The following is a 55932-nucleotide window of genomic DNA, read 5'->3' on the forward strand; positions in this document are numbered from 1 at the left end:
TACTGCAGGGGGGACCCTGTGGGAGAGTAGGACGCCGCCGAACTCCTTTTGATAGTTAAGCCCCGTGCCCTTGTGGCACGGGGCTTTTCTGCGTTTACGGGCTCCTCAGCCCGCAGTGACCAGGTGAGTGTCGTACGCCAGGATGACCGCCTGCACGCGGTCCCTGGCTCCGGTCTTCGCGAGAATGCGCGAGACGTGGGTTTTCACGGTCGATTCGGCCAGGTGGAGCCGTTCGGCGATTTCCGAATTGGTCCAGCCCTGGCCGATGACGGTGAGGATCTCCGTTTCCCGGTCGGTGAGTTTCGCAATCCGCGCGTCCGGGGTCGCGGCTCCGCCGGGGGTGGCGGGCAAGTGCTTTACGTAGGCGTCCAGGAGACGGCGAGTCAGGCTCGGGGCGACCACGGCGTCGCCGCCGGCCACCGCGCGGATGCCGGAAAGGAGCTCCTCCGGGAGCGTGTCCTTGATCAGGAAGCCGCTGGCGCCGGCGCGCAGACCGTCGTACGCATAGCGGTCCAGGTCGAACGTCGTGACGATGAGGACGCGCGTACGGGAGCCGGTCCTGATGAGGCGACGAGTGGCCTCGATGCCGTCGAGCAGGGGCATCCGGATGTCCATCAGGGCGACGTCCGGCTGGTGTCGGGCGACGAGTTGGAGGGCTTCGTGGCCGTTGGCGGCCTCGCCGACGACGGTCATGTCGTCCTGGCTCTCCAGCAGCATGCGGAATCCGAAGCGTTGCATCGGCTGGTCGTCCGCGATGAGCACGGTCGTCACGAGGGGGAGTCCTCCAGGGGGAGTCGGAGCCGTACCTGCCAGCCCGTGGTGGCCGGCCGGCCCGCTTCGAGTGTGCCGTCGTACAGGGAAGCGCGCTCGCGCATGCCGGTGATTCCCTGGCCGGTGCCGTCGGGCGGGCCGACGGTGGGGTGTGGGTTGCCGTTGTCGGTGATGAGGGCCTCCAGTTCCGTCGGACGGTACGTCAGCGTGACCTCCGCCGTCAGGGACGGTTCGGTGTCGGTGTGCTTCAGCGTGTTCGTCAACGCCTCCTGCACCACCCGGTACACCGTCAGTTGCCGTCCGGGCGTGGGCGGCACGGCCGGTGGTGTGCCGTGGCGGTGCAGGCTCACGGGGAGTCCGGCGGCGCGTACACCTGCGAGCAGGGCCTCGATGTCGTCGAGTGTGGGCTGCGGGGTGCGGTCCGCCCGGTCCGGGTGTTCGCGCAGGACGCCCAGCAGGCGGCGGAGTTCGGCGAGGGCCTGGCGGCTGGTGGTGCCGATGGCATCCAGGGCCTGGGCGGCCCGTTCGGGACTCTTGGCCGCGGCGTAGGCGCCGCCGTCCGCGAGGCCCGTGATCACGGAGAGGTTGTGCCCGATGATGTCGTGCATCTCCCGCGCGATCCGGGTCCGTTCGGCTGCCGCGGCCAGTTGGGCCTGCTGGTCGCGTTCGAGTTCGAGCCTGTTGGCGCGGTCGACGAGGGCCTCCGTGTACTCCTTGCGCGTACGCACCACGATGCCGACCAGGGACGCGAACGCGAACGCGTACAGGTGGGGGACGAAGAGCCTGTTCCAGTCGTCCGGGAAGTGGGTCGAGCCGATGACGAGTGGGGCGAGCACGATCGCCCCCGACCATGCCAGGGTGCGCATCGGCTTTCGGAGCGCGATGTTGAAGACGACGATCTCCTGGAGGAAGGCGGCCTGGATGACTGCTCCCGTCCACACGTTGACCAGGGAGAACGGCGCCATGAACACCAGCACGGCCAGCGGATGGCCGCGGCGCCACAGCAGTGGGGCGGAGAAGGCGACGCTCATCCAGAGCACCAGCGTCGCCGACACGTCCCGGTCGACGGCGACCGTGCGCCAGCCGCCGGACGAGACGTCGAGGACGGCGAACAGCACCCAGAACGTGGTGAGGAGTCCGTCCCAGACGAGGGGGCGGCGGCGGTCGAACGCGCGGACGCGCCGGAGCAGGCGCTGGATGTGACCGGTGAGCGGGAAGGGACCCGTCGGCCGGTGCGTGTCGTCGTCCTTCACTCGTCCGTCACTCGTCCATCCTCGCGGCCCGGTTCCGTCCGTGTCATGCGTCGCGGCTTCGCAGGAGCAGGGCCGCCGCGATCAGTGTGGCCGCAGCCCACAGGACGAGGGCGAGCAGGGCCCCGCCGGTGGAGGCGGCGTCAGGGAGCGGTGTCGCGGAGCCCAGTACGCCGGCGGACTGGGTGGGGAAGTAGCGGACGGCGGTTTCGACGGCGTCGTACGGGAGCATGGTGAGGACCTCCGGCAGGACCATGACGCCGCCGATGAAGGCGCCGATCGCGCCCGGGACCGAGCGGAGCAGGGCGCCGAGGCCGAGGGCGATGAGGCTGAGGAGGGTGGCGCCGGCGGCGTTGCCCGCCACCGCCCTGAGTACGCCGGGGTCGGTGAGGGCGGCGGCCTGGTCCGTGTCGTGGAGGAAGAGCTGCGCGACGACGAACGTGAGCAGTGAGGTGGTCAGCATGACGCCGAGGACGGTGGCGGTGAAGACGGCCGCCTTGGCCCACAGGACAGGGAGCCGGCGGGGGACTGCGGTGAGCGAGGCACGGATCATGCCGGAGGAGTACTCGCCCGCGGTGACGAGGATGCCCAGGACCACCGTGCAGAGCGTGCCGAGTGTGGTGCCGTAGAGGACCAGGATGACGGTGTCGACGTCGGAGTCGCCGCCGTCGGAGGTGTAGGTGGCGCCCATGACGATGCCGACGGCGAGGACGAGGGCGGCGGCGGACCCGACGGTGATCCAGCTGGAGCGCAGGGTGTGGAGCTTGTGCCATTCGGAGCGCAGTACCCGGGCCGGTGTGACGCGGTAGGGGTGTGGGGCGGGTGTCGGGATGTGGGCCGGGGTGGGTGTCGCGGTGGTCATGCGAGGGCTCCGGTCGGTTCGGGGGCGGTGATCCGGTACTCGACCGACTCCTGGGTGAGGTCCATGAAGGCCTGCTCCAGGGATGCGGTGCGGGGTGTTAGTTCGTACAGGGGGATGGCGTGGGCGGCGGCGGTGCGGCCGATGTGGGCGGCATCCGTGCCGCGGATCTCCAGTTGGCCCGGTTCCGTGCCGGCCGCGTCGGTGATGTCGATGCCGGGGCCGCGCAGGAGGTCGCGCAGGGCGGGGGCCTGCGGGGTGACGACCTTGACCGCGCCGCCGCCCGCCGTGGCCACGAAGTCGGCGACCGTGATGTCGGCGAGGAGTCGGCCGCGGCCGATGATGACGAGGTGGTCGGCGGTGAGGGCCATCTCGCTCATCAGGTGCGAGGAGACGAGTACCGTGCGGCCCTGCGTGGCGAGGGACTTGAGCAGGTTGCGGATCCACAGCACGCCCTCCGGGTCGAGTCCGTTGACCGGCTCGTCCAGGATCAGGGTGGCCGGGTCTCCGAGCAGGGCGGCGGCGATGCCGAGCCGCTGGCCCATGCCGAGCGAGAAGCCCTTGACCCGCTTCCCGGCGACGGCGGTCAGGCCGGCCAGGTCGAGGACGTGCTCGACGCGGCTGCGCGGGATGCCGTGGGTGTGGGCGAGTGCCATGAGGTGGTGGAAGGCGGTCCGGCCGGGATGGACGGAGCGGGCCTCCAGCAGGGCGCCGACTTCGGTGAGGGGTGCGCTGTGGGTGGCGTACGCGCGTCCGCCGACCGTGGAGCGACCGCGGGTGGGTGCGTCCAGGCCGAGGAGCATGCGCATGGTCGTGGACTTCCCGGCGCCGTTCGGGCCGAGGAAACCGGTGACGGTGCCGGGCCGGACCGTGAAGTCGAGGTCCTGGACGACGGTGGTGTCGCCGTACCGTTTGGTGAGTTCGTATGCCCTGATCATGCGGTCGACGCTACGGAGCGGGTGGGCGCGGGGCGTCGGACCGGGGGCGGGACGTGGCGGCGGGCGTAGTACCGGGGTACGACGTGGTGGACATCCAGGGGTCGTGGTGGGCCTCGGCCGGCGTCGAGGGGCGGGGGCCTCGGCCGGCCCGGCGGGAATCACATTGCGCGGCCGTGGGAGTGCAGGTCAGGATCGGTGCATGGACTACGTGATACGGGCCGTGCGTGCCGATGAGTGGCGGTCGGCGAAGGAACTCAGGCTGGCCGCTTTGCAGGATCCGGCCGCCCCGGTGGCTTTCCTGGAGACATACGAGGAGGGCCTGGAGCGGTCCGACGACTTCTGGCGGGAGCGGACGGTCGGTGCGTCGGAGGAGGGTGAGGGCCGGGTCCGGCAGTTCATCGCCGAGGCACCGGACGGAAGCTGGGCGGGCACGGTGACGGTCCTGATCGAGCGGCCGGACGGGGACACCGTGTTCGGTGAGGCGGCCGCGGTCCACCAGGCCCATGTCGTCGGGGTGTTCGTGCGGCCGGAGGTTCGGGGCGAGGGGCTGGCCGAGGAGCTGTTCCGGGCCGGGACGGACTGGGCGTGGTCGCTGGGTGAGCCCGTGATCGAGCGCGTACGGCTGTATGTGCACGAGGACAATCCGAGGGCCGCGGCCCTCTACCGGCGGATCGGGTTCGTGCCGACCGGGGAGAGCGTGCCGATGCCGGGTGACCCGACGGCCAGGGAGCTGGAGTACGCGGTGGCGCGCCCCTAGGGGCTGCCGTCGGGGGGAGTCAGAGGGTGGTCGGGGTCTGGAGCTGCTGGGTCCAGCGGGCGCGGGCCTGTTCGCGGGAGCGGAGCAGGGCGACGGTGGGCAGGCCCTGTTCCTCGCCGGTCGCCAGCAGTTCCGGCAGCCGGGGCAGCGGCGCGACGGCCGCGATGTCGTCGAGGACGAGCGTCATGGGTGGGTCGAGCCGGCCGTCGGACGACCGTGCGGCCATGCGGCGGCCGTGTTCGACCACGTCTGAGGCGAGCGCGGTGAGCAGGGGCATCGCCCCGGGGCCCGAGCGCGGGTTCTCGATGGGTTCGCCGATCACGTAGAGGCTGCCCCCCTCGTCCGCGAAGGATTCCAGCGCGAGCGCATCGGCGCGGTTCGGCGTGCAGGTTTCCCGGATGTGGACCGAGGACAGGGCGCCGAAGGCCCGTACCGTCAGTTCCTGTGCCATCTCCCGGCGTTCGGGATGGGCGGTGAGCGCGGATTCCAGCAGCCCGGCGAGTCCGGAGGCCGCCTTGGGGTGCGTACGGAGCAGGCGCACCGGTTCGTGCGCGCTGCCGCCGAGGGCCCAGCGGTGGACCTGGCGGAAGGGGCGGCCGTCGATGGCGGCGGCGTGGAGCCAGCACTGCAGGAGGGTCTCCGCGGTGTCGGCCGTCGCCGCGTCGATCCGGGACTGAGGCCGTACGGGGGCGAGGAGTGCGGCGGAGCGCGCGGCCGCCCGGTCGGGGAGTTCGCAGCCGGTGGTGGGGGCCCAGTGGAGCCGGGCCGGGGTGTCGCAGAGGTGGCCGGGGTCGTAGATGAGGACGGGGCCGAGCTTGGCTCGGGCGTCCTTCGTCTCGGCCCACACGCTGGGGTCGGAGGTGACGACGAGCACGGGCCCGTCCGCTTCGCGGATGGCCTGGACGGCGGTGGGCCTGCGGGTGGCGGCGGGGCCGTAGACGACGAGGGGTGTGCGCGGCGAGGGGACGACGGGTGGGAGGGGGGTGAGTGCCTGGGTGGCGTCGGCCGGGGCATCCGTTTCGGTGACCGGTGCGGTCACTGGATCGGCGGTGGGTTCCTGATGGAGGGCCGGGGCCGGGCGGGCGGCCCGTTCCTCGTGCGCGTACTCCTGGAGCGGTTCGCGTTGTGGCCGGCTCTGCTGCTCCAGCCGGTCGGCCCGCTGCCGTGCCCGTACCCCTCGCCAGCGGGCGACCACGCCCATCACGAACACGGTCAGTACCACCAGCACCATCAGTTCGCCGATGAACAGGCCCCAGAACAGCCCGTATCCGGAGAGCTCCCCGGCCGGGGTGACCGGCCAGGCGACGGGCAGGTCGTGCGGGGCCTCCACCAGCCGGCGCATGGCCAACGGGGTCTCGGCGAGGGTGACCCCCTCCGGCCAGGTGCCGTGGGCGAGGAGACCGGCCAGACCGGTGGCCGTCCAGGCCAGCAGCGTCAGGCCGAGGAGGAAGAGCAGCAGCCCGATCAGCAGCCCGTCGGGGATGCCTCCGCCGCCGTTCCCGTTCCCGTTGCCGTTGCGTACGTTGCCGCGCCCCGCACCCGCCATGTCATGCCACCGTTGACTCGGACGACTCGTTCAGCCGTTGCTGGTTCTCGATGCGTGCCGCGCGTTGCTCCGCCTCCAGCTCGGCGGCGCGTACGTCCTCCGGGAGCAGGTCGTCGGCGGAGGACTCGGTCATGGCGCGGTCGGTGAAGACGAGGGGGCGTTCGGCCTCGGTGATCAGGTGCTTGACGACCTGGACGTTGCCGTTGACGTCCCAGACGGCGATGCCCGGGGTGAGCGTCGGGATGATCTCGACTGCCCACCGGGGCAGCCCGAGCACCAGACCCGTCGCTCTGGCTTCGTCGGCCTTCTGGGCATAGATCGTGCGGGTCGAGGCCATCTTGAGGATGGCCGCCGCTTCCCGTGCCGCGGCTCCGTCGACCACGTCGCTGAGGTGGTGGACGACGGCGACGAACGAGAGCCCGAGGCGGCGGCCGAACTTCAGCAGGCGCTGGAAGAGCTGGGCGACGAACGGGGAGTTGATGATGTGCCAGGCCTCTTCCACCAGGAAGATGCGTTTCTTCCGGTCGGGCCTGATCCAGGTGTGTTCCAGCCAGACGCCGACGATCGCCATCAGGATCGGCATGGCGATCGAGTTGCGGTCGATGTGCGAGAGGTCGAAGACGATCAGCGGGGCGTCGAGGTCGATGCCCGCGGACGTCGGTCCGTCGAACATGCCGCGCAGGTCGCCGTCGACGAGCCGGTCCAGGACGAGGGCGACGTCCAGGCCCCAGGCCCGTACGTCGTCTATGTCGACGTTCATCGCTTCGGCGGATTCCGGCTCCGGGTGGCGGAGCTGGTCGACGATGTCCATCAGCACGGGCTGGCGGTCGGTCGCCGTCTCGTTCACATAGGCGTGCGCGACCTTGAGCGCGAAGCCGGAGCGCTCGTCGAGGCCGTGGCCCATGGCGACTTCGATGATGGTGCGCAGCAGGGCGAGCTGGCCGGTGGTGGTGATCGCGGGGTCGAGCGGGTTGAGGCGGATGCCGCCGTTGAGCGCGGCGGTGGGGTCGAGACGGATGGGGGTCAGGCCCAGTTCCTGGGCGATGAGGTTCCATTCGCCGACGCCGTCCTCGCCCTGGGCGTCCAGGACGACGACCTGGCGGTCGCGGAAGCGGAGCTGGCGCAGTACGTACGTCTTCTCCAGTGCGGACTTGCCGTTGCCGGACTCGCCGAGCACCAGCCAGTGCGGGGCGGGGAGCTGTTGCCCGTACAGCTGGAAGGGGTCGTAGATGTAGCCCTTGCCGGAGTACACCTCGCGGCCGATGATCACGCCGGAGTCGCCGAGGCCCGGGGCGGCGGTGGGCAGGTAGACCGCCTGGGCCTGTCCGGTCGAGGTGCGGACGGGCAGCCGGGTCGTCTCCACCTTCCCGAAGAGGAAGGCGGTAAAGGCGTCCGACAACGCGGACAGCGGATCTCGCATGGCGTGACTGACCTCCCTCTCGGTGTCGCGGTCTCGGTGTCTCTGGGCTCGGTGTTTCGGTGTTCCGGGGGTCCGGGGTTCTGGCGTCTCGGTGTCGAGGCCTGGTGGGCCGGCGGGCTAGTGGCGGATGCCGGTGGCGAAGGGCAGGGTGTTCACGAACGCGCGGTGATGCTCGCGGTCGCACCACTCCAGCTTCAGATACGACTTGCCCGCCGAGGCCCGGATCGTCCGCTTGTCGCGGGCGAGGGACTCGGGCGAGCGTGACGACACGGTGATGTACCCCACGAGGTTCACCCCGGCCGCGCCGCTCGCGAGATCTTCACCCCGCTGGTCGAGCCGGCCGTAGGCGGCGGTGTCGCGGGGGTCGACGGTGCGGTTCATCTTTGCCTGGCGGCTGGCCTCGGCCTCGTCGTTGGTCTTCTCGGTGAGCATGCGCTCGATGGCGATCTCGGTGGGTTCGAGGTCCATGGTGACCGCGACCGTACGGATCACGTCGGGCGTGTGCACGAGGAGCGGGGCGAGGAAGTTGACGCCGACGGGCGTCATCGGCCACTCCTTCACCCAGGCCGTGGAGTGGCACCAGGGCGCGCGGGTCGACGACTCACGCGTCTTGGCCTGGAGGAACGTCGGCTCGACCGCGTCCAGTTCGGCGGGCCAGGCGTTGCGCTTCGTCATGGCCTGGATGTGGTCGATGGGGTGGTCGGGGTCGTACATCGAGTGGACGAGGGAGGCCAGCCGGCTCTGGCCGAGCGGCTGGCGGACCCGGATGTCGGCCTCGGCGAGGCGGGCGCAGATGTCGGTGAGCTCGCGCGCCATGACGACGGCGAGACCGGCGTCCCGGTCGATCTTGCGGCCGGCGTGCGGGCGGGTGGCGCGGGCCATGGCGTGGGCCTCGGCGGCGAGCTCGCGGTTGAAGTGCATGCAGGCGACGAGGTAGGCGCGGTGCTGCTCGCTGGAGGTGGAGACCATGGACTGGAGCTGCTCGTACGACTCCTGCAGCCAGCCCGGGGAGCTTTTGTCGCCGCGCTGGGCGACGTCCTTGGCGTGGGCGTCGGGGTCGGCGGGCAGGGTGCGGGCCAGCATCTGGATGCGGGTCACGAAGCCGTCGCCGTTGGCGGCGTGCTTGAGCAGGGTGCCGAACCGGTCGACCAGTGCTTCCTGGTCCTCGCTGTCGCGCAGCCCGACGCCGGGCCCCTCGATCTCGATGGCCGCGGTGACGGTGCGGCGGTCGGCGTGCAGCAGTACGGCGATCTCGTCCGGCCCGAAGGGTGCGGCCAGCCAGTTGATCCTGCCGATGCCGGGGGGCGGCCCGATCTCGACCTCACGCCCGTCGGCGCTGACGCCCGCCTCCATGGCGGAGGAGCGGTAGGACGTGCCGCGGCGCAGGGAGCGCTTGAAGCTGCGGTTGATCTCGAACCATTTGTAGAAGGTCCGGTGCTTGTACGGGACGTAGACGATCGCCAGGGCGAGCAGCGGGAAGCCGGTGAGCAGCACGATCCGCAGGGAGAGGACCGGGACGAGCAGCCCGCTCATCATGCCGAGGAACGCGCCGCCGATGATCAGGGCGATCTCGCCCGTCTCGCGGTTCTTGCCGACGATCGCGTTCGGCCGGGCACGGCCGATGAGATACGTACGGCGGGGCGTGATCGGATGGGACTGCGTGCTCAACGCCCGCCACCTCCTGTGCTCTTGTTACCTGAACTGCCTGATCCGCCGGACCGGCCCGATCCACCGCCTGAGCTCCGGCTGCCGTGCGGGGTGCCGGATGTGGGGCCCGAACCGCTGCGGGGCGGAGGTGCGGCGGAGGGGACAGATCCGCCGCCGACTCCGCTCCCGGAGTTGCGGGAGCTGTGTGCGGCGACTCCGCCGCTGACCGGGTTGGCGGGCCGTCCGCCCCCGCTGTTACCGCCGCCGCTGCCGTCCTGGCCGCCGCCGCGGCTGCTGTGGGTCTTGATGCCCTGTGAGACGAGAGCGGCGGGTGAGCTGATCATCGCGGCGGCCTGGGAGCCGTCGGTGGCCTGCTTACGGTTGGTGCGGGCGCCCTGGATCTCGTCGCCGAAGCCGGGCACGAAGCGGTAGATCATGCCAGAGGCGAAGATCGCCAGCAGGATGATGGCCAGCCCGGAGACGACGGCCGAGAACGCGTCGGGCCCGTCGTCCGAGGACAGCGCGCCGGCCAGGCCGAGCACGATGACGATGACCGGCTTCACCATGATCACCGCGATCATGATGCCCGCCCAGCGTCGTACGTGTCCCCACATGTTCTTGTCGACGAGCCCCGCGTACACGGCGGTTCCGAGGAGGGCGCCGACGTACAGCAGGGCGGCGCGGATCACCAGCTCCAGCCAGAGGATGCCTGCCGCGAGGATCGATACGAGCGACACGACGATCAGCATGATCGGCCCGCCACCGATGTCGGCGTCCTTCTTGAGCGCCTCGGCGAACGACCCGAAGAAGACGTCGGTCTGCCCGCCGGAGGACGAGGAGATGACCTCGGTGACGCCGTCGGTGGCGGAGACGATCGTGTACAGGATCAGCGGCGTGAACGCGGAAGCGAGCACGGTGAGCCACAGGAACCCGATGGCCTCGGAGATCGCGGTGGTGAGCGGCACCCCGCGGATCGCCCGCTTGGCTACGGCGAGGAGCCACAGGACGAGCGTCAGCACGGTGGAGGCGGCGAAGACGATCGCGTACTGCTGGAGGAAGCGGGTGTTGGTGAAGTCGACGTTGGCGGTGCTTTTGACGGCCTCGCTGAGCTTGCCCACGATCCACGCTGCGGCGTCGGCACAGCCGCGGCCGAGGGAGGTGAGGGGGTCCAGGGCGGGGTCGACGCTGTCGGGGGCGTTGGATTTGGGGGCGGGGTCGCCTTCGCAGTAGTCCTTGGCGGGGCCGACGATCAGGGAGCAGTCCCCATTACTGGATGGGGACGGCGAAGGTGTGGGAGCGGCCGCAACGCGGGTTGCAAGGATCACCATTGTTGCTTGGACACTCGCCAGGGCTGCACCCAGTACGTTCAGCGATTTAGCGGCCATAGGTGAACCCTCCGTACTCCTCGACAGCCTTGGCGATCTCATCGGCGTTGGAGGCCGTACGGTCGGTGTTGACCGGTGCCGGGCCGTCCTTCTGGGAGAAACTGTCGACCTTCCAGTCGCCGCCCTCCCACTGGAGCTTCAGCGTCATGGTGAACCAGTCGTTGCTCACGGGATTGGTGGATCCGACGCCGGCCGTGCCGAAGACTCCTGTGCACCACACCTCTACCGTGGCGGATGAGCCCGAGAACTGAGTCACCTTGGTTCCGACTGGTGCAGTCCTTGAGACGTAGGTCATGCCCTCGGCTGCATTGCCGCTTTCATCGAGACCGACCTTGTCAAGGAATTCCTTGCTGTACGCCTGGTTGAACTTGCTCTCAAGCTCATTAACTCGACCGGCGACGAAGACTTGGCGCACGATCTGAGCCCGCTGGGCCGGCTTCAGGATGTCAGCGGATACGAGCGCCACGGAATAGTTCGCCGCAGCACTCTCCGCCCCCTGCGGGTCATGCGCGAATTCGGAAGCGATCTCACCGTTCTTCCCCGTCACCGGCTTCGTCCCCGTAGCCGCAGTCGGTGCCGCGCCCGCCTTCTTGCCGTTGCTCCCCGACGCACCGTCCCCGTCGTTTCCGCCGCCCCCGCCCATGTTGGCGAAGGCGATGGCTGCGAGCAGCAGGACGATCACGCCGACGACCGTGACCAGTGAGCGCGAGTTGCGGGCCGGGCGGCGGGGGCCGTAGCCGTCGCCGCCCTCGCCGTCGGGGAGGCGGGTGCGGGTCTGGCGCGTGCCGCCGATGGTGCTGTAGCCGTCGCCCGTACGCCCCGAGTCGTTGCCGTAGCCGTCGTCGTGACTCATGCCGCGTACGCCCCCTCAACCGTTGCCTGAACCGTGTCGTGGTACGACGGTAGCCGTGCTGGTTTCCGCGTGGACGCGGTGTGGTGAGTCGACATCAGAGAGACGCAACCTCTGCCGGTGGGCACGACGGGCGGATGGTGAGGGGTGGGGCGGGACTGCCCCCAGGCATGGGCTGACGGCTGGTTAGACGGCCATCCCGTAGACGATGGTGAACACGGTTCCCAGCGATCCGATGATGAACACACCGGTCAGGCCCGCGACGATCAGCCCCTTGCCCTGCTCCGCGCTGAACGTGTCGCGCAGGGCGGTCGCGCCGATGCGCTGCTTCGCCGCGCCCCAGACCGCGATGCCGAGGCAGAGCAGGATGGCGATCGCCATCACGACCTCGATCATTACGCGGGCCTCGTTGCCCAAGGTCCCGAACGGCCCCCAGTTCGGGGCGATTCCGCCGATGATGGTAGTGATGTCGCCCTTCTCAGCTGCCAGGATCATGTAAGTCACCGCCCCTGTTGGGTAGTTCGGAGCCCGTGCCGCACGGCACGGGTCACCCTCTATCTTCGCTGATGAAACTGCTCTCGTACGACGACTTGGCGGCTCTCTTTACCCGGATCTCGTACATATGACCGGTCTGACCGCCCTGACCTGCGGATCGAATCGGTGTGTGAGGGATTTGCGTCTGGTTACTCTGTGTATCACGGAGGGTGACGCCGGGCAATGATCGCCATCGCGCCACCCTGACCGAGACCTGCGACGGGGGCTGAACCGCACCCATCGGGGGTGATGCGGGGAGGTCGGGGTGGGCGCCGGTCAGAGGAGGGGGTGGCGGGGGACCGGTGGCCGGGGCGGGGTTCGCCAGGCCGGCGGCGGCCGGAAATCGCACCAGGAGCCGTCGAAGGGAAAGGTTCCGGCCTCAGCGAGCCCGGCCACCCTGTCTCCCTCGGTCCTGATGGCCGCGGCCTCGTCGGCGCTCCAGTACGCGGGATGGCCGGTCTTCTCGGCGAAGGATTCCTCGTCCTTCCACTGCCAGGTCCGGTCCGGCGCCACGTTGATGTCGAGCTCGTGGTCGGCGATGTCGATGTCGTCGCCGTGGTGGACGCGACGCTCCAGGTTGACGTACCAGCCGCGGAACTTCCGTCTGCGGCCGAAGAGCCACAGCACGGAGTGCGCTGCGCCTGTCGGCTGGTAGAAGAGGGCGCTGCCCATCGGCCACCGGCCGGCGATCACGGGGTAGCCCTCGGCGGGGCGCTCGTGCGGGGCGATGTCGCGCAGGTGTGTGGCGCCGCGTGGCAGGGCCGTGTGCCACATCGGGGTGCCCGTCTCCATCCAGACGAGCTGTCCCTCGGGCGTGCGTTCGACGAGACGCACGGGTACGGAGGCGCTCAGGTGGCCGCCTATGAAGAAGTTCCAGTGCAGGATCCGGCCCGGTCGGCTCGGCTGGCCAGGCTCGTCGCTCCTGCGGTTGCTCGTGCCGATTCTTGTGTCGGCTCCTGTGTCGTTGCTCGTGTCGTCCCTCTCGCCCGCTTTCATGCGATTGATCATGCCCGCGGTCAGGTCTCCGGACACGTGTCCGGCCGTCCCCGCTGCGCGCGGGGTCGTCGTCCGATAGCCGGTAGCGGTAGCCGGTGCCCCGGCCGGCCGGCTCAGTGGCCTCCCCGGTTCTCCACGCACGGCCCCGTTCCCGGCTGGGGTTCGGCGTAGGCGCCGTGCACCTGGATGGTCAGCTCCTTCTCCGTCACATGCCCGGACACGCACACGTCGCCGGTGTGAACGCTGTAGAACCCGTCCCAGATGTAGACGCCGTGCTGCTTTCCGCAGCCGAGGTGCTCCAGCGCCGCAGTGATCCGCTTCTCGCTGACGTCGCCCTCCTGCCGGGCCTTCTCCAGCTCGTACCGGATGAGCGTGGCCGACGCTTCGCCCTTGGCGCGCTTGGCCGGGCTGAGCTCGGCCGACATGCGATAGGCGTGGTTGTCGCCGTAGTTGGGCGGCCGGTCCGCGTTGTTTCCCTCCTGCGGTGTTCCGGTCGTGCTCGCAGTGGGCGATGAGGAGGCCTGGTTCGGGGGAGCCTCGGCGGGCTGGGCGCACTTCGGCCGGGGAGTGAACGACGGCCGCGGGAAAGGCGACTGGGCCTGCTGCTGTCCGGAGTGCTCGGTTCCGCACGCGGTCACGGTGAGTGCGAGGAGGGCGGCTGCCGCGGCCCATTGTCTGAGGCGTGTGGTGAGGGACATGACATAAGTCTCCCGGACCGCCCCCTGTGCGGGTGCGCGGCCGGCTGCGCCCGACTCGGCCAGTCTCACGACTCCCCAGCCCCGCTGGGCGGCTTCGGACAGGACGTGCCCCCAGTCCTCCAGCAGGTCGGTGAAACTGTCGAAGGGACGGAGCGGCGGTCGCTCTAGGCGCCCGGGAGGCGGCGGCCCGTCGTGGAGCCGAAGCCCAGCCAGGTGTGCCGGTTTCCTGCCCAGCACCAGCCGGCCTTCGGGGCGTTGCGCCGCTCACGGCCGTCCCGCCCGGTGCCGTTGCTGATCCAGAGCGCCGGTGTGCGGGCGTCCAGCGTGCCGTTGGCCTTGCGCAGCCGGGAGCCGATGGTCATGAAGCAGTGGTTGCGCTCCAGGGCGGCGGGCTGCTGCAGCACCCAGTGGATGCCCTCGGTGAGCAGCAGCGGGGTGCGGTCCTGTGCGCTGAGGGCGGGCAGTGCCTCGTCCGGGCTCCAGTTGGCCATGTGGTCGCCGCGGTCGACGCTGCGGATGACGTAGAGCGGTGCGTCGGGGACCGTGACGGTGTCGAGCGGGGTGAAGAGGTCGACATCCGGCATGTCGACGACGACGAAGCCCGGTTTGTCCTCGCGGCGGAGCAGCGGGGCGAGGGCGGAAGCGGGGGCCCGGTCCGGGTGGACAGCGAGCAGACCACCGTCGTCGTCGCCGGCTTCGGCCGTTTCGGCCGCTTTGGCGAAGTCGCGGATCTCGGCAGCCGACAGGCCGGCGATCTCGTGCACCCCGAGTTCGATCAGCGTCTCCGCCTGCGCACTCAGGGGCGGAAGCGCAGGGAGGGCGGCGGCGGTGACGGGGGTGAGTTCGGGCACGATGCTCCTCGGGCGGCTGCTGGTCACGTGGATGGCCGCAGGCGTAACGAGAGGGTCCTGCCGGAACGTTCCCTGCATGGCGGGAAAAGACAAGACCCCACCTGCCATCGGCGTCCACACACTCATTGACCCTGTGCGGACCGACGGGGGCTCATGAACGGTCGAGGCTAGTCCTCGTTACGGGTGAAGACGTAGGGGACGCCGCGCCGGGTGAGGACCCGCAGGCTGTCCTTCCCCGTGGGACGGATGTCGAAGGTGGTGTGGCCGCGGCAGATACCCATGTCCGCGGGGACAGGTGACGTGACCGCGCCAAGGAGTCTGTCCCGGGTGACTGTGACGACGACGACCGACCACCCGCACGAGTCGGCGCCTTCACCACCGAGGAAACCGATCTCCGCTCCCGGCCTGAGATCGCCGATATCGAGGGTCAGCGACGGGCTCGTGTCCGAGGTCTTCCACGATCCCTGGTACGTGCGCGTGAGTTCTGCGTCCGGATACGCCGCGGTGTCCTTGCGCAGGAGGGCAGTGGCGTCTCCTGCGCGCCACTCCAGTACGTCGCCCTTGAGCGTGAGTGTCTGCTTGTCCGGTGAGCAGTCCGGGCCCTGTTCGTTTTCGGTCGCATCCAGGTCCTCATGCGTCACGACCGTCCGACGGCTCTTGACGCCCATCACGGGGACGAAGCCCACGCAGGCCCGCTCGGGGTACCGCAGGACGTATTCCGCGCTGTTCCCCGTTCTCGGGTCCCCCTTGGCGATCGTGAAATTGACGAACTGGACCGCGTTCTCTGTCGCGTCGTCCGTAGCCTCGCCCGACCAGGTCCCCACGAAGGCGGCGTTGTTGAGTGCGGGAGGCGTGGCCGAGGCCGTAGGCCCTGGTTTCCGGTCGTTTTCCCCTGCGCCGCCGCCATCGCTCAGCAGCGGCGCGAGCGCCGCACCCGCGCCGATGAGTACGAGCAGTCCTGTGGCGAGCGCGAGCCTCCGTCGGTGCTTCGGGAGGTGCGGGCGTCGTGCGGGCTCGGCGGGCGTCTCCGAGTCCGGATCCGCCGCTTCCTCCGCCGCTTCCGCCGGCGCGGGCTCCGTCTCCGTCTCCGCCTCCGCCTCCGTCTGCAGCGGCGGCGGCGCCGACGCGGCGACCGGTACGGGGACGTGCTGAGTCGGGAGAGGGGGCGCCTGGGCGTCGAGCAGGGCAAGCAGATCGGCGGGGAGCCAGTCGGGGCGGGCATCGGGGGCCCAGCGCTCGGCACCTGCGGCGATGTCCCCCGTCGCGGGCCTGTTGAGAGGATCCTTCTGCAGACAGTTCCGTACGAGTTCGATCAGGGGGGACGGCAGACCGGTCAGGTCCGCCTCCTCCTCGGCGATACGGAACATCAGTGCGTGAGCCCCGCTGTCCAGGGTGCCGAACGGGGTCCGTCCGGTCGCGGCGTAGTGGAGGACCGCGCCCAGGCAGAAGACGTCCGAGGCCGGGGTGAGGCGCCGTTCGCCGCGGACCTGCTCCGGTGACATGAAACCCGGCGATCCGATCACGGCACCGGTCCGTGTGAGGAAACCGTCGACGGGGGTCTCCAGGGCGCGGGCGATGCCGAAGTCGATGACGCGAGGGCCGTCGAGGGTGAGCAGGACGTTGGACGGTTTCAGATCACGGTGGACCAGCCCGGCCCCGTGGACGTCGCCGAGGGCTCGGGCGAGCCCGTTGGCGAGAGCGAGGACTGATGCCACGGGTAACGGGCCGTGCTGCCCGGACACCACGGTGTGCAGGTCGGGGCCTGGTACGTAGCCGATGACGACCCAGGGCGTCGGGCACTCGGTGTCGGCGTCGAGGACGGGCGCGGTCCACTTCCCGCCGACCTTGCGCGCGGACTCGACCTCCTGGGCGAACCGCCGCCGGAACTCGGGGCTGTGCGCGAAGCCGTCGTGCACCACCTTGATGGCCACGGTACGTCCGCCCTCGGAACGGGCCAGGTACACCCGTCCCATGCCGCCGGCTCCGAGGCGGCCGATGAGCTGGTACGGCCCGATTTCTGAGGGGTCCTCAGGCGATAACGTGTCCACGGCATGACGGTAAGGCACCCATGATCGGACGTCAGCCGGTCTGCCGGACAACTGGTGGTCAGAGTCCGGCGAAGTGGTCGAACTCGCCTGCCCTGACCCCCTTGGCGAAGGCCTCCCACTTGGTGCGGGTGGTCGTGACGACGTTCCCGGGGTCGCTGGTCTCGCGCAGATACACGAGGTCGTCGCCCTCGACGAAGGCGATCTCGATCCAGGGTCCGGGTCCGGGTTCGTCCGCGGGGGCGGCGCGGAGCCAGGTGAGCGGTGCGGGGGCGTCGTCAGCCATGGGGGCGATCCTCCTTGAGCGTACGGAGGAGGGCGCGGAGGGCGGCGGGGGTGGTGCGGAGTATCGCGCCGGTGGGGTCGCCCGATTCGGTCAGGCCTATCGATCCGCTTCGGTCGGTGCCCACGTGAACGCAGGCTTCGCCCCGAGCCCGGATAGTAGGTGGCCTCGAAGGGGATCACGCGGACGAATAGAGGACCAGTGGGCCGATCGACCGTAACGAGGGCTTGCCGCCCTGCTGGACTCCCACACCCGGACACGGTTGCGGGAGTATCCGTAGCCCGGATCCGTAGCCCGGATCCGGCGTCGACGGATCCGTCGTCCCCGATATCCGCGCCGCCGCCCACATCGCCTCCAACTCCGAAGCGGTGGGCCGGTATGCGGCCTTTGGATCATCGCGGAGGGTGCAGCGGTCAAAATTGAGAGCGATATAAGCGCTGCCCACGCTCCGGGGCCTCCGTATCGTTGGCGGGGTGAGCCGTGCCTCGGAGGAGTCCAATCGCCGCATGCTGCGGGTGAAGGACGCGATGGACCGCGCGTACGCCCAGCCTCTCGATGTACCTGCCCTCGCCCGGCTCGCCTACGTCACCGAGGCGCACTTCTCGCGCACCTTCCGGGCCACGTTCGGGGAGACGCCGCACCGCTACCTTCAGCGGCGTCGGGTCGAGCGGGCGATGTTCCTGCTGCGCGAGACCGACCGCAGCGTGACGGACATCTGCTTCGAGGTCGGCTTCGGCAGCACGGGGACGTTCAGCCGGACCTTCCGGGAGATCGTCGGCCGGTCACCGAGGGCGTACCGCAAGGAGGCGGCGGCCGCACGCGTACCGACGTGCTTCACGATGGCGTGGACACGGCCGAGCGGCTGAGCGTTCGGCCCGCTGCGCGGCCGCGTACTCCGGGTGCCGAATGAGCAGTTCTGGATAAGTTTTCGCGGGCCCGTCCCCGTAGCGTGAACGTCATGTTCAACGCAATCACGCACTCACAGATGTACGTCCTCGACCAGGACGAGGCCCTCGACTTCTACGTCGGCAAGCTCGGGCTGGAGGTGGCCGCCGATGTCGACCTCGGGTTCATGCGCTGGCTGGCCGTCAGCGTCCCGGGTCATCCGGAACGGCAGATCCTGCTGGAGAAGCCGGGCGCTCCAGCGATGTCCGAGGAGACGGCGGCGCAGGTCCGGGACCTGGTGACCAAGGGGGCGATGGGCGGCTGGCTCATCCTCACCACGGACGACTGCCGCAAGACGTACGAGACGCTGCTCGCCCAGGGCGTCGAGTTCACCGAGGAGCCCACCGAGCGTCCCTACGGCACGGACTGCGGGCTCCGCGACCCGTTCGGCAACCGCATCCGTTTCACGCAGCCGAAGGCCGGCGCCTGAGGTCGAACTCGCGGTGGTTCAGAGGACGGTGACCGGTGGGTGGCGGCCGGTCGCCGGCGCGGTGGAAGGGGGCGCGGCTGTGAGCGTGGCCGGGATCGACTCCTCCCGGCCGCGGGTGCCTTTCGTGCTCGTCACAGGCGTGTGGTGTGCCGGTCCAGGACGGCGCGCAGCCGGTCGAGATCCCCGGCCTCCTGCGCGCCCCGTTTCGGCAGGACGCCGAGGTACGTGATGTGGCGGTCCCGGCTGAGCAGGACGAAGTGCCCTGCCGTCTCCCGGTAGCCCTGGTAGACGGACCACTTCTGGATCAGCGTGCTGTGGTCGTTGCGGCAGGTGATTCCGGCCGGGGCCACGGTGGCGTGGTACTCGCCCTGCCATCCGACGACCCGCTGCACCTGGGAGGCCTGTAGCCGCGGGTATCCCCACACCATCAGGACGACGAACAGGAACAGCACCGTCGAGACCGCGTCGATACGCCCGCGGCCCACGACGGCGAGCAGCCACTGGCCCGCCCACAGGGTGAGGAACGCCCACCGCAGCAGCAGGCCGGTCCGCTTGATCCGCTCGCGGACCCGCAGTCCTGCCAGTGCGTCGGCAGCCTGGGGCCGGTACACCAACTGGACCGCGGTCAGTTCGTCCACGACGACGTCGGCGGCATCCGCGCTGTTGCCGGTGCCTTCGGCGCTGGGACCCTCGGACATGGTTCCTCCCCGGTGTGAAGAACTGCGGATCCTACCGAAGTCCGGCCCCGGGGCGGACGGCTGTGTCGCGGCAGTCTCTACGCGACCACCTGGAGGACGAGCTTGCCCTGGATGTGGCCCTGTTCGGCGCGCGCGTGGGCTTGCGCCGCCTCGCTGAGGGGGAAGACGCTGTCGATGGCAACCCGCAGCCGGCCGGCATCGAGCAGGGCGCCGAGCACGGCGAGTTGCTCGCCGCTGGAGTGAACCTGCCAGCCGCCCACCGAGATCCCGAGCGCGGCCGCGCGCTCGGGGTGGTACTCCCCGAGAAAGACGGGGGCGATCCGGCCGCCGCGCCGCAGGACCGGCAGGAACCGGTGGCCGTTCGGGCCGCCGACCGTGTCGACCAGGACGTCCACCTCCTCGTGCAGGACGTCCTCGGCGGCGGTCTGCGTGTAGTCCACGAAACGGTCGGCGCCCAGGTCCTTGACGAACGCCTCGTGGCGCCCCGAGGCCACGCCGATCACGCGCCCGGCGCCCCTGGTCCTGGCCAGCTGTACGGCGAAGTGGCCCACTCCGCCTGCCGCCCCGTTGACCAGGACCGTGCCGCCAGGTCCGAGGCGCAGGTGCTCGACGAGGAACTGGTACGCGGTGAGGGCCGCCATCGGTACGGCCGCGGCCTCCACGTGTCGCAGCGTGCCGGGCCTGCGCGCCAGGTGTGCGGCGGGTGAGGTTGCGTATTCGGCGTATCCCGCGTGCCGGCCGGGGAAGTCGACCAGCCCGAACACCTCGTCGCCGGCCTGCCACTCGGTGACCCCGCTGCCGACTTCCGCGACCACGCCGGAGATGTCGGAACCCGGGGTGAAGGGCAGTGACCGTACCGGACGCATTGCCTCGGGGATGTTCTCGAAGCCCCTGCGTGCGTACCGGTCGGGCGGGTTGACGCCCGCCGCGTGGACTCGTACCAGCACTTCGCCCGGCCCTGCCTCGGGGCGCGGCACCTCCTCGTACACCAGTTGCTCGGGGCCGCCGAAGGCGTGCACTCGCGCGGCCCGCATCGTCGCTGTTCCCATGGTGTTCCCCCAGGCGCCGTAGGGCGCACTCCGCTCCGATATGATTCGGAGCACTGCTCCAGATAGTACGTGGAGCAGTGCTCCGGTTGTCAACGTCGGGAATTTCCATGCCAGATGAGGCCACCCCACAGGGGCAGCGTGCCGATGCCCGGCGCAATCGCGAGCGCATTCTCGAAGTCGCCGATGACGTCATACGTGAGCAGGGCACCCAGGCTTCGTTGCGTGATGTCGCCCGGCAGGCAGGTGTCGGACTGGGCACGCTCTACCGGCACTTCCCGACGCGGGACGCTCTTCTGGAGACCCTGCTGCGCCAGGGCTTCGACAGGCTCGCGGGGCAGGCCGACGAGTTGCTGGATGCCGGGCTGCCGCCCGAGCGGGCGCTTGCGGAGTGGCTCGGCGAGTTCACGCTCCGGGCCGGCGCGTTCCGGGGGTTGCCGGCCTCCCTGATGGCCACGCTCAGCGACCCGGACTCGGCCCTGCACGCCTCATGCGAGGCCATGCGCGAGGCCTGCGGCCGGCTGCTGCGAGCGGCCCAGAAGGCCGGGAGGATCCGGTCCGATGTGGACGGCACCGACCTGTTCGTACTGGTCAACGCCCTCAGTTGGATCGCCGACCAGGCGCCTTCGATCGCCGCTCGCAGTGAACGACTGCTCGCCCTGGTCATGGACGGCCTCGCGCACACCGGTGACAGGTAGGGGGTGCGCGGACGCCGTTCCTCTCCGCAACTGCGGCGAGGAACGGCAGAAGCCCCCTGACGGGCCGCTGGGGTCCGTCTGGGGGCTTGGTGACGTGGCCGATCCGTTCAGCCGATCCGTTCCGCCGGGGCGTAACGCCCTGCCGGGCGCTCGGCGTACGAGCCGGCCGATTCGGCTGCCGGGCCGGGGTCAGGACTTCGAGTCCGCCTGCTCCATGGAGCTCACCGCGTCGGCGATCGTGCTGCGGTACAGGCCCAGCTTCGGGTCGAGGACCTTCACGTCGGGGCCGAGCGGGAAGTTGAGCTGCTCCGCGTTGGGCATGTGGTCGCCGTCGGCCAGCACGTTCAGCTCGTTGATCCAGGTCAGGGCGCCGTCCGCGCCGCTCGGGTTGAGGTCGATCACCGCGATGGCGGCGTTCTTCGGCTTGACCGGGTAGGCCGGGGCGCCGCCCAGGCCGCCCGGGACCAGCGGGGTGATGTCACCGCTGTGGTCCTTCGCGCTCGCGCTGCCCAGGCTGACCCGGGGGAAGTAGCTCAGGCCGCAGGCGTTCGCGCCGGTGTTGTTGACCTCGATCACCTGCTGGGTGGCCGAGCCCTCACGTGCGTACACCCGTACCGACAGGTCCGCGCTCTTGCACGGGTGCTTGTAGGCGTAGCTGTCGCTGGTGTTGCCGCCGGTGGTCGTGCCGGCGTTGGCGGTGCCGCTCTTGGACGTGCCCGTGCCGGAGGTGACCGTCTTCGCGGAGCCGCCGGTCGTTGCGGTGTCCGTGTTCTTGTCGGAGCCGGCGGGCTGCGAGGCGCCCGCCGAGGCGGCGGTCTTCGCTGCACTGTCCGCCGGGCCCTCCGACTTCGTACCGCTGCCGTCTCCGCCACAGGCGGTGAGGGCCAGGGCGAGTACGGCGGTGACTGTGGCGCCGACGGCGGCGGTGCGCTTGCGGGTGTGGATCGTACGCATGTGGATTCCCCGAGTATGTGGCGGTCGAGTGTGGCGGTGCTGCCGAGGCCCGGAACTTGCGGCGAACCGCTCCCCCTCCTGACCTGCTGACATATGAAGCTTCCCGCCCGCCGCTCATGTTCTGCTAACGCCTTCCTGGCGTCCCGCTGTCGTGCCCGGATCCGGGGGCCCACCGGTGCCAAGGGGCCGGGGCGCCGGGCAGGTGCCGTCGCCGTGGCCGGAGCGGCCGCCGGGGCTGAGGCCGGTGCCGGACCGGCCATGTCTTCAGGGCGTCCTGTTCGTCCGAGCAGAGACCTCGCCTGCTCCCTCGGTCAGTTCAAGCGCCTGGCCGTCCGCTGGGAACCCGATCGGAGAACTTCACACCGCCACCCGGTGTGGATCTGAGGAAGCAGCTGCCTCGCAGAGCTACGAACCAACCGAGACCGCGGGGGGCCGCCGGGACATCCAGCCGCCACCCATGGGCAAAGCGCACCCGCAAAACGCCTGAATCCGCGGCGTGAACCTCGGCGACCACCTGATCGAGCAGCTTCGGTACCCGGCCCAGGTTGATCCGAGTGGCAGCGTGCACGGGAAACGTCTCACCGTCCGCGGTCAGCTCGGCAGGACCCCACACCTCGATCCCGTTCGAACCGATGTGCAGAGCCAGCATGCTGCCGATGATCACCTCGCCGACACCCACTCCGCGCATTGAGCGGACGTCCCAGCCGTCCTGCACGCGTTCGATTCCGTTCTCCATGCTGCAAGGCTATGGACCCGGACCGGCAATGCTCCGCAAGATCGTGTGAGGAGCTGAGCATTGGCCGGCCTGGACTCGTGTGCTCCGGCCGTCGTATGAGCCGGCCGCCGGCCCTCGTGCGACGGGGCCGGGGCCGGGGCGCGGTTGTGCTCCACATCACGCGTGACTTCCGCGGTCTGATCACCGTTAGATGTGATGTGCCCAAGCCTGCCATCTCGGCCGAGACTGCTGCCGCGTCGCCTCCGCCGCCCGCGCCCCTGCCCTTTCTGCTGACGCCACGACAGGGGGAGGCGGCGCGTGAGCTTCTCTCGTACGTGGTCGGCCTGCCGCTGACCTCAGTGGATGCGCAACTCCTCGCCGTCGTCGTGGCGATCCGGGCCGCGCGGGCCGGGGTCGGGAACCTCACGGGCACGGATCTGCGGTCGTTGCGGCTGGACGATCCGGAGCAGGCCGTCGCCGAACTGGCCGCCGCGGGATGGCAGGTGCCCGGCTCGTTGCTTGACGGGGACCCGGACAAGCCGTCCGGGATCGTCGTGCCGGACATGACGCCGGGGCCCGGCCATGTGCTGCCCCTGGGCAAGGGCACCCGGTCGAAGGTCTCGGGATGGGCCATGCGTACGCGGATCGCCAAGCCGGTGAAGAAGGCCTCGCCGGCCGCGCGGCTCGCCGCGCTGTTCCTCGCGGCCTACTGCACCGACGAACTCGTCGGGGAGGCCCCCGCCGACCTGCCCGTCGCCTGTTACGGGGCCGTGCCCGTCCTTCTCGACAAGGGGTTCCTGGCCGAGGTGTCCGGCCGGACGTACCGGCTCGGCCCGGCGGTGCGGCACCTCGCCGGCATGTTCCGTACCTCTGAGGAGGTCGCGGAACTCGAGGCCGAGGAGGCGGTGCGCAGGGCGGCGCGTGAGGCGGCGGCCGCGGCCGAACTCGTGGAGATCACCCCGGACCGGTGGGCGGAGTGGAAGTCCGGCATCAGTCCGGCGCTGCTGCGGCACGTGGAGGCCGTGGAGCAGTGTTCCTCGTGCCGGTGCTCCTTCGGGCGGGTCGCGAAGGCGTTCATGTCCACGCCGTCGCCCGTCCCCGCGCCCCGGCCGGCGGCCGGCGACCACGACACGTGGAGGGAAGCGCACCCGGATTGCGGCAGGGAGGCGGCCGCGTTCACCGTGGCCTTCCGCGCGGAGCACGGCCACGGGCCGTCGTACGGGCAGCTGTGCAAGGGCCTGGGCTGGAAGAAGCTCTCGCGCTCGCTGCGCGGCCTCGTGGTGAGCGGGATCCTCGCCGACGGATGGCTGACCGAGACCTCTCCCGTGCCGTGGACCCTGCGCCCGGGGAAGGCCGCCCAGGCACAGGGGATCGTGCTGCCGGGGCAGGGGGCGCCGGCCCGGAGCACTCGCTGAGCTGTGCGGGGCGGCCGGTTTGCGGCCTGCGCGGTCCGGTCTGAGCGGCCTGTGCGGTCTGCCCGCGGGGTTCAGGAGTCCGGCGTGCCGGTGGTTCCGGCGGTTTCGCTTCGCGCGGAGAGGATCAGTGTCGCGGCGATGAGGAGCGCGGTGATGATGCCCGTGACGAGGACCGGGGAGGGCCCGAAGGTCGCGGCCAGGACGGCGACGACCGCGACGGGGTGGAGCGCGTCGACCGGGCGACGCAGCCCGCCGGCGCGGCGGTGCAGCAGCCATACGAGGGCGACGAAGACGGCGACCGGGATGGTGTAGGCCGCCGCTGCCGCACGGTCGGAGAGGTGGCCGTGGCCGGTGGCATGGGCCACGTTGACGGCGAGACCGGCGCCGACGGCCGCCGCGGAGGCGAAGACCAGGTAGTGGCCGTACCCCCACAGCAGCGCCATGCGCAGGGTGGTGAGCCGGTCGTGCACTTTCGCACTCCGCGCGAAGTAGAGCCACCACAGGGCGAACACGGTCAGGATGCCCCCGACGACGAGGGCGGCGAGGTCGCCGAGCGCCGCGTCGGAGTCGAGCGCGGCATGGACGGCTCCGGTGGCAGCGGTGATGGACTCGCCCAGCACGATCAGGGTGAACAGGCCGTAGCGCTCGGCGATGTGGTGCGGATGCCAGGTGGTGGTGGCAGCCCGTTCCGCCCAGGCGGGGACGGCGATCTCGGCCAGGACGAGGACGGTGAAGGTGGCGAGCCCGGTGTCCTCGGGCAGGGCCAGGCGCACGACCCAGCCGACCTGCACAACGAAGATCCCCATGGCGTAGCGCAGGCAGGTGCGGCGCCGCTCGGGGTCGGACCGGGCGGCGCGCAGCCACTGCGTGACCATGGCGAGCCGCATGATCACGTAACCCCAGGTGATGACCGTGAAGTCCTCCTGCTGCAGGGCCTCCGACGCCCCGGCGGCGAGCACGAGGGCGCCGGTGATCTGGACGAGGGTGAGCAGCCGGTAGGGAACGTCGTCGGTGTCGTAGGCGGAGGCGAACCAGGTGAAGTTCATCCAGGCCCACCAGATCGCGAAGAACACCATCGCGTAGCCGAGGACACCGTGGGCGATGCGGCCCTCCGCGAGTTCGTGCTCGAACGCCGTCGCCGCCTGGGCCACGGCCGCGACGAAGCAGAGGTCGAAGAACAGCTCCAGCATGGTCGCGGTGCGGTGCTGTTCGTCGGCGAGGCGGGCGACCATGGGCTGCCGCCAGGAGGAGGGGGAGGGCGGGGAGGGCGGTGAATGGCTCATGGGGGCTCATTCTTCCCGCTGTTTTGGTCGGGAGGGGCCGGCCGTGCCCTCGTACCCCCTTCGCGCGGGCGACCGTTGGCGGTACCCACCCTTCGCGCGGGTGCCCGGCGACGGCGGCGACGGCGGGCGACGGCGACGGTGAAATCCGTTGGTGCTGTGGGCCGGGCTCCTGCCAGACTCCGCCGCATGACTCATGGAATCGAGAACCACCCCGCCCGTTGAGCGCCCCGGAAGAGCGTGATGCGCTCACCTCCCGGCCGCCCTCGTTGTACTCGTACGCTCTGCGCCTGCAACGCGCGGAGCCCGATGGGTGGCCCTCCGAGAGGGGTTTCGCGCTGCCCGGTCCCTCCGTGCCGGGACGCAGGTTCGGCCGAAGCTGGCGTGAGGCCCGAGCGGCCGTGGCGGACCTGCTGAAACCGCTGCTCGTCGACCCCGATGCTGTCCGGGCCGCCGCGGAGACCGAACTACGGCTCGCCGTGATGGAGCCCGCGGTGAGGGACAACCAGCTGCTCTTCGCTGTACGTGACGTGGTGCTGGAGGACGAGAAGCGGGCGCGTGCGCTCGGGCGGTGCCTCACACGTACGGGTAGCAGCCCTGCGGCCGTCTGCGTCGGCCTCGCTCTGCTGGCCCGCCTCGGTGAGCCGGCGGATGTGCCGTACCTCAAGGCCCTCGGCGGCTTGCGCGACTTCGTGAGCCCGGCCGTGTACGCGCTCGACACCATCGACCGGCAGGCCGGGGCCCTGGTGTGGCTGGGGCATCACGCTGAGGGGCCGGAGCTGCGAGGGCTGGTCGCCGCTCTTGCGGCGGAGGACGGCATCGCTGTGCGCAGAGGACTGGCGGCGGTTCCCCGGGATCCCGGCGTCGTGCGGCCCGAGACTGCGCGCAGGATCGTGGAGGCGGTGCGGCCGGCCGGCCTTCTGGATGAGGAAGGGATGGAACTGCCCTTACTGCGCGCAGAGTTGGTCGCGCTCACCGGATGGCTGCTGTTCCGTGCGACGAGCCTGCGCGACGACAAGGCCGAGATCCTCCACTGCTCGGAGGCCGTCAGGACGTACGAGGCGTTCGTTGCGTCCGCCGGAGCGCTGGAGCCCACGCTCGACCACTACGGGTTGCTGCTCTCCGCCGCGTTCGAGTTGCACAGTGGGCCGAGCCGGTTGCACGACTGGGGTCCGGGCCGGCGTGAGGCGTTGCTGGCGGAGCTGGAGTCCGTACTGAACCGGCCCGCGTGGCAAGGGGTGCTGGAACCGGGCGCCGAGCCCGGGGAGGGCGCGGACAGGGGCGAGCGCAGGCGGTTCGACTGGGCCCGGCGCAACGCGCGGCAGCCGTTCCGCGGTGCGGTGGGGGCGGTGGAAGCGGTGGGGGCGGTGGAAGCGGTGCGTGCGGTGGAACCCCTCGGTCGTGTGGATCCCATGGGACCGTTGCTGCGGATCGAGACCGTCGTGCGTGATCCGGTCGATTCCGACATGGTCGAGGTCCGCATGCTGGTCGACGGCCGGCCTCTGGTGCCGGAGGTGTTCGGCCGGGGGCCCGCGCACAGCCCGGAATGGCTTCTGGACAGCGGCCGGCTGCGGGCGACGGAGAAGCCACGGGAGGTCCAGCTCGCGGAGGCGTACTGCACGGAGGGCTGCTGCGGTGCGCTGCACGTCACGATCCGGCGGGACGGCGCCCAGGTCGTCTGGTCCGACTGGCGCTGCCCGCCGCCGCCGGCCTCCCCGCTGTATGTGCGTGAGATCCCGGAACTCCGCTTCGACGGAGCTGCCTACGACGCGGAGATCACCCGTGCCGAGAACGACTACGCGTGGACGTGGCCGGCCCGCGAGGCAGCCCGGCTGATAGCCGCCGGGCTGCGTGACCGGCCGGATCTGCTCACGCGCTGGAACATGCAACTGGGCTGGGCCGGTACGGACTTCAGGGACCCGGACCGTACGGCGCTGTGCCTGAGGTACGAGGGGGCGGAAGGTTCCCCGCAAGACCTCATGTGGCACATCCCGGAGGACGGCACCCCGCCCGGGACCCGCGCGGCCGACGCGTTGCGCCGACTGGCCACGGTGGACCCGAGGACGTACGGGGCGTAGCACCTGGTCCACCGTTCGGGTGATCTCCGTCGGGAGGCCATGCGTTGGGAGGCCCGGGGAGCGGGGGACCGGGACGCTCCCCGGGCGTCCGGGCGCGGCGTGTCGCGGCTGCCGGGTTTGGCACAGTGCCGCTCCACGATCAAGGAACGGGGTGAGCGGTGTGCGGCAGAGGCTGAGCGATCTGGCGGGTGGCGGGGGCGGTCCCGCCGGTGGGGACCAGCTGAGGCACAGCGACGGGGCGTGGCTGAGGGCGGCCGGAGGAGCGGAGGGGATGGGGGTGCACCTCGGGCCGGTCAGGACGGAGTTGGCGACCGCGCACGAAGGACTGCTCGCGGGGACCGTCGGCCTGAACGCGCTGGCCGAGCTGGGTTCCGTGCGCGAGTCGTGGGAGCGGCGCTTCGAGACCGCGCGCCGGGAGTGCGGGTCCCTGGCCGGCAGCCTGCGGGCCGTCGCCAGGGCCCAGGCCGAGACGAACGAGACTGTGAAGTCGTCCTTCGCACCCGTGGCGAGGCGGACGCGGGGAGTCGAGCGATGACGGCGACGGCCTCCCGGCTGACCTGGGCCCAGTTACGGGACCTGAAGTGCGCCGAGCTGGAGGGTGCGGCCGACGGCTGGGGCAAGGCCAGCAATCGGGCCGACGCAGGGCGCGACCGGATCGAGAAGCAGCTGCTGACCGGTTTGCGTGAGACCCAGCAGGGCGCGGCGGCGGACGCGGCGGTGGGGAGGCTGCGGCGGATGAGCCGGAACCTTCAGTACGTCTACACGGAGTGCGGCCTGGTCCGCACGGCGCTGAACAGCCTCGCGCACGAGATGAAGGCCCAGCAGCGGGTGTTGCGGGAGGCGTTGGACGATGCGGAGGCGCTGAGGTTCACGGTGCACGCGGACGGTTCGGTGACGTACCCGGAGGCGGGGGAGGGCCTGATCGACGGGAAGCCGTTGGTGGGCGGGACCGCGTCGGTGGGGACGTCACCGGGACTGTTGCCGCCGTCGGGGCTGGTGGCCCCGAACCCCAACGTGGCCAAGGCGCAGGACATTGCGGACCGGGTGGCGAAGGCGGTGCGGACGGCGGCCGAGATCGACTGGAGGTTCGCCCGGATCCTGCGGAAGCTGAAGGCCGAGGAGGGCCTGAAGGTCCCGGACCGGACGTGGACGGACGCGGCGGGCGATGCGGCGGCGGTCCGGGACGCGGCGCGGGGGTACCTGAAGTCGGGCATCCCGCACGAGGCGAGTCCGGCGGCGCGGCGGGAGTGGTGGGCGGGCCTGACGGACGAACAGCGCGAGGAGTACCTCGCGGTGTACCCGGACCAGATCGGCAACCTGGACGGCATCCCGGCCCTGGTCCGCGACACGGCGAACCGGGACAACCTGCAGCTGCTGATCGGCAAGTTGGAGGGGCAGGACGGTGAGCGGGCGGAGACGCAGTTGGCGGGGCTGCGGGAGATCGACCGGCAGCTGCAGGCGGGTCGGCAGCCGCCGATGTACTTGCTCGGAATCGGCGATGAGGGGAACGGGCGCGCGATCGTTTCTTACGGCAATCCGGATACGGCGCGGAATGTTTCGGCTTATGTTCCGGGGTTGAATACGTCGTTGGATGAGGATTTTGCGCGAAATGATCTCAAGCGGGCCCGGGATACCGCTATCGGGGCGAAGGAGATGGACCCTAATTCCTCGACTGCCTCGATTGTTTGGCTTGGCTATGACGCTCCCCAAACATCGGCTGATGATCCCATGGGGAATTTGGATGTAATGGGCGAGGCGAACGCAAGAGCCGGTGCTGCTTCCTACAACAAATTCATGGCCGGGGTTGCTGCGACAAATGAACATGGAGACCCCCACGTGACAGCAATTGGGCACTCCTACGGTTCGCTGACAGTAGGCCTCGCTGCTCAGCAGAGAGGTGGCATTCCCGGAGCGGACGATGTGGTTCTGGTCGGGAGCCCAGGAACGGGTGCTAGTTCTGCGGAGCAGCTCGGCGTCGGTAAGGAGCACGTATTCGTGGGAGCAGCCGAGAATGACCCCGTGACCAAGTTGCCTAACAGTCGAGAGGCAAGTGGTCTGGGGACTGGGGCCGCAGGCGGGGCGTCAGCCGGATTTGCATTGGGGCTGGGTGCGGGGCCTCTGGGGGCAGTTGTTGGTGGCGCGGTCGGAGGCGTCGCTGGCGGGGTGGCGGGGTATGCGGCTCAGGATGCCCAGAGCGAGGAAAGTGACGTTTGGTTTGGTACTGATCCCGCGCATCGTGATTTCGGTGCCGATCGGTTCGCTGTCAGCGATGGACCTCGGCTGCTGGAGCGGGGCCATAGTCCCACTGAGGCGCACTCAAACTATTTCGACCCGGCCAAGGATCAGGTTTCTTCAGACAACATTGCGAGAATCGTGGCAGGGAAGTCAGGAGAGATCGAACGGGAGCGCCCCAGGTGAAGCTCAAAATGGTTGCTGCGTCAGTTGCTGTACTTTTTCTTTCGGGCTGCGCTTCGGCGAGAGATGTTCAGGTTCAAAATAGCGGAGGGAGTCGCAGCGGAATGAACATGCAGGAAGCTGCGGATCGAGCGGACGAGATCCTCGATAGGACGTTTTCAGGGATCAAACCGTCGGTTCACTGGGTGCACGGCGAGTCGACAGAAGGGAGCTGTGACGTGTCTCGCAGGAGGGCAGTTACTACTGTGATTTCCGAGAAGCGCAGAGGGAGCTTCCTGGGTGTGGTGGAACGCGAATGGAAGGAAGCTGGATTCCGTCAGATTGGAGTCAATGCGAACTCGGTAAGCCCGGCAACCTACTTTGAGACGCCGGATGGGTTTCGAGTAAGACTCCTCATTGGCGGAGGTGGGCAAGCCTTCTTCGAGGCGGCTACGCCTTGTGTGGATCGGTCCTCGGTCTCTGCGCCTGCACCGTTGCCCGGTATGGCGGAGCACGTGGGCGAGCCGGTGCCGGCCCCCAACGTCCACTCCGACTTCTGGTCCGCCGGGGCCCCCTGACGTCGCGTCCCTGCCCCCAATGACCGTAACGGCACAGTCCGTGGGGGTAAGGGAGGGTCGGGTGAGCGGAGGTTGAGTCCGGCTTTGGGCCCTGGGGCCTATGCCGGGCCCCGCAGTGTTGTGGTCGCATACGGATACCGGGGGAACCGTTGCTGCGCCTGCTCACAAAGCTGGGAGACCCGTCGTGTCTGGCATAAGAGAAGCGTTACCGGGTGGTGCTGACGTATGCGCCCCCGAAGTCAGTCAGGGCAGGCAGTCGCTGTCGCGCCCCTTGCAGGTCGTGCTGGTTCTCGTCCGATTGCTCTTTGTCGTCACGATCGTGGGTGCGTTCCACGCGCTGCTCGTGGCCTCGTCGGTCGACGCGGCGGACGGTCGGCTGCTTGGCATGGTGCTGTACACCATGCTGCCCGGCATCGCCGGGTTCGTGTTGTCGCTGTATGTGCGGACCGGTGGCGTCCAGGTCTGGCGCGGGCTGCTCGCCGTGCACGGCTGGCTCGCGCTCGGTGCGCTGGCAGCGCTCAGCGATGCAGGCAGCAACCGGGGCATAACGCCACTGGTTCTGCCTGTCGTCGTTCTCGTTTTGCTGTGCCGGCCCACAGCGCGCGGATGGTTCAGGCTCGCGCCCGAACAGCGCGCTGAGCACCGTCCGTTCAGTTTCCCCCGGATGCTCAAATGGCGTTTGGACACCGGGCAGTCCGCGCTGGAGTACGTGGGCCTGATCCTTGTGGTCGCGGCCCTCGTCGGTGGGCTTCTCATCACAGGGATGGGTGGGCAGATAGCCGGCCGATTCGGCAATGCCATCTGTCAGGTGACCGGCGGTTCCTGCTCGTCCTCCGGATCCGTTGCCGACGGCCGCAACAGCGGAAAGGGAAGCGGCAACGGCAGCGGTGCCAGTTCCGGGGCCGGGTTCGAAGGCGCCACCGTGGCCGGGGGAACTGACTCGGGCGGGTCTGACGCGACCGGTGGCAGCGGCTCCGATGGCAACGGCAACGGCAACGGCGCGGGCGGAAGTGGGTCTGGCGGTAGCGGAGCCGGCGGCAACGGCTCCGGCGGCTCCGGGACCGGTGGCAGCGGTGCCGGTGGGGCCGGGGCTTCCGGTGGCTCCGATACCGCCGGTGCGGTCGGTGGCGGTTCAGATCGAACCGGCGGTTCTTCTTCAGTGGTCGACGCGGGTAGACAACCTTCGACCACGGGTTCCACCGGCGGCTCGGACGGCAACTTCTTCACCGGCCTCGTGGGCGGCGACGGTCTGGTGGGTGATGTCACCGGGGCCATCGACACGATCGCGCACCCCGTCGACACCGCCAGGGGCGTCGTCGACCAGTACGGCCAGGCCGCGAGCAAGGGCGGCGGCAAGTGGGACAAGGGCCAGTACGTGGCCGCTGCGTGGGACGTGGCCAAGGGGCCCGGTGGGGTCGGTGGCGCGCTCACCGGTCTGCCCGGGTCGGGTACGCGCGTCGAGTCGGCGGTACGGGACGCGGAGCGGCAGTACCTCAACGACCGCATCCCGACCGGGTCCAGCGCCGCCGGCCGGAAGGCGTGGTGGGACGGGCTGACGCAGCAGCAGCGCGATCGGTACCTGGAGCTCTCCCCGGACCGGATCGGCGGTCTGGACGGCATACCGGTGGCGGACCGGGACACGGCCAACCGCCGGAACCTTCCGGACCTGATCTCGGACCTGGAGGGCCGGAGCGACAAGAAGTCGAAGGAACAGCTGGCCGGTCTCCGCGAGATCGACCGGCAGTTGAAGGAGGGCAGCCAGCCGCCGATGTACCTCATCGGCGTCAGCGACGAGGGCAACGGGCGGGCGATCGTCGCCTACGGGAACCCCGACACCTCGCAGAACGTGTCGGCGTACGTTCCGGGACTGAACACCTCTCTCGACGAGGAGTTCGCGAAGAACGACCTCAAGCGCGCGCGTGACACGGCGATCGGCGCCCAGGGCTACGACCCGTCGAGCGCGGCGATCGTCTGGCTCGGGTACGACGCTCCGCAGTCTCCGGACGGGTGGCAGAGCCTGGCCGTCGCGGGCACCGGCCGGGCGGAGAAGGGCGGCGCGGCCTACGACGACTTCATGGGCGGCATCGCGGCCACCAATCAGAACAAGGATCCGCACCTCACGGCGATCGGGCACTCCTACGGTTCCCGGACCGTCGGAGCAGCGACCCAGCGCCTCGGCGGAATCCCGGGGGTGGACGACATCATCCTGGTCGGCAGCCCCGGGGTGGGTGTGGACCAGGCCGTGGACCTCGGGGTCGGTGCCGCACACGTCTACGTCGGAGCGGCAGCCAACGACCCGGTGACCAAGCTCCCGTCCAAGACGCAGACGGTCGTGGGTTCGCTCGGGATGATTCTCGGCGGGCCGGCCGGTGCGTACCTGGCAGGGGACCTGGCCGATCCGGGCGACGACGATCTCTGGTTCGGCAAGGACCCGGCGAGCAAGGCCTTCGGGGCCGTACGGTTCCCCGTGGCCCCGGGCCAGCCACTCGTGAGCGGTGACGGTCTGAGCTTCGACGCACACTCGAACTACTTCAACCCGGCACGGGACGCCATGTCCGCCGACGCCATTGCTCTTATCGTGTCGGGACACTCTGACCGGCTCAAGATGGAGGAACAGCGATGAGCCGAAGGTTCCAGATCGTCGTCGTGGCTCTGGTTGTCGGGTTCACGCTGTCCGCCTGCGGCAGTGAGAAGGGCCCGTCGGGGACGAACGCGGGCACCACCGTCACCGAGAGCCCCAAGGACACCAAAGGCACCAAAGGCACCAAGGGGAACAGCATGGACATGCAGGAGGCCGCCCAGCGGGCCGACGGCATGCTCGACGCCGTACTGAAGAAGATCGACCCGGCGGTGCAGTGGGCCCACGGGCCGACGACCAAGGGCAGCTGCGATGTGACCCGCAGACGAACCGTCATGACCATCGTGTCCGCGGAGCGCCGGGTGAGCTTCCTGGACCAGGTCGAGAAGTTCTGGCGGACGAGCGACTACCGCATCAAGGCGAAGAACGACGATGCGGTGTTCCCGGCGGTCTACGCGGTGACGAAGGACGGTTTCGGCATCAGTGTCAGCGTCCGGGCCAAGGGGCAGGTCTTCTTCGAAGCGGACACTCCGTGTGTGAAGGAGTCGAAGGTCGCCGACGCCGCGTCCAAGCCGAACGGGCCGGACTACCAAGGTGTCTACCCGCTCCCCAGCCCCAATGTCCGGTCCGACTACTGGTCGGTCGGGGCGGCCTGAGGGTAGGTCAGTGCGCCGGGTGCCCGTCCCCGCGCCCCCGGCGCATCGGACGCCAGGCCCGGCGCACCCGGCGCGCCGGGCCGGGTGCCCGTGCACCGGAATGGCCGGGGTGTGACCCCAATGCCCCGCACGACTCGTACACACCGTCGAAAACACCCATGAACCCTTTCCCGATGGGGGATGGTTGAGGGGTGCGGAAATACTGGATGGCAGGTGGGATCGGCGTCGGCGTCGCCATGTGCTTCGTGGCGCTGCTCGTCGTCGGTACCTACTCCGCCGCCGCCGGCCTCGGTGGCGGCGGGGGTGGAGCCGTGGCGCTGGCCAAGGGGGCCGTGCCGGCCAAGTACCAGCCCCTTGTGCAGAAGTGGGGCAACCTCTGCCCGGCCATCAACCCCGCCCTCCTCGCCGCCCAGCTCTACCAGGAGAGCGGGTGGAACCCGCGCGCGCAGAGCCCGGCCGCGGCTCAGGGCATCGCACAGTTCATCCCGGGAACCTGGGCCTCGCACGGGGTCGACGGGGACAAGGACGGTGACCGGGACGTCTGGGACCCCGCCGACGCGATTCCGTCCGCGGCTTCGTACGACTGTGAGCTCGCCGGGTATGTGAAGAAGGTCCCCGGGGACCCGACGGACAACATGCTGGCCGCCTACAACGCGGGTGCGTACCGGGTCATCAAGTCCGGTGGGGTTCCCGCCATCGCGGAGACGCAGAACTACGTCAAGATCATCCGCTCCCTGGAGAAGAGCTTCGCCCGGCCCGTCGGGCGGGTGCAGCCCTCCCAACAGGCCGCGGGCGCCATCTACTTCGCCCAGAAGAAGCTCGGTACGAAGTACCTGTGGGGCGGCAACGGCACCGCGGAGCAGGGCGGGCGGTTCGACTGTTCGGGGCTGACCCAGGCCGCGTACCGGACCGTCGACATCGAGCTGCCCCGTGTGGCGAACGACCAGTACAACGCCGGTCCGCACCCCTCGCGCGACGAGTTGCTCCCCGGGGACCTGGTGTTCTTCTCCGACGACCTGGCCAACTCGCGGGCCATTCACCACGTCGGCCTGTACGTCGGGGGCGGGTACATGATCAACGCTCCGTACACCGGTGCCGTCATCCGGTTCGACAAGATCGACACGCCCGACTACTTCGGTGCGACACGCGTCACGAAGGACGGGGCCGCCGCGCTTCCGACCGCCCGGCCGGCGGCATGACCCCCGGGCGCCGGTGGCCGGAACTCTCCGTGAAGCCTGGGCCCTGAGCTGCGACGATGAGTCACTCTTCGATAACGTCATGGTGATCATTCGGTGGAGAGTGGAACGTACGCACAGGACGCGTCGTTCTCTGGTTGGACCGGGGCCGCAGCCATTGACCTAGCGTCGCCCCGACGCACGTAAGTGATCGAACCGAATACGGGGGTTCGTCATAGCGGCACACAGGGGTGTGTGCCGCAGCAGCAGACAAGGCAAGGGGCCGCAGGCAGATGGCTGGACTCGCACTGGATGGGTCGAACCCCGATGTCAGCCTGCTCTACGACATCAACGGGCTCGCGAAGTCCGCTCCCACGTGGTTCGACCGGGTCATGGAGTTCGTCGGTGAGTACGGGATCATGCTCGGCATGGTCCTGGTGGTCCTGTGGTGCTGGTGGAGTGTCCGCCGGCGCGGCACGGCCGAGGACTCGGTGACCGCTGTCGCCGGGCTCGTCTGGGCGCCTCTCGCGGCCGGGATCGCCCTGCTGATCAACATTCCGATCCGTGGATTCGTGGAACGGCCGAGGCCGTTCAAGGATCACCAGGGGCTGGACGTCCTGGTGGACGGGAAGAACGACTTCTCCTTCGTCAGCGATCACGCCACCATGGCGATGGCCCTCGGCGTCGGGCTCTTCGTGGCGAACCGGAAGTTCGGCATCGCGGCGATCGCGCTCGCCCTGCTGGAGGGCTTCTGCCGGATCTACATGGGCGTTCACTACCCGACCGATGTCATCGGCGGCTTCGCGCTCGGCACGGCTGCCGCGTTGCTGCTCGCGCCGCTCGCGATGATGCTGCTGACCCCGCTGGTGGGTGCCGTCTCGCGGTCCGGCCGGCTGGGCAGGCTGGTCAGGTCGCGCAGCCCGCTCGCGGCGTCGGCCGACGGCAGCGGCGAGGCGCTCGGGATTCCGGAACCCCGCCCCGGGTCGGGCGGCGGCTCGGAGGGTGAGAAGGGGCTGGCCGCCTAGGCCGCGTCGGCGCGGCCGGACCACCCGGTGCAGGCCAGGCGCCTCCCGTGCAGGCCAAGGCATCCGGCCTCCGGCGCGACCTGCTGGCCAGGCGCCCCCGGTGCAGGCCGCGCCTCCCGTGCACGCCAGGCGCCTTCGGCGCGGCCGGCCTGTGCAGGTCAGGCGTGCCCCATGCGGCCGCCCGGGCCGGTCACAGGGATTGCGGGTACGTGAAGAATCCCTCCGGGTCGTAACTCTTCTTCACCTCGCCGAGGCGGGCGGCCGCCGGGCCGTAGTAGTCCTTGCGCCAGTCCGTCAGAGCCGGGTCCGTGTAGTTCTGGTACGCCGCCCCCGATGCGTAACGGCGCATCGCCGAGTGGGTGTCTTTCAGCCACTTCTGCTGAGCGGTGCCGGCCGTGCCCGGGCGCCAGGCGCCGATGTACTGGGCGAGCACCCGCGACCCGCGGTGGACGAACGCGGTGGCCTGCGGGTCGACCCGGTTGACCGCTCCGCCCAGGGCGGTGAGCGCGACGGAGCCGCCGCCGCCCTCGTCCGCGCCGATCCGGGTGAAGGCCTCGGTCCGGTCGAGCAGGGCCTGGACGCCCGCCGGCGGCAGCGAGCGGTCGTAGAAGTCGGACGCCGCCGCGTAGGTCTCGCGCTGGAGCGAACCCTGCGGACTGCGGCCCGGTGTGGTGCCGGGCAGGTGGCACTGGGCGTCGGTGATGCCCGAGCAGCCCGCGTACACGAGCATCGCCTCCTGGTAGCTGCGGCGGCGCAGCGAGACCGAGGACGCGGAGGCGCCGATCCGGTCGGCGAGGCGGTCGACCGCGTTCTGCAGATCGCCGTACGTGCCGAGGCTGAACGCCGAGACCGACACGGTCGGGTTGCCGCCGCCCGGCCCCGCCGCGACGTGTGCGGCGGACCAGATCTCGTCCGGCTGGTCCGGGCCCCACTCCTGCCAGGCCGTCACCACCGCCCGGGCGCGCGACCAGGGCCAGGACATGTACGCGGAGACGGTCTGCGGGGCGGGACGGGTACGGAAGCGGAGTTCGGTGACGACCCCGAAGTTGCCGTTGCCCGCGCCGCGCAGCGCCCAGAAAAGGTCCGGGTGGTGGGTGGCGTCAGCGGTGAGCGTCCTGCCGTCGGCGGTGACGATCGTCGCGGCGGTGAGGCTGTCGCAGGTGAGGCCGTACGCGCGCGAGGCGACGCCGTGGCCGCCGCCGAGGGTCAGGCCGGAGATGCCGACCGTGGGGCAGGAGCCGCCGGGGATCGTCAGGCCGTGTGCGGCGAGGCCCTGGTAGACGTCGAGGAGCCGGGCGCCCGCGCCGATCGTGCCGTCCCGGTCGACGCTGTTGAGCGACGAGACGTCAATGACCAGCCGCCCGTTGCCACTGGACCAGCCGGCGTAGGAGTGTCCGCCGCTGCGGATGGCGACGGGCACGGAGCTGCGGCGGGCGAACGCCAGGCACTCGCGGATGTCGGCCTCGTGCCGGACATAGGCGACGGCGGCCGGTTTCTGGTCGTCGTAACGGGTGTTGTAGAGCTGACGGGCGGTCTGATAGGCCGCGTCGTCGGGGCGTACGAGGGAACCGGCGAGGCTCTTGCCCAGGGCCGGCCAGTCCGCCGGAACGGAGGGCGAGGCCGCTGAGGGTGTGGCGGGGGATGCGGCGGTGGCCGCCGACGTGGCCGGGGTGGGGCCTCCGGCGGGTGTGCCGGGGCCGGCGCTGTCGCACGCGGTGGCGGCGGCGCCCGTGAGTACGGCCGCGGCGCCGGCGGTCAGTACGGTGCGCCGGTTCGGCAGGGTCATCGGACCTCCGGGGTGGGGGGAGAGGACGAGGACAGGCGGAAGGGGGTGGTCAGGCCGCTGTCGTGCGGTGGTCCCTGGCGTCCGTGCGGGCCAGGTCGCGGGAGCGGCGGGCCGGTCCCGACCAGCCGCAACTGCAGCGGGCGGTGCAGAACGAGCCGCGTTCGACGGTGGTGGCTTCATGGGCGGTCCGGCCCGGTGGGACGGCCGGCGGGACCTCGGCGGTGTGTTGGTCGTACACGTGCCCACGGTACTGGGCGGGGCCCTCCGATGGTGAGGGGTGTGCGAGCGGCGTGACGGGGGGCAGGGGCTGTCGTTATGCGGAGCGGGTGGGGGCACGGGCAGGCGGTCGGCGTTGGGGGTTGGCAGGCGATGGTGGTGCAGCAGCACAGGTCCGGAGGCGGGACGCGCGCTGTGTGCGCCCTCGCCGTGGTGGGCGTGATGGTGGCGGCCGCCGGGTGCGCGGTGGACGGCGGGGGCGGTGCCGCGGCCGATGACCGCTCCGGTCCCGCAGCCGTCGAAGCCGTGCGGCGGGCCGCGGCGGTGCTCGTGGGGACGGGGGCCACGCCGGGTGCCGGGGACCGGCCCGCGACCGGGAGCGCGGAGGTCGTCACGTCGATGGAGACGGCGGCCGGCGGCACCCGGGTGACGATCCGGGGCAAGGGGACGTACGACTTCCGTACCCAGTCCGGCCTCCTCAAGGTTGTGCTGCCGCAGGACGCGGCGGGCGAGGAGGAGCACCGGCCCATCACGGAACTGCTGGCCCCGGGCGCGCTCTACATGATGAACCGCGGCGCCGGGGTGCCCGCGGACAAATGGGTCAGGATCGACACGACGGCGCTGGCGGACGGCAATCTGGTGACCGGCGGCGTCACCGATCCGATGGCCGCGGCCGAACTGCTGAGCGGGGCGCGCACGGTGACGTACCTGGGAGAGACCGACCTGGCCGGGGTGACGGTGCGGCACTACCGGGGGACCACCGACATCGCACGGGCCGCGCACCGGGCCTCGGCTGCCTCGCGGGGTGCGCTGACGGCCGCCGCGAACGGGTTCCGCACGGACACGGTGCCGTTCGACGCGTATCTGGACGAGCAGGGCCGGCTGCGCAAGGTGCGGCACCGATTCAGCTTCACCAACGAGGGGCGGACGCGGGAGGTGGTGTCGACGACGCTGCTGTACGGGTTCGGGGTGGCGGTCTCCGTACCGCTGCCGGACGCGGGTGACATCTACACCGGAGAGATCGAACAGGGACGGCGCGAGTGACCGGCCGGGGCCCGTCGTTCCCAGCCCCTTCTAGGCATCTGGCGGTAGTGAAATGGTCCGTCCGTGCCATGCGCGGTGTGTGTCGCGATCCCTACCCTGGGAAGTCGGCGACGGCAGTGAGAGGTGAGTGACGTGGTGACGCTCAGCCCGCGGACCGTATCGGACCATGTGGCTCTCGCCGAGATCGAGCTGTGCGGGGAGCTGATGATCGCGGCGTCGGCGGCGATCGGGGAGCGGCTGAGCGCGGACCGTATCGACGAGGTGCTCGACGTCAAGGTGATCACCGAGCGCACCACCGTCCCCCGGCAGGCGGAACACCGGGGGTGACGGGGTGGTCGGCGGGTGTGGGGCGAGGCACTGATCGGGTGCGCAGCAGGATCCGGCCCGTCCTGCGGACGCGGTTCGAGCAGGATCAGGTGCGCAGCAGCCGGGCGATGGCCTTGGTGGCCTCCTCGACCTTCGCGTCGATCTCCTCGCCGCCCTTGACGGCGGCATCGGCGACGCAGTGGCGCAGGTGCTCCTCCAGGAGCTGGAGCGCGAAGGACTGGAGCGCCTTGGTGGACGCCGACACCTGGGTGAGTATGTCGATGCAGTAGACGTCCTCGTCGACCATGCGCTGCAGGCCGCGGATCTGGCCCTCGATGCGGCGCAGACGCTTGAGGTGCTCGGCCTTCTGGTGGTGGTAGCCGTGTATCCCACGGTCGTGGTCGGTCACGATCGCTTCGGTGGGAGCTGTGGCGTCGGCCGTGCCCGTGCCGTCCTCCGCGTCCGGCGCCCGATCCGCCTCGGTGGCCTCGGTGGTGGTCATTGCTGCCTCCCGTTTTCCCTTTACCCTGCCGTTTATATACCCCTGGTGGGTATATCCTAACGAATTCAGCTGAAACGTGACCGGGGCCCCGTGCTGATCACTGTGCCTGATGCGCGACACTGAAGAATGCCGGTTAGCCGTGGCCGGATGATGCGCCTAGCATCAGCCTGACCGAATCCAAAGCATCCCGAGGACCCCACGTGCGCTTTCGTCTGACCCCCAGGGAGACGAGCTTCTACGACATGTTCTCCGCATCCGCGGACAACATCGTCACGGGCTCGAAACTCCTGATGGAACTGCTCGGGGCGGATTCTGCCTCCCGAGTCGAGATCGCGGAGCGCATGCGGGCAGCGGAGCACGCGGGGGACGATGCCACCCACGCGATCTTCCACCAGCTGAACTCCTCATTCATTACGCCGTTCGACCGCGAGGACATCTACAACCTCGCCTCGTCGCTCGACGACATCATGGACTTCATGGAGGAGGCCGTCGACCTGGTCGTTCTGTACCAGGTCGATGAGCTCCCCAAGGGTGTCGAGCAGCAGGTCGAGGTGCTGGCACGGGCGGCGGAACTGACCGCCGCGGCCATGCCGAACCTACGGACCATGGACAACCTCACCGAGTACTGGATCGAGGTCAACCGCCTGGAGAACCAGGCCGACCAGATCCACCGCAAGCTGCTCGCCCAGCTCTTCAACGGCAAGTACGACGCCATAGAGGTACTGAAGCTGAAGCAGATCGTGGACGTGCTGGAAGAGGCTGCCGACGCGTTCGAGCACGTCGCGAACACGGTGGAGACCATCGCGGTCAAGGAGTCCTGAACCACGTGGACACCTTTGTGCTGGTCGTGACCATCGGCGTCGCGCTCGGCTTCACGTACACCAACGGCTTCCACGACTCGGCGAACGCGATCGCCACATCGGTCTCCACCCGGGCGCTGACCCCCCGTGCGGCCCTGGCCATGGCGGCGGTGATGAACCTCGCCGGTGCGTTCCTCGGCAGCGGCGTCGCCAAGACCGTCAGTGAGGGTCTGATCGCGACGCCCGAGGGCGACAAGGGGATGGGAATCCTCTTCGCCGCACTGGTCGGCGCGATCATCTGGAACCTGATCACCTGGTACTTCGGCCTGCCGTCGTCGTCCTCCCATGCCCTGTTCGGCGGCATGGTCGGCGCCGCGCTCGCGGGCGGGACGCTGGTGCACTGGAGCGGGGTGCTCGACAAGGTCGTCATCCCGATGTTCATCTCGCCGGTGATCGGCCTGGTGGTCGGCTACCTGGTGATGGTCGCCATCATGTGGATGTTCCGGAAGTCCAACCCGCACAAGGCCAAGCGCGGTTTCCGGATCGCGCAGACGGTCTCGGCCGCGGGCATGGCGCTCGGTCACGGTCTGCAGGACGCGCAGAAGACGATGGGCATCGTGGTGATGGCCCTGGTCATCTCCGGCCACGAGACGTACAGCGACCCGATCCCGGTCTGGGTGAAGCTCGTATGCGCGCTGATGCTGTCGCTGGGTACGTACGCCGGTGGCTGGCGCATCATGCGGACGCTCGGCCGGAAGATCATCGAGCTGGACCCGCCGCAGGGCTTCGCCGCGGAGACGACGGGTGCGTCGATCATGTTCGGTTCGGCGTTCCTGTTCCACGCGCCGATCTCGACGACGCATGTGATCACCTCGGCGATCATGGGTGTGGGCGCGACCAAGCGTGTGAACGCGGTGCGCTGGGGTGTCGCGAAGAACATCATCCTGGGCTGGTTCATCACGATGCCTGCCGCGGCGCTGGTTGCCGCGGCGAGCTACGGGATCGTCCTCCTGCTGTTCGGCTGACCGCCGGCCCGCCCACCGTACGAACGGGTCCGCCCCGCTCTCCGTGAGGAGAGCGGGGCGGACCCTTCGCCTTGTGGTGGCACCGCCATGCAGCACCCCAAGGCCGTCTGGGGAGGGACCGGTCAGCCGAAGCGGCCGGAGATGTAGTCCTCCGTGGCCTGGACCGAGGGGTTGGAGAAGATGCGCGCGGTCTCGTCGATCTCGACGAGCTTGCCGGGCATGCCGACCGCCGCGAGGTTGAAGAACGCCGTGCGGTCCGAGACCCGGGCCGCCTGCTGCATGTTGTGCGTCACTATGACGATCGTGAAGCGCTCCTTCAGCTCACCGATCAGGTCCTCGATGGCGAGGGTGGAGATCGGGTCCAGGGCGGAGCACGGCTCGTCCATCAGCAGGACGTCCGGCTCGACCGCGATGGCGCGGGCGATGCACAGGCGCTGCTGCTGACCGCCGGAGAGGCCGGAGCCGGGCTTGTTCAGCCGGTCCTTGACCTCGTTCCAGAGGTTCGCGCCGCGCAGCGACTTCTCCACGGTGTCGTTCAGGGCGCTCTTGCGGTACTTGCCGTTCAGCCGCAGGCCCGCGGCGACGTTGTCGAAGATCGACATGGTCGGGAACGGGTTCGGGCGCTGGAAGACCATGCCCACCGTGCGGCGCACGGTGACCGGGTCGACGTTCGATCCGTACAGGTTCTCGTCGTCCAGCAGCACCTTGCCCTCGACGCGGCCGCCGGGGGTGACCTCGTGCATCCGGTTCAGGGTGCGCAGGAAGGTGGACTTGCCGCAGCCGGACGGGCCGATGAAAGCGGTCACGGAGCGGGGTTCCACGGTCATGGAGATGTCGTCGATCGCCTTGTGGCTGCCGTAGAAGGCCGACAGGCCACTGATGTCGATGCGCTTGGCCATCTGAATCACTGCTTTCTGCTGGCCTCAGCGGCCGGTCTTCGGGGCCTTCCAGCGGGCGATGCCGCGGGCCACCAGATTGAGGATCATGACGAAGGCGATCAGGACCAGGGCAGCGGCCCAGGCGCGGTCGTAGGACGCGGCCTCGCCGATCTTGTACTGCTCGTAGATGTAGAACGGCAGTGACGACTGGGCGCCTTCGAAGGGGTTCGGGTTGATCAGCTGGCTGCCGAAGACCAGCAGGATGATCGGCGCGGTCTCGCCGGCGATGCGGGCGATGGCGAGCATGACGCCGGTGGCGATACCGCCGATCGCGGTCGGCAGGACCACCTTCAGGATGGTGCGCCACTTCGGGATGCCGAGGGCGAGGGAGGCCTCGCGGAGCTCGTTCGGTACGAGCTTCAGCATCTCCTCGGTGGAGCGGACCACGACCGGGAGCATCAGGATCGTCAGGGCCAGGGCGCCCATCAGGCCGGAGGGTTCCAGTCCCGCGATCAGCATGATCGAGAGGACGAACAGGCCGGCGACGATGGACGGGATGCCGGTCATCACATCGACGAAGAAGGTGACGGCCTTGGCGAGCGCGCCCTTGCCGTACTCCACCAGGTAGACCGCGGTGAGCAGGCCGAGCGGGGCGGAGATCAGCGTGGCGATGCCGACCTGCTCCAGGGTCCCGATCAGGGCGTGGTAGACGCCGCCACTGGCCTCGGGCCCGAGGACGCCGGCCATCGAGTGGGTCAGGAAGTAGCCGTCCAGTCGTTCCGAGCCGCGGCTGATGGTCGTCCAGAGCAGGGAGGCCAGCGGGACGACGGCGATCAGGAAGCAGACCCAGACGAGGCTGGTGGCGAGGCGGTCCTTGGCCTGGCGCCGGTTCTCCACGACGCTGGTCGCGACGTACGAGATCGTGAGGAAGAGCAGCGCGGAGAGCAGGCCCCACTGGACGCGGCTGTGCCAGCCGGCGGCCGCGCCGATGCCGACGCCGAGGGCGATCGACACGACGGCGAAGCCGAACGGGGCCAGGCGGGGCAGGGTCCGGCTGCTGAGGCTGCCCGTCGGCGCGGGCGGTGTGGGCGTCGGGCGGTCCTGGACGCTCGTGGATGCGTGGCTCATGCGTTGGCCCCCGAGTACTCCTTGCGGCGGGCGATGATGAGCCGCGCGGCGCCGTTGACCAGCAGGGTGAGGACGAAGAGGACCAGTCCGGAGGCGATCAGGGCGTCACGCCCGAACGCGTCGGCCTCGCCGAACTTCGCGGCGATGTTCTGGGCGAACGTCCCACCGCCCGGGTTGAGCACGTGCAGCGAGATGACGAAGCTCGGCGACAGGACCGTGGCGACGGCCATCGTCTCGCCGAGCGCACGGCCGAGGCCCAGCATCGAGGCGGAGATCACACCGGAGCGGCCGAACGGCAGCACCGAGAGGCGGATGACCTCCCAGCGGGTGGCGCCGAGCGCGAGCGCGGCCTCCTCGTTCATCCTCGGGACCTGGAGGAAGACCTCGCGGCTCACGCTGGTCACGATCGGCAGAATCATGATCGCGAGCAGGATGCCGACGGTGAAGAGCGAGCGGGCGACGCCGATCTCGGTCTTCTCGAAGAGGTACGTCCAGCCGAAGAACTGGTCGAGCCAGAGGTTCAGGCCCTCGAGATACGGCACGAGGACGAGCGCGCCCCAGATGCCGTAGACGATGCTGGGGACCGCGGCGAGCAGGTCGATGACGTACGCGATCGGACCGGCCAGCTTGCGCGGTGCGTAGTGCGAGATGAACAGGGCGATGCCGACAGCGATCGGAACCGCGATGACCATCGCGATGATCGAGCTGACGACGGTCCCGAAGAGCAGGACGGCGATGCCGAAGACGGGCGGGTTGCCGGCCGGGTTCCAGTCGAGGGTGGTGAGGAAGTTGCCTTCGTCCCCGGAGATGGCGATCGCGGCGCGGTAGCTGAGGAACACGGCGATGGACGCCATGATCACGAGCAGCAGGATGCCCGAGCCGCGGGAGAGGCCCAGGAAGATCTTGTCACCGGCGCGGCCGGTGGACCTGGCGCGGGTGCGCCTGCCCGGCGGGGCCGGTGGAATTTCTGTCTGTGTGGTGGAAGCCATGGTCTTTCCGGTCTGTGTGGGGGAGCTGGGGAGCTCCCCTGGCGGCGGTGCACCGGATGGGGCTGAGGTGGCGGGCCGGTCCGGAGGAGTGCACCGGACCGGCCGCCTCGTGCGTTGTGCGTCGTGCGGTCGTGCGGGGTGTGCGGGTTACGAGAGGCCGGCGACCGTCTCGCGGACCTTGGCGTTGATCGCCTCGGGGATCGGGGCGTAGCCGGCCTCGGTGAGGAGCTTCTGGCCGTCCGCGGAGGCGGTGTAGGTCAGGAAGGACTTGACCGTGCCGAGGGTGTCGGCCTTGTTGCCGGTGTCGCAGACGACCTCGTACGTCACCAGGACCAGCGGGTACGCGCCCTCGGCCTTGGTGGTGTAGTCGAGGTCGAGCGCCAGGTCCTTGCCGGTGCCCTTGACCTTGGCGGCGGCGATGGCCTTGGAGGCGTTCTCCGAGGAGGCCTTCACCGGGGCGGCGCCACCGGTGTTGATGTCGACCGTGGTGATCTGCTGCGAGGCGGCGTACGAGAGCTCGAAGTAGCCGATCGAGCCGTCGACCTGCTTGACCTGGGTGGCGACACCGGACGAACCGGTCGCGCCCTGGCCACCGGGGGCCGGCCACTTCTTCTCGGCCTCGTACTTCCAGTCGCTCGGGGCCGTGGCGTTCAGGTACTTGCCGAGGTTCTGGGTGGTGCCGGAGTCCTCGGAGCGGTGGAAGGGCTGGATCGCCTTGTCCGGGAGCTTGGCGCCCGGGTTGAGCTTGGCGATCGCCGCGTCGTTCCACTTCTTGATCTTCGTGTCGAAGATCTTGGCGAGGGTGGGGGCGTCCAGGACCAGGCTGTCGACGCCCTCCAGGTGGAAGCCGACCGCGATCGGGCCGCCGACCATCGGAAGGTTGATGCCCTGGCCGGTCTTGCAGATCTCCTTGGAGTCCGCGACCTCTTCGGGCTTCAGCGCCGAGTCGGAGCCGGCGAAGCCGACGGTGCCCTGGTTGAAGGCGACGATGCCCTCGCCGGACGAGGAGGAGTTGTAGTTGATCTCCACGCCGGAACAGGCGGCCATGTACTCCTTGACCCAGAGGTCCATGGCGTTCTTCTGGGCGCTGGACCCGGAGGCGCGCAGCTGGCCCTTGGCGCCGTCGCACTTGACGTTCGACGCGGCCTTCGTCGCCCCGGCGGTGCCGCCGGTGTCGCTGCCGCTGTTGTTGTCCGAACCGCACGCCGTGAGGACCAGGGCGCCGGAGACGGCGAGGGCACCGAGCGCGGTGGCACGAAGCCGGTTCTTGCGCTGAAGCTTCACTTTCGGGTGTTCCTTCCAGGAGCCGCCGAGGTGGTTCGTTCTACGACGGCGTGCGATGTGTGGGTGGTACGGAAGTCGTGGTCGGTGCGGTGTGTGCCTCGCACCGTGCACTGCCGAAATTAGGCAGAACAGGTGAAGCGGCTTGCGGGGGTGAGTGAACGGGAGGTGAACCGTGTCGGGCGGCCTGGTTCCGGGGCGGCGGGGCCCACGGTGGGAGGCCTCCGGAGCGCGCGCTCACGTGGGGGCGGCCCGGTCCCGGGCGGGGGTTCCGTCCTCGGACGCCGGACGGGCCGGAACGGCCGGCCGCAGCCCGCGGTGGCACCAGGCCCCGGGGAGGAGCGCGGGCGGGGCCCGGCTAGACGGCCGGCAGGGTCCGCAGGGCCGCGTCCAGCAGATCGCGGTCGCGGGGCTGGGTCAGACGGGCGCGGGCGGCGGCGGGCGGGAGCCACAGCACGCCGTCCACCTCGCTGTTCGGCACGAAGGTGCCGGCCGTGGCCTCGGCGGCCCAGTACGTGACCTCTTTCGGCCGGCCGTTCGCGACGTACCGGACCATGGGCAGCACGGCGCCCGGCACGCAGTGGTGGCCCGTCTCCTCCAGGACCTCGCGCAGGGCCGCGTCCCGCGGGGACTCGCCGCGCTTCAGCTTGCCTTTCGGGAACGACCAGTCGCCATAACGCGGCCGGTGTACGAGACAGAGCTCCACGCCCCCGGCGGACGCGGGCGGGCGGCGCCACAGCACGCAGCCCGCCGCCCGCACCGTGCCGTTCGCCGTCCGGGTCATGGCCGGGTCGCCGCCGCCGTGGCGTACGGCCAGCTCTCCCGGAAGACCGCCCGCGCCGCCTCCACCTCGTGGCGCTGGTCGGCGTGGAGCACCCCCAGGGCGTACGCCGTCGTCGGCGCGATGCGGGGGGTGCGGGCCGCCGCGGAGGCCGCCGCGGCCGCCTCCGCCGCGTCCCGGTGCAGATCGAGCGCGTGACCCGGGCCGGCCAGGACCGGATCGGGGGTGCCCCGGATCACCTCATGGGCGTACCGGTGCAGGCGCAGCAGCAGCCGGGTCTGGTGCCAGGGCGCGTCGTGCGCCTCGTTGTACGGCTCGGCCGTCTCGTGCGGGGGGAGCGCCGCGACGGCGCCGAGCAGCCGTTGCTCCGCCCGGTCGGCGGGCTCGCGCAGCAGCTCACCGGCGGGTTCGGCGGCCGCGGCGGACAGCGGGACCTCGGAGGCGAGCAGCGCGACCGCGTCGGCCACCGCGTGGAAGCGGGAGGAGCCGAGCGCCTGGAGCGCCGCGGAGTGGGCGCGGGTGCGGGCCAGGGTCAGCTGCCGCTCCAGCAGCGCACCGGCGCGGGCGGCGCCGACGCCGAGGACGGCGCGCTCCTTGTCGGCGGAGCTGCCACCGGACTCGGTACGGGCCGACGGCAGGGTCGCCCCCGACAGCCCGTGCAGCGCTTCGAGGAGCCGGGTCAGCCGGTCCGCGTACGCGTGCTCGCGGCCGAGCGTGCCGGACAGCCAGGCCAGCTCGGTGCGCAGCTGCTCGGCCCAGAGCGGGTCGAGCGCCGCCCGGAAGGTGTGCAGGGTGCCGCTGATCCGGCGGGCCGAACGGCGCAGCGCCCAGGCGGCCTGTTCGGCGGCCTGGGGTCCGGCGTCCGTGGGGGCACTGTTCTCGCGGTGCAGACGCAGGCTGCGCAGGAAGTCCGCGGCCCGTGCGCGCAGATACGGTGCGAGCACCGTCCCCGCGGTCACGTCCGCCTGTGTCTGATGGTCAGGGCGTCGCACGCCGGCGCCTCCGGGCGTCAATGAGCATTTCCTGTACGTGCCGCAGCGGCCGGCCCTCCGCGTCCGTGGCGTGCCGGGTCCAGTTTCCGTCGGGACCCAGGTGCCAGGAGGAGGTGGTGTCGGCCATGCCGGTCTCCAGGAGCCGGCTGAGAGCGGCCCGGTGCGCGGGGTCGGTGACCCGGACCAGGGCCTCGATGCGGCGGTCGAGATTGCGGTGCATCATGTCGGCGCTGCCGAACCAGACTTCGGGCTCGCCGCCGTTGCCGAACGAGAAGACCCGGGAGTGTTCGAGGAAGCGGCCCAGGATGGAGCGGACCCGGACGTTCTCGGAGAGGCCGGTGACGCCCGGGCGGATCGCGCAGATGCCGCGGACCCAGATGTCGACCGGGACGCCCGCCTGCGCGGCCCGGTAGCAGGCGTCGATGATCGCTTCGTCGACCATCGAGTTGACCTTGATGCGTACGTAGGCGGGCCGGCCGGCCCGCTGGTGCGCGATCTCCTTGTTGATCCGGACGATCAGCCCGTCGCGGAGCGACTTCGGGGCGACGAGCAGCCGGCGGTAGGTCTCGCGGCGTGAGTAGCCGGAGAGCCGGTTGAAAAGGTCGGAGAGGTCCGCACCGACCTGCGGGTCGGCGGTGAGCAGGCCGAGGTCCTCGTACAGCCTGGCCGTCTTGGGGTGGTAGTTGCCGGTGCCGACGTGCGAGTAGCGGCGCAGGGTGTCGCCCTCCTGGCGGACGACGAGCGAGAGCTTGCAGTGCGTCTTCAGGCCGACGAGCCCGTAGACGACATGGCAGCCCGCCTCCTCCAGCTTGCGCGCCCACTTGATGTTGGCCTGCTCGTCGAAGCGGGCCTTGATCTCGACGAGTACGAGGACCTGCTTGCCGGACTCGGCGGCATCGATCAGGGCATCCACTATCGGGGAGTCGCCCGAGGTCCGGTACAGGGTCTGCTTGATCGCGAGGACGTCCGGGTCGCCGGCCGCCTGTTCCAGGAAGGCCTGGACGGAGGTGGAGAAGGAGTCGTACGGGTGGTGCAGCAGGACGTCGCGTTCGCGCAGTGCGGCGAAGATATCAGGCGCGGAGGCGGACTCCACCTCGGCGAGGTCGCGGTGCGTGCCGGCGATGAACTTGGGGAACTTCAGCTCCGGCCGGTCCAGGGACGCTATGCCGAAGAGTCCGGTGAGGTCGAGCGGCCCGGGCAGCGGGTAGACCTCCGCGTCGGACACCTTCAGTTCGCGGACCAGCAGGTCCAGCACGTACGGGTCGATGGACTCCTCGACCTCCAGGCGGACCGGCGGGCCGAAGCGGCGCCGCATGAGCTCCTTCTCCAGGGCCTGGAGCAGGTTCTCCGCGTCGTCCTCCTCGACCTCCAGGTCCTCGTTCCTGGTGACCCGGAACATGTGGTGCGCGAGGACCTCCATGCCAGGGAAGAGCTCTTCGAGGTGGGCGGCGATGACGTCCTCGATGGGGACGTAGCGCTGCGGCGACGCCTCCAGGAAGCGGGTCAGCAGCGGCGGCACCTTGACCCGGGCGAAGTGGCGGTGGCCGCTGACCGGGTTGCGTACGACGACGGCGAGGTTGAGCGAGAGGCCGGAGATGTACGGGAAGGGGTGCGCCGGGTCCACGGCGAGGGGGGTCAGTACGGGGAAGACGCGCTGGCGGAAGAAGGTGAACAGGCGGGCCTGCTCCTTCTCGGTCAGCTCCGGCCAGCGGATCAGCTGAATGCCCTCGTCGGACAGGGCCGGGGCGATGTCCTGCTGGTAGCAGGCGGCGTGCCGGGCCATGAGTTCGCGCGAGCGGGTCCAGATCAGGTCGAGGACCTCGCGGGGCTGGAGACCAGAGGCGGACCGGGTGGCGACACCGGTCGCGATGCGGCGCTTCAGGCCCGCCACCCGGACCATGAAGAACTCGTCCAGGTTCGACGCGAAGATGGCCAGGAAATTAGCCCGTTCGAGGAGCGGTGTCGCCGGGTCCTCGGCCAGTTCCAGAACGCGTTCGTTGAACGCGAGCCAACTGCGTTCCCGGTCGAGGAAGCGGCCCTGGGGCAGCTCGTCCCCGTCGGCATCGGGTTCGTACGCGTCGGCGTCCGCGTCGATGTCGGGGTCCAGGTCGGCCGCGGTGGACAGGGCGGCGGAGGAGGACGATGGGGTGGCGACGGCGTGCGGCCGGTGTGCGGCGAGGGAGCCGACGGACGGCTGGGCGGTGGGCTGGACCGGGACCTCGGAGCTGGGCTGCTGGCTCATGGGCCCATTCTTCCGCGCGGAGTGCTCCGGGGGCGCGTCGGAGGGGATCGAGATCGCGGAGATCGCGCGCTCGGCACGCTCTCTGCCGGGATTTCTCCCGTTGCGGGGGGTCGGCACAGCTGGCTGCATCCTGAGAGGGTCGCAAGGGCGTCTGAATGCCCGGTAACGGCGACATGACATGCAGGAAGCGGTGTGGCCGTGCCCGGGTGCCGTTTCGGCCCCGGGCACGGCCTTGTCGTGCCTGTCCGGTCAGGCGTGGCGGCGGCGCAGGACGCGGAAGGCGAGGGCTACGGCGACGGCGGTGAGGGCGAGGACGATGCCCGTCCCGACGAGCTGGAGGGGCCAGAAGTGGGAGGCGGGGTGGTAGTCGGTGTACGTGCCGGTGATGTGGTGGTCCGCCAGGCAGCGGTCCACCACCTCGGGTACGGGGTCCCGGTAGCAGGTTTCGCCGGGCAGCCGCTGTTCTCCCGCCATCAGCCCGCTGCCGACAAACAGGGTGCTGCCCGGAAGATCGGCCGGGGTGGCGTTCAGCGGTGTGACCACGGTAGCGACCGCCCACAGGCTGTCGCGTACGGCGGCGAGCGCGAGCGCCACCGCGCCGTAGGCCAGGGCCGTGATGCTCATGGCGATGAGCGTGCGGCGTACCAGCAGCGCGGCGAGCGCGCCGATGGCGATGGCGAGCAGGGCCGAGGCCGTGGGCAGTGTGCCCATCGCGGCGTACGCGCTCGTGTCGTACCAAGCCAAGCGGTCAGTGTCGGGGGAGGTCCTGCACCAGGCGTAGACGGCCGAGAGCACCGGCACCGCCACCATCGTGATCGCCGCCGGAACGGTGAGCTTGGTGAGGAGCCAGCGGGCGGGGGAGACGGACTGGGACCAGGCCAGCCGGTAGGTGCCGCTCTCCAGCTCCCGGCCGGTCATCGGACCGGCGACGAACAGGCCGATGGCCGCGGGCAGGACCATCATGGCGGTACCCACGTAGCGCAGCACATCCCTGAGCCACGCCTGGTGGCTGAGGAGGTCGTCGAACGCTGCGCTGCAGCGTGGGGTGGTGTCGGTGTACGAGCACCCGGTGTCCGCGTACGTGTCTGCCGTGCCGGAGTTCCACCACAGGGCTGTGGTGAGCAGGACGATCCCGGCGAGTGCGAGCGCTCCCGCGACCCACAGGACGCGGCGGTGCTGGAGTACGAGGACGCGCGCGGGGCCGCGCAGGGCGAGGGTGCTCATGCCGCGCTCACCGCCTCACGGGTCCGGGCTTCCGCGCTCGGCGTGAGCAGCGGGGGCGCGTCGGGTGAGCGCAGATGCGCCAGCAACAGTTCCTCCAGTGACGGCTCCGCCGTCTCCCAGCCGGCGGAAGCGTCCACCGGGCCCTCCCTCCGGACGAGTGCGGTCAGCTGCCGTCCCGTGGTGCGGGACTCGACCACGGTGTGCGGGGCGAGGTCGCGTACCGGGCCGGTGAGCAGGGTGTGCGCGGCGAGGAGGTCGTCCGTCTCGCCGCCGAGCCGGATGCGCCCGCCGTCGACGAGCAGGAGGTAGTCGCAGGCGCCCTCCAGCTCGGCGAGGATGTGTGAGGACATCACGATGGTGGTGCCGTGCTCGGCCGCTTCCGCCATCAGGGCGCCCATCAGCTGGTGCCGCCCCAGGGGGTCGAGATCGGCCATCGGCTCGTCCAGCAGCAGCAGTTCGGGCCGCTTGCCCAGCGCGAGCGCCAGGGCGAGGCGGGTGCGCTGACCGCCGGAGAGCGTGCGGACCCTCGCGTCCCCGGGCAGCGGTCCGGCGATGCGCTCGGCGGTGTCCTGGTCCCAGATGGCGGGGTTCAGTTCGGCGCCGGCCCAGAGGGTCTCGGTGACCGTCAACTGCGGGTACAGCGGCTTGTCCTGGGCCACGAACGCCATCCGGGCGCGGGCCTCGGCGGGCGTTGATCCGAGCACCCGTACCGTTCCCTCGGCCGGCCGCAGGAACCCCGCTGCCAGGCTCAGGAGGGTGGACTTGCCCGCACCGTTGGGCCCGACGAGAGCGCACACGCGCCCGGCGGGCAGCTGGAACGAGCAGTCGCGCAGCGCCCAGCCCCCGCCCCTGCTCCGGTACTTCATGCCGAGGCCCACGGCCTCGATCGCAGCGCCTGTCATCCGGCCTGATCCCCCTCGAAAGTCTTGTCCAGTACGGCGGTGAAGAGCGCGCTCACATCGTCCTTGTCCAGGCCGGCGGCGCGGGCCCGGCGGGCCCAGTCGGCCAGTTCGGCGCGCAGCGGGGCGTCGTCGGCCGCCGCCGCGCCCCCGAGGGACCGTGTGACGAAGGTGCCGAGGCCGCGCCGGGCCTCGACGAGCCCTTCGCGCTCCAGCTCGCGGTAGGCCTTCAGGACGGTGTTCGGGTTGATGGCGGTGGCCTCCACGACCTCGCGCGCGGTGGGCAGCCGGTCGCCGGGCTCCAGCAGCCCCAGCCGAAGGGCGTGTTTGGTCTGCTGGACGATCTGGAGGTACGTGGCGACGCCGCTGCGCCGGTCGATGCGGAACTCGACCGCTGCGGACTGTGCCATGTTCACCCCTTTCACTAATTGAGTAGTGAAAGGGTGGCGCAAGAAAGGGGCGGCGTCAAGAGACGCCGCCCCCGGGTGAGTTGTGAGTGCTCAGGACTCCGTGCGGTACATCAGGTCGACCTCGTGGGTGGTGAAGCCCATCCGCTCGTACACGGACAGGGCGGCGGTGTTGTCCGCGTCGACGTAGAGCATCGCGGTGGGCAGCCCCTCTGCGGCCAGGTGGCGCAGCCCGATCCCGGTCAGCGCCTTGCCGAGGCCGCCGCCCTGCGCGTCGGGCCGGATGCCGACCACGTACACCTCGCCGAGCTGCTCCTCGGCGTGCACCTTCGTCCAGTGGAAGCCGATCAGCTCCGTGCCCGCGCCGTCATCGGTCTCGCGCTCGGCAAGGAAGAACCCCTTCGGGTCGAACCACGCCTCGGCCTTGCGGTCGTCGAGGTCGCGCTGGGTAAGCGAACCCTGCTCGGGGTGGTGGGCGAAGGCGGCGCTGTTCACGGCGAGCCAGGCCGCGTCGTCCTGGCCGGGGACGAAGGCGCGGACGGTGACGCCCGGCGGCAGCACCGGCTCCGCGATGTTCAGCGGGCTCAACGGGCGCCGCAGCTGGCGCAGTTCGCGGAAGAGCGAGAGGCCGAGCACCTGGGCGAGGTGGCGCGCCGCGGACTTCCCGCCGTGCGCCCAGACCCGCAGCCGCTTGCCGGTGGCGGCGAGCAGCGCCGCCCCGAGGGCCCGCCCGTGTCCGTGCCCGCGGTGCGAGGGGTGCACGACCAGCTCCGCGGCCGGTGCCTCGACGGGGTCGGTGTCCTCCAGTTGTGCGTACCCGACCAGTACGCCCCCGGCGGTCAGCAGGAAGTGCCGCACGCCTTCCCGGTGCCCGCCCCGCAACTGCAGCCGCCCCTGCTCGGACACGGCCTGCCGGCCGTCGGACTGCGCGGCCTCGGCGAGCAGCTCGGAGACAGCTCCCGCCTGGTCGGGGGAGAGGGTGTCGAGGGTCTGGATCTCGCGTCCGGGGGCGGGGAGGGGTACGTCAGTCGTCATGTGTCGAGCGTACGGGGGTGGGGGTGGCGGTGCGGGCGTGCGTGGCTTTCCGGCGCTCAGTCCGCGCTCAGTCGGCGGGCTGCGGCGGGTTCAGCACGTCGTCGGCGATGCGGGAGAGGTCCTCGGCGGCGGGCAGGAGCTTGCGTACCCGGTCGGGCAGACCGGCGTAGGTGCTGACTGCGAGTGGCTGGGCGTAGCTGCGTAGCGCGTACTCGACCATCGCCCGGTCGCGGCTTTCGGCGATGAGGATGCCGATGGTGGGGGCGTCGTGTTCCGCGTCCCGGACGAGGCCGTCGACCACCGAGACGTAGAAGCCGAGCTGTCCGAAGTGCTCGGGATGGGCCTTGCGGGTCTTGAGTTCCAGGACGACGTAACAGTGCAGTTTGCAGTGGTAGAAGAGCAGGTCGATGCGGTATTCGCTGTCGCCCACGACGACCGGGTACTGGCGGCCGACGAAGGCGAAGCCCATCCCCAGCTCGGTGAGGAAGGCGACGAGCCTGGAGGCCAGTGCGTTCTCCAGGTCCCGTTCCGTGCGCCAGCCGTCCAGCTCGGTGAAGTCGAGGCGGTACGGGTCTTTGATGATCTCTTTGGCGGCCGCCGACCGCTCGGGCATCACAGCGTCGAAGTTGTTGAGGGCGGCTGCGTGGGAGAGATGCAGGGTGCGATGGATCGCTGAGGTCAGATCGTCCCGGGACCAGCCGTTGCTGACGGCGTGCTGAATGTAGAAGTCCAGCTCGGGACGGGTTTTGCACTTGTCCATGAGTACCTGGAGGTGAGCCCAGGGCAATTGTCCAGCAGCCTGCTGGACAATTGGCTCAGGCCAGAGACGGGCCATCTTCAGCATGTAGTGCAGGCTGCTGCGGGAGAACCCTCGCTGATTCGGGAACTCGGAACGCAGCTCTGTCGCGATGCGCCCGACGATCTTGGTGCCCCATTTCTCCTCCTGTTGCCGCTCCAGGATCGTCCGCCCGATCTCCCAGTACATCTGGAGCATTTCGGTGTTCACCTTGAGCTGCGCGCGCACATGCGCGCCCCGCACGATCGACTTCAGGTCGCCGATCATCTCGTGGAATCCCGGAGGCAGTCCGGAGCCCTGCTGAGCAGGGACGACGGCCTTCGGTGTGGTGTTGCTGTCCATGGCGTACAGATTTGCGTTCTTCATGCAGGCAGTGACGTTTCTGCTCGCATATGTACGCCATATGGGTGAATGGCCCCGTTCCGATCGGGCGGCAACCAGTTCGTAACCCCAAACACCTGTCGCGCTACGCGCGTTGACTCTAGGCTGCGGCACGCAGTCCTCGGACTTTTCACCACCCTCACACCTCCCGCTGAGCTCACAAGGGGATCGATGTCAGCGACACCGCAGAAGAACCGCGCGTCCCGGCGGGTGCTCGCCGCCGCAGCCGGTCTGGCCACCGTCGGCGCGCTGGTCGCCGCCATGCCGGCCGGCGCGCACGGGCACGGCAAGGGGCACGGCCACCACGCGCCGGCCCGGACCGTGGACGTGCAACTGCTGTCCTTCAACGACCTGCACGGCAACCTGGAGCCGCCGGCCGGCTCGGCCGGATCGGTCACCGAGACGCAGGCCGACGGAACGACGAAGGCCGTTCCGGCCGGCGGGGTGGAGTACCTCGCCTCCTCGCTGCGTGCCGCGCGCAAGGGCCACCCGTACTCCATCACCGCGGCCGGCGGCGATATGGTCGGGGCGAGCCCGCTGCTGTCGGGTCTGTTCCACGACGAGCCGACCATCGAGGCGCTCAACAAGATCGACCTCGACGTGACGACCGTCGGCAACCACGAGTTCGACGAGGGCGCCACCGAGCTGGCCCGCCTGCAGAACGGCGGCTGCCACCCGGTCGAGGGGTGCTACGAGCAGGGCAAGAAGTTCGAGGGCGCCGACTTCCCGTACCTGGCCGCCAACGTGACGGACGAGAAGTCCGGCAAGCCGATCCTCAAGCCGTACACGGTGTGGAAGAAGAACGGCGTCAAGATCGGCTTCATCGGGGTGACCCTGGAGGGCACGCCGAACATCGTGACGGCCAACGGCGTCAAGGGCCTGAAGTTCCACGACGAGATCGAGACGGTCAACAAGTACGCCAAGGAACTGGACCGGCAGGGCGTCAAGTCCATCGTCGCCCTGATCCACGAGGGCGGCGCCCCGGCCTCCTCCTCGTACAACTACGACTGCGACAGCCCGGCCGCCGGTGACGGCATCTCCGGGCCGATCACCGACATCGCGAAGGGCATCTCGCCCAAGGTCGACGCGCTGGTGACGGGTCACACCCACCAGGCGTACGTCTGCACGATCCCGGACCCGGCGGGCAACCCGCGTCTCGTCACCTCGGCCTCGTCGTTCGGCAAGCTGTACACGGACACGACGCTCACGTACGACCGTCGCACCAAGGACATCGTGCGCACCGCGGTGAAGGGCTCGGCGAAGAGCGCCTCGAAGCACCCCGCGCCGGCGAACCCGGTCTCGGCGAACCACATCGTCACCCGGGACCAGGCCAAGGCCACCGACATGACGGACCTGATCGCCCGCTGGAACACCCTCGCGGCGCCGATCGCCAACCGGCCGCAGGGCTTCATCTCCGCCGACATCAACGGCCGCGGCTCCACGGCCCCCGAGAAGCCGCTCGGCAACCTGATCGCCGACGCGCAGCTGGAGGGCCTGGCCCCGGCGGACAAGGGCGGGGCGGTCGTCGCCTTCATGAACCCGGGCGGCATCCGTGCCGACCTGGTCTACAAGGCGACGGGCAGTGAGGGCGACGGCGTCGTGACGTACGGCGAGTCGTTCACCGTGCAGCCGTTCACCAACATGATGAACGTCGTCGACCTGACCGGGGCGCAGCTGGTCAGCGCGCTCCAGCAGCAGGTCAGCGGTTCGAACGAGGCCAGCCCG

The 55932-nt window shown here is 70.1% G+C and carries 53 protein-coding genes (1 of these 53 only partly in view); 17 read left to right on the plus strand and 36 right to left on the minus strand.

Annotated features, from left to right (window positions below):
• Nucleotides 1-105: 105 nt before the first annotated feature.
• The 4 genes from ACIOEW_RS35065 to ACIOEW_RS35080 are packed head-to-tail and all read right to left on the minus strand — an operon-like array spanning nt 106 to nt 3818.
• Nucleotides 106-771, minus strand: coding sequence for a response regulator (locus ACIOEW_RS35065; protein ID WP_401969006.1), 666 nt, complete (start codon nt 769-771; stop codon nt 106-108).
• Complete coding sequence (locus tag ACIOEW_RS35070) at nt 768-2024, minus strand: sensor histidine kinase (RefSeq protein WP_401969007.1); 1257 nt, start codon at nt 2022-2024, stop codon at nt 768-770. Before ACIOEW_RS35070 ends, ACIOEW_RS35065 begins: the two co-directional genes overlap by 4 nt.
• Nucleotides 2025-2067: 43 nt before the next feature.
• A complete protein-coding gene (locus ACIOEW_RS35075; protein ID WP_401969009.1) occupies nt 2068-2883 on the minus strand; it encodes an ABC transporter permease in 816 nt (271 codons plus the stop codon).
• A complete protein-coding gene (locus ACIOEW_RS35080; RefSeq protein ID WP_401969012.1) occupies nt 2880-3818 on the minus strand; it encodes an ATP-binding cassette domain-containing protein in 939 nt (312 codons plus the stop codon). The genes ACIOEW_RS35075 and ACIOEW_RS35080 overlap by 4 nt, the downstream gene beginning before the upstream one ends.
• Nucleotides 3819-4017: 199 nt before the next feature.
• On the opposite strand from ACIOEW_RS35080, the gene ACIOEW_RS35085 reads away from it, so the two are divergent.
• Nucleotides 4018-4575, plus strand: a complete 558-nt coding sequence (locus ACIOEW_RS35085; protein WP_401969015.1) for a GNAT family N-acetyltransferase — start codon at nt 4018-4020, stop codon at nt 4573-4575.
• Between the two features lie 19 nt (nt 4576-4594).
• Here the strand turns inward: ACIOEW_RS35085 and ACIOEW_RS35090 are convergent, their stop codons facing one another.
• The 12 genes from ACIOEW_RS35090 to ACIOEW_RS35145 all read right to left on the minus strand — a co-directional run bounded on the left by ACIOEW_RS35090 (nt 4595) and on the right by ACIOEW_RS35145 (nt 16957).
• Nucleotides 4595-6121 (minus strand): type VI secretion protein, encoded by a 1527-nt coding sequence (locus ACIOEW_RS35090; RefSeq protein WP_401969017.1) that lies wholly within the window; start codon nt 6119-6121, stop codon nt 4595-4597.
• A 1-nt stretch (nt 6122) separates the two neighbouring features.
• A complete protein-coding gene (locus ACIOEW_RS35095) occupies nt 6123-7541 on the minus strand; it encodes an ATP-binding protein (RefSeq protein WP_362551867.1) in 1419 nt (472 codons plus the stop codon).
• A gap of 117 nt (nt 7542-7658) precedes the next feature.
• Entirely contained in the window at nt 7659-9209 is a 1551-nt protein-coding gene (locus ACIOEW_RS35100) for an SCO6880 family protein (RefSeq protein ID WP_401969020.1), read from the minus strand.
• Nucleotides 9206-10516 carry a hypothetical protein gene (locus tag ACIOEW_RS35105; RefSeq protein ID WP_401969023.1) on the minus strand — a complete coding sequence of 437 codons (1311 nt, stop codon included), beginning with the start codon at nt 10514-10516 and terminating at the stop codon, nt 9206-9208. The genes ACIOEW_RS35100 and ACIOEW_RS35105 overlap by 4 nt, the downstream gene beginning before the upstream one ends.
• A 46-nt stretch (nt 10517-10562) precedes the next feature.
• Complete coding sequence (locus ACIOEW_RS35110) at nt 10563-11426, minus strand: hypothetical protein (protein WP_401969025.1); 864 nt, start codon at nt 11424-11426, stop codon at nt 10563-10565.
• A 183-nt stretch (nt 11427-11609) separates the two neighbouring features.
• Entirely contained in the window at nt 11610-11918 is a 309-nt protein-coding gene (locus tag ACIOEW_RS35115) for a hypothetical protein (protein ID WP_072489575.1), read from the minus strand.
• Nucleotides 11919-12233: 315 nt separating this feature from the next.
• Complete coding sequence (locus ACIOEW_RS35120; protein WP_362551876.1) at nt 12234-12953, minus strand: DUF402 domain-containing protein; 720 nt, start codon at nt 12951-12953, stop codon at nt 12234-12236.
• A 113-nt stretch (nt 12954-13066) separates the two neighbouring features.
• Nucleotides 13067-13651, minus strand: coding sequence for a hypothetical protein (locus ACIOEW_RS35125; RefSeq protein WP_401969028.1), 585 nt, complete (start codon nt 13649-13651; stop codon nt 13067-13069).
• Nucleotides 13652-13815: 164 nt separating this feature from the next.
• The gene (locus tag ACIOEW_RS35130) at nt 13816-14502 is read right to left on the minus strand and encodes a DUF5701 family protein (protein WP_401969030.1); all 687 of its coding nucleotides are present in this window, start codon (nt 14500-14502) and stop codon (nt 13816-13818) included.
• A 167-nt stretch (nt 14503-14669) separates the two neighbouring features.
• Nucleotides 14670-16550, minus strand: a complete 1881-nt coding sequence (locus ACIOEW_RS35135) for a serine/threonine-protein kinase (RefSeq protein ID WP_401969032.1) — start codon at nt 16548-16550, stop codon at nt 14670-14672.
• 58 nt (nt 16551-16608) lie between these two features.
• On the minus strand, nt 16609-16833 hold the full coding sequence (locus ACIOEW_RS35140; protein WP_401969033.1) for a DUF397 domain-containing protein: 225 nt from the start codon (nt 16831-16833) through the stop codon (nt 16609-16611).
• Nucleotides 16826-16957 carry a DUF397 domain-containing protein gene (locus tag ACIOEW_RS35145; protein ID WP_401969035.1) on the minus strand — a complete coding sequence of 44 codons (132 nt, stop codon included), beginning with the start codon at nt 16955-16957 and terminating at the stop codon, nt 16826-16828. The genes ACIOEW_RS35140 and ACIOEW_RS35145 overlap by 8 nt, the downstream gene beginning before the upstream one ends.
• A gap of 346 nt (nt 16958-17303) precedes the next feature.
• Here ACIOEW_RS35145 and ACIOEW_RS35150 point away from each other — a divergent pair, with 346 nt between their 5' ends.
• Both ACIOEW_RS35150 and ACIOEW_RS35155 read left to right on the plus strand, forming a co-directional pair.
• Nucleotides 17304-17696 carry an AraC family transcriptional regulator gene (locus tag ACIOEW_RS35150; protein WP_362551897.1) on the plus strand — a complete coding sequence of 131 codons (393 nt, stop codon included), beginning with the start codon at nt 17304-17306 and terminating at the stop codon, nt 17694-17696.
• Between the two features lie 92 nt (nt 17697-17788).
• Nucleotides 17789-18205, plus strand: coding sequence for a VOC family protein (locus tag ACIOEW_RS35155; RefSeq protein ID WP_362551899.1), 417 nt, complete (start codon nt 17789-17791; stop codon nt 18203-18205).
• 131 nt (nt 18206-18336) lie between these two features.
• Here ACIOEW_RS35155 and ACIOEW_RS35160 read toward each other — a convergent pair whose 3' ends face one another.
• Complete coding sequence (locus ACIOEW_RS35160; protein ID WP_401969038.1) at nt 18337-18903, minus strand: YcxB family protein; 567 nt, start codon at nt 18901-18903, stop codon at nt 18337-18339.
• A gap of 77 nt (nt 18904-18980) precedes the next feature.
• On the minus strand, nt 18981-19952 hold the full coding sequence (locus ACIOEW_RS35165; RefSeq protein WP_401969245.1) for an NADP-dependent oxidoreductase: 972 nt from the start codon (nt 19950-19952) through the stop codon (nt 18981-18983).
• Between the two features lie 107 nt (nt 19953-20059).
• Here ACIOEW_RS35165 and ACIOEW_RS35170 point away from each other — a divergent pair, with 107 nt between their 5' ends.
• Nucleotides 20060-20647: a TetR/AcrR family transcriptional regulator gene (locus ACIOEW_RS35170; RefSeq protein WP_401969041.1), complete on the plus strand. Its 588-nt coding sequence runs from the start codon at nt 20060-20062 to the stop codon at nt 20645-20647.
• Between the two features lie 189 nt (nt 20648-20836).
• Here ACIOEW_RS35170 and ACIOEW_RS35175 read toward each other — a convergent pair whose 3' ends face one another.
• Nucleotides 20837-21601, minus strand: a complete 765-nt coding sequence (locus tag ACIOEW_RS35175) for a DUF4232 domain-containing protein (protein WP_401969042.1) — start codon at nt 21599-21601, stop codon at nt 20837-20839.
• Between the two features lie 316 nt (nt 21602-21917).
• Nucleotides 21918-22337: a DUF6188 family protein gene (locus tag ACIOEW_RS35180; RefSeq protein WP_401969045.1), complete on the minus strand. Its 420-nt coding sequence runs from the start codon at nt 22335-22337 to the stop codon at nt 21918-21920.
• Between the two features lie 197 nt (nt 22338-22534).
• Here ACIOEW_RS35180 and ACIOEW_RS35185 point away from each other — a divergent pair, with 197 nt between their 5' ends.
• The gene (locus tag ACIOEW_RS35185; RefSeq protein ID WP_401969047.1) at nt 22535-23731 is read left to right on the plus strand and encodes a hypothetical protein; all 1197 of its coding nucleotides are present in this window, start codon (nt 22535-22537) and stop codon (nt 23729-23731) included.
• A gap of 71 nt (nt 23732-23802) precedes the next feature.
• Here the strand turns inward: ACIOEW_RS35185 and ACIOEW_RS35190 are convergent, their stop codons facing one another.
• A complete protein-coding gene (locus ACIOEW_RS35190; protein WP_401969049.1) occupies nt 23803-25014 on the minus strand; it encodes a low temperature requirement protein A in 1212 nt (403 codons plus the stop codon).
• 398 nt (nt 25015-25412) lie between these two features.
• Here ACIOEW_RS35190 and ACIOEW_RS35195 point away from each other — a divergent pair, with 398 nt between their 5' ends.
• The 7 genes from ACIOEW_RS35195 to ACIOEW_RS35225 all read left to right on the plus strand — a co-directional run bounded on the left by ACIOEW_RS35195 (nt 25413) and on the right by ACIOEW_RS35225 (nt 35495).
• Nucleotides 25413-27089, plus strand: coding sequence for a hypothetical protein (locus tag ACIOEW_RS35195; RefSeq protein ID WP_401969052.1), 1677 nt, complete (start codon nt 25413-25415; stop codon nt 27087-27089).
• Between the two features lie 271 nt (nt 27090-27360).
• A complete protein-coding gene (locus tag ACIOEW_RS35200; RefSeq protein WP_362551919.1) occupies nt 27361-27624 on the plus strand; it encodes a hypothetical protein in 264 nt (87 codons plus the stop codon).
• Nucleotides 27621-29507 carry an alpha/beta hydrolase gene (locus ACIOEW_RS35205; protein WP_401969054.1) on the plus strand — a complete coding sequence of 629 codons (1887 nt, stop codon included), beginning with the start codon at nt 27621-27623 and terminating at the stop codon, nt 29505-29507. Before ACIOEW_RS35200 ends, ACIOEW_RS35205 begins: the two co-directional genes overlap by 4 nt.
• Before the next feature lie 834 nt (nt 29508-30341).
• Nucleotides 30342-32684, plus strand: a complete 2343-nt coding sequence (locus ACIOEW_RS35210; RefSeq protein WP_401969056.1) for an alpha/beta hydrolase — start codon at nt 30342-30344, stop codon at nt 32682-32684.
• Nucleotides 32681-33295, plus strand: coding sequence for a hypothetical protein (locus ACIOEW_RS35215; RefSeq protein WP_362551931.1), 615 nt, complete (start codon nt 32681-32683; stop codon nt 33293-33295). Before ACIOEW_RS35210 ends, ACIOEW_RS35215 begins: the two co-directional genes overlap by 4 nt.
• 206 nt (nt 33296-33501) lie before the next feature.
• On the plus strand, nt 33502-34494 hold the full coding sequence (locus ACIOEW_RS35220) for a bifunctional lytic transglycosylase/C40 family peptidase (protein WP_362551933.1): 993 nt from the start codon (nt 33502-33504) through the stop codon (nt 34492-34494).
• Nucleotides 34495-34763: 269 nt separating this feature from the next.
• A complete protein-coding gene (locus tag ACIOEW_RS35225) occupies nt 34764-35495 on the plus strand; it encodes a phosphatase PAP2 family protein (protein WP_362551936.1) in 732 nt (243 codons plus the stop codon).
• 190 nt (nt 35496-35685) lie between these two features.
• Here ACIOEW_RS35225 and ACIOEW_RS35230 read toward each other — a convergent pair whose 3' ends face one another.
• A complete protein-coding gene (locus tag ACIOEW_RS35230; RefSeq protein ID WP_401969059.1) occupies nt 35686-37281 on the minus strand; it encodes an FAD-binding oxidoreductase in 1596 nt (531 codons plus the stop codon).
• A 49-nt stretch (nt 37282-37330) separates the two neighbouring features.
• Nucleotides 37331-37519: a hypothetical protein gene (locus ACIOEW_RS35235; RefSeq protein ID WP_362551942.1), complete on the minus strand. Its 189-nt coding sequence runs from the start codon at nt 37517-37519 to the stop codon at nt 37331-37333.
• A 131-nt stretch (nt 37520-37650) separates the two neighbouring features.
• Between ACIOEW_RS35235 and ACIOEW_RS35240 the strand changes: the two genes are divergently transcribed.
• Both ACIOEW_RS35240 and ACIOEW_RS35245 read left to right on the plus strand, forming a co-directional pair.
• A complete protein-coding gene (locus ACIOEW_RS35240) occupies nt 37651-38541 on the plus strand; it encodes a hypothetical protein (protein WP_362551945.1) in 891 nt (296 codons plus the stop codon).
• 132 nt (nt 38542-38673) lie between these two features.
• Complete coding sequence (locus tag ACIOEW_RS35245) at nt 38674-38868, plus strand: hypothetical protein (protein ID WP_351000474.1); 195 nt, start codon at nt 38674-38676, stop codon at nt 38866-38868.
• A gap of 85 nt (nt 38869-38953) precedes the next feature.
• Here ACIOEW_RS35245 and ACIOEW_RS35250 read toward each other — a convergent pair whose 3' ends face one another.
• The gene (locus tag ACIOEW_RS35250; protein ID WP_362551948.1) at nt 38954-39349 is read right to left on the minus strand and encodes a metal-sensitive transcriptional regulator; all 396 of its coding nucleotides are present in this window, start codon (nt 39347-39349) and stop codon (nt 38954-38956) included.
• A gap of 200 nt (nt 39350-39549) precedes the next feature.
• On the opposite strand from ACIOEW_RS35250, the gene ACIOEW_RS35255 reads away from it, so the two are divergent.
• Both ACIOEW_RS35255 and ACIOEW_RS35260 read left to right on the plus strand, forming a co-directional pair.
• A complete protein-coding gene (locus ACIOEW_RS35255; protein WP_148019498.1) occupies nt 39550-40170 on the plus strand; it encodes a DUF47 domain-containing protein in 621 nt (206 codons plus the stop codon).
• A 5-nt stretch (nt 40171-40175) separates the two neighbouring features.
• Entirely contained in the window at nt 40176-41174 is a 999-nt protein-coding gene (locus tag ACIOEW_RS35260) for an inorganic phosphate transporter (RefSeq protein WP_362551951.1), read from the plus strand.
• Nucleotides 41175-41296: 122 nt separating this feature from the next.
• On the opposite strand, the gene pstB is transcribed toward ACIOEW_RS35260, so the two are convergent.
• The 12 genes from pstB to ACIOEW_RS35320 form a co-directional block, all read right to left on the minus strand.
• Nucleotides 41297-42073 carry a phosphate ABC transporter ATP-binding protein PstB gene (gene pstB, locus ACIOEW_RS35265; protein WP_362551954.1) on the minus strand — a complete coding sequence of 259 codons (777 nt, stop codon included), beginning with the start codon at nt 42071-42073 and terminating at the stop codon, nt 41297-41299.
• Nucleotides 42074-42097: 24 nt separating this feature from the next.
• Nucleotides 42098-43180, minus strand: a complete 1083-nt coding sequence (pstA, locus tag ACIOEW_RS35270) for a phosphate ABC transporter permease PstA (protein ID WP_401969063.1) — start codon at nt 43178-43180, stop codon at nt 42098-42100.
• Nucleotides 43177-44169, minus strand: coding sequence for a phosphate ABC transporter permease subunit PstC (gene pstC / locus ACIOEW_RS35275; protein ID WP_401969064.1), 993 nt, complete (start codon nt 44167-44169; stop codon nt 43177-43179). Before pstC ends, pstA begins: the two co-directional genes overlap by 4 nt.
• Nucleotides 44170-44316: 147 nt before the next feature.
• A complete protein-coding gene (gene pstS / locus ACIOEW_RS35280; protein WP_362551963.1) occupies nt 44317-45453 on the minus strand; it encodes a phosphate ABC transporter substrate-binding protein PstS in 1137 nt (378 codons plus the stop codon).
• A gap of 355 nt (nt 45454-45808) precedes the next feature.
• Nucleotides 45809-46234, minus strand: coding sequence for an NUDIX hydrolase (locus tag ACIOEW_RS35285; RefSeq protein WP_362551966.1), 426 nt, complete (start codon nt 46232-46234; stop codon nt 45809-45811).
• Complete coding sequence (locus ACIOEW_RS35290; RefSeq protein ID WP_401969066.1) at nt 46231-47190, minus strand: CHAD domain-containing protein; 960 nt, start codon at nt 47188-47190, stop codon at nt 46231-46233. The genes ACIOEW_RS35285 and ACIOEW_RS35290 overlap by 4 nt, the downstream gene beginning before the upstream one ends.
• 19 nt (nt 47191-47209) lie before the next feature.
• On the minus strand, nt 47210-49465 hold the full coding sequence (locus ACIOEW_RS35295) for an RNA degradosome polyphosphate kinase (RefSeq protein ID WP_362551972.1): 2256 nt from the start codon (nt 49463-49465) through the stop codon (nt 47210-47212).
• 249 nt (nt 49466-49714) lie between these two features.
• On the minus strand, nt 49715-50689 hold the full coding sequence (locus ACIOEW_RS35300) for a hypothetical protein (protein WP_401969068.1): 975 nt from the start codon (nt 50687-50689) through the stop codon (nt 49715-49717).
• Nucleotides 50686-51591, minus strand: coding sequence for an ABC transporter ATP-binding protein (locus ACIOEW_RS35305; RefSeq protein WP_401969071.1), 906 nt, complete (start codon nt 51589-51591; stop codon nt 50686-50688). Before ACIOEW_RS35305 ends, ACIOEW_RS35300 begins: the two co-directional genes overlap by 4 nt.
• Nucleotides 51588-51998 carry a GntR family transcriptional regulator gene (locus ACIOEW_RS35310; protein ID WP_401969072.1) on the minus strand — a complete coding sequence of 137 codons (411 nt, stop codon included), beginning with the start codon at nt 51996-51998 and terminating at the stop codon, nt 51588-51590. The genes ACIOEW_RS35305 and ACIOEW_RS35310 overlap by 4 nt, the downstream gene beginning before the upstream one ends.
• Before the next feature lie 90 nt (nt 51999-52088).
• Nucleotides 52089-53030, minus strand: a complete 942-nt coding sequence (gene mshD / locus ACIOEW_RS35315; RefSeq protein WP_401969074.1) for a mycothiol synthase — start codon at nt 53028-53030, stop codon at nt 52089-52091.
• Nucleotides 53031-53097: 67 nt separating this feature from the next.
• Nucleotides 53098-54192, minus strand: coding sequence for a YhcG family protein (locus ACIOEW_RS35320; protein ID WP_401969077.1), 1095 nt, complete (start codon nt 54190-54192; stop codon nt 53098-53100).
• Between the two features lie 186 nt (nt 54193-54378).
• Between ACIOEW_RS35320 and ACIOEW_RS35325 the strand changes: the two genes are divergently transcribed.
• Nucleotides 54379-55932, plus strand: the 5' portion of a protein-coding gene (locus tag ACIOEW_RS35325) for a bifunctional metallophosphatase/5'-nucleotidase (protein WP_401969079.1). The gene runs 306 nt beyond the window's last position; only the first 1554 of its 1860 coding nucleotides appear in the window; it begins with the start codon at nt 54379-54381; its stop codon lies off the right edge, out of view.

Origin of the sequence: Streptomyces sp. NPDC087901 (assembly GCF_044742205.1) — a bacterium.
In the GTDB taxonomy this organism is placed as follows: Bacteria; Actinomycetota; Actinomycetes; order Streptomycetales; family Streptomycetaceae; genus Streptomyces.

Bases quoted from the DNA above. Each gene is read 5' to 3' on its own strand.
- ACIOEW_RS35075 (WP_401969009.1), bottom strand. From the start codon at position 2,883: ATGACCACCGCGACACCCACCCCGGCCCACATCCCGACACCCGCCCCA.
- ACIOEW_RS35080 (WP_401969012.1), bottom strand. From the start codon at position 3,818: ATGATCAGGGCATACGAACTCACCAAACGGTACGGCGACACCACCGTC.
- ACIOEW_RS35085 (WP_401969015.1), top strand. From the start codon at position 4,018: ATGGACTACGTGATACGGGCCGTGCGTGCCGATGAGTGGCGGTCGGCG.
- ACIOEW_RS35090 (WP_401969017.1), bottom strand. From the start codon at position 6,121: ATGGCGGGTGCGGGGCGCGGCAACGTACGCAACGGCAACGGGAACGGG.
- ACIOEW_RS35095 (WP_362551867.1), bottom strand. From the start codon at position 7,541: ATGCGAGATCCGCTGTCCGCGTTGTCGGACGCCTTTACCGCCTTCCTC.
- ACIOEW_RS35105 (WP_401969023.1), bottom strand. From the start codon at position 10,516: ATGGTGATCCTTGCAACCCGCGTTGCGGCCGCTCCCACACCTTCGCCG.
- ACIOEW_RS35110 (WP_401969025.1), bottom strand. From the start codon at position 11,426: ATGAGTCACGACGACGGCTACGGCAACGACTCGGGGCGTACGGGCGAC.
- ACIOEW_RS35115 (WP_072489575.1), bottom strand. From the start codon at position 11,918: ATGATCCTGGCAGCTGAGAAGGGCGACATCACTACCATCATCGGCGGA.
- ACIOEW_RS35120 (WP_362551876.1), bottom strand. From the start codon at position 12,953: ATGAAAGCGGGCGAGAGGGACGACACGAGCAACGACACAGGAGCCGAC.
- ACIOEW_RS35125 (WP_401969028.1), bottom strand. From the start codon at position 13,651: ATGTCCCTCACCACACGCCTCAGACAATGGGCCGCGGCAGCCGCCCTC.
- ACIOEW_RS35140 (WP_401969033.1), bottom strand. From the start codon at position 16,833: ATGGCTGACGACGCCCCCGCACCGCTCACCTGGCTCCGCGCCGCCCCC.
- ACIOEW_RS35155 (WP_362551899.1), top strand. From the start codon at position 17,789: ATGTTCAACGCAATCACGCACTCACAGATGTACGTCCTCGACCAGGAC.
- ACIOEW_RS35160 (WP_401969038.1), bottom strand. From the start codon at position 18,903: ATGTCCGAGGGTCCCAGCGCCGAAGGCACCGGCAACAGCGCGGATGCC.
- ACIOEW_RS35165 (WP_401969245.1), bottom strand. From the start codon at position 19,952: ATGGGAACAGCGACGATGCGGGCCGCGCGAGTGCACGCCTTCGGCGGC.
- ACIOEW_RS35170 (WP_401969041.1), top strand. From the start codon at position 20,060: ATGCCAGATGAGGCCACCCCACAGGGGCAGCGTGCCGATGCCCGGCGC.
- ACIOEW_RS35175 (WP_401969042.1), bottom strand. From the start codon at position 21,601: ATGCGTACGATCCACACCCGCAAGCGCACCGCCGCCGTCGGCGCCACA.
- ACIOEW_RS35180 (WP_401969045.1), bottom strand. From the start codon at position 22,337: ATGGAGAACGGAATCGAACGCGTGCAGGACGGCTGGGACGTCCGCTCA.
- ACIOEW_RS35190 (WP_401969049.1), bottom strand. From the start codon at position 25,014: ATGAGCCATTCACCGCCCTCCCCGCCCTCCCCCTCCTCCTGGCGGCAG.
- ACIOEW_RS35200 (WP_362551919.1), top strand. From the start codon at position 27,361: ATGGGGGTGCACCTCGGGCCGGTCAGGACGGAGTTGGCGACCGCGCAC.
- ACIOEW_RS35205 (WP_401969054.1), top strand. From the start codon at position 27,621: ATGACGGCGACGGCCTCCCGGCTGACCTGGGCCCAGTTACGGGACCTG.
- ACIOEW_RS35215 (WP_362551931.1), top strand. From the start codon at position 32,681: ATGAGCCGAAGGTTCCAGATCGTCGTCGTGGCTCTGGTTGTCGGGTTC.
- ACIOEW_RS35220 (WP_362551933.1), top strand. From the start codon at position 33,502: ATGGCAGGTGGGATCGGCGTCGGCGTCGCCATGTGCTTCGTGGCGCTG.
- ACIOEW_RS35225 (WP_362551936.1), top strand. From the start codon at position 34,764: ATGGCTGGACTCGCACTGGATGGGTCGAACCCCGATGTCAGCCTGCTC.
- ACIOEW_RS35230 (WP_401969059.1), bottom strand. From the start codon at position 37,281: ATGACCCTGCCGAACCGGCGCACCGTACTGACCGCCGGCGCCGCGGCC.
- ACIOEW_RS35240 (WP_362551945.1), top strand. From the start codon at position 37,651: ATGGTGGTGCAGCAGCACAGGTCCGGAGGCGGGACGCGCGCTGTGTGC.
- ACIOEW_RS35250 (WP_362551948.1), bottom strand. From the start codon at position 39,349: ATGACCACCACCGAGGCCACCGAGGCGGATCGGGCGCCGGACGCGGAG.
- pstB (WP_362551954.1), bottom strand. From the start codon at position 42,073: ATGGCCAAGCGCATCGACATCAGTGGCCTGTCGGCCTTCTACGGCAGC.
- pstA (WP_401969063.1), bottom strand. From the start codon at position 43,180: ATGAGCCACGCATCCACGAGCGTCCAGGACCGCCCGACGCCCACACCG.
- pstC (WP_401969064.1), bottom strand. From the start codon at position 44,169: ATGGCTTCCACCACACAGACAGAAATTCCACCGGCCCCGCCGGGCAGG.
- ACIOEW_RS35285 (WP_362551966.1), bottom strand. From the start codon at position 46,234: ATGACCCGGACGGCGAACGGCACGGTGCGGGCGGCGGGCTGCGTGCTG.
- ACIOEW_RS35295 (WP_362551972.1), bottom strand. From the start codon at position 49,465: ATGAGCCAGCAGCCCAGCTCCGAGGTCCCGGTCCAGCCCACCGCCCAG.
- ACIOEW_RS35300 (WP_401969068.1), bottom strand. From the start codon at position 50,689: ATGAGCACCCTCGCCCTGCGCGGCCCCGCGCGCGTCCTCGTACTCCAG.
- ACIOEW_RS35305 (WP_401969071.1), bottom strand. From the start codon at position 51,591: ATGACAGGCGCTGCGATCGAGGCCGTGGGCCTCGGCATGAAGTACCGG.
- ACIOEW_RS35310 (WP_401969072.1), bottom strand. From the start codon at position 51,998: ATGGCACAGTCCGCAGCGGTCGAGTTCCGCATCGACCGGCGCAGCGGC.
- mshD (WP_401969074.1), bottom strand. From the start codon at position 53,030: ATGACGACTGACGTACCCCTCCCCGCCCCCGGACGCGAGATCCAGACC.
- ACIOEW_RS35320 (WP_401969077.1), bottom strand. From the start codon at position 54,192: ATGAAGAACGCAAATCTGTACGCCATGGACAGCAACACCACACCGAAG.